The organism is Pseudomonas sp. B1-22 (genome assembly GCF_050474425.1).
Lineage (GTDB): Bacteria > Pseudomonadota > Gammaproteobacteria > Pseudomonadales > Pseudomonadaceae > Pseudomonas.
On the sequence record NZ_JBCHVH010000001.1, the window covers coordinates 441,841 to 498,762 of the forward strand.

The 56,922-nt window shown below is 65.4% G+C and carries 48 protein-coding genes and 7 tRNA genes (2 of these 55 cut by a window edge); 44 read left to right on the top strand and 11 right to left on the bottom strand.

Features of this window, described 5'->3' with window-relative positions; translation table 11 throughout:
• Positions 1–34, top strand: partial view of an excinuclease ABC subunit UvrB gene (gene uvrB / locus ACQ5BL_RS02175; RefSeq protein WP_243805627.1) — the 3' end only. The gene continues 1,982 nt to the left of window position 1, outside the view; the window shows 34 of its 2,016 coding nt (coding positions 1,983–2,016); its start codon lies beyond the left edge, outside the window; its stop codon occupies positions 32–34.
• A gap of 152 nt (positions 35–186) precedes the next feature.
• Here the strand turns inward: uvrB and ACQ5BL_RS02180 are convergent, their stop codons facing one another.
• Entirely contained in the window at positions 187–1,692 is a 1,506-nt protein-coding gene (locus ACQ5BL_RS02180; protein ID WP_430292870.1) for an MDR family MFS transporter, read from the bottom strand.
• A 43-nt stretch (positions 1,693–1,735) separates the two neighbouring features.
• Positions 1,736–2,770: an HlyD family secretion protein gene (locus tag ACQ5BL_RS02185; RefSeq protein WP_430292771.1), complete on the bottom strand. Its 1,035-nt coding sequence runs from the start codon at positions 2,768–2,770 to the stop codon at positions 1,736–1,738.
• Between the two features lie 108 nt (positions 2,771–2,878).
• Here ACQ5BL_RS02185 and ACQ5BL_RS02190 point away from each other — a divergent pair, with 108 nt between their 5' ends.
• The 11 genes from ACQ5BL_RS02190 (at position 2,879) to ACQ5BL_RS02240 (ending at position 9,945) form a co-directional block, all read left to right on the top strand.
• On the top strand, positions 2,879–3,799 hold the full coding sequence (locus ACQ5BL_RS02190) for a LysR family transcriptional regulator (RefSeq protein ID WP_243805623.1): 921 nt from the start codon (positions 2,879–2,881) through the stop codon (positions 3,797–3,799).
• 49 nt (positions 3,800–3,848) lie between these two features.
• A complete protein-coding gene (gltX, locus tag ACQ5BL_RS02195; RefSeq protein ID WP_243805620.1) occupies positions 3,849–5,333 on the top strand; it encodes a glutamate--tRNA ligase in 1,485 nt (494 codons plus the stop codon).
• 279 nt (positions 5,334–5,612) lie between these two features.
• Positions 5,613–5,688 (top strand) — tRNA-Ala (locus ACQ5BL_RS02200).
• Between the two features lie 52 nt (positions 5,689–5,740).
• Positions 5,741–5,816 (top strand) — tRNA-Glu (locus tag ACQ5BL_RS02205).
• A 43-nt stretch (positions 5,817–5,859) separates the two neighbouring features.
• Positions 5,860–5,935, top strand: a tRNA-Ala gene (locus ACQ5BL_RS02210).
• Between the two features lie 58 nt (positions 5,936–5,993).
• Positions 5,994–6,069, top strand: a tRNA-Glu gene (locus ACQ5BL_RS02215).
• 171 nt (positions 6,070–6,240) lie between these two features.
• Positions 6,241–6,780: a TetR/AcrR family transcriptional regulator gene (locus ACQ5BL_RS02220; protein WP_243808919.1), complete on the top strand. Its 540-nt coding sequence runs from the start codon at positions 6,241–6,243 to the stop codon at positions 6,778–6,780.
• Positions 6,781–6,793: 13 nt separating this feature from the next.
• Positions 6,794–7,633: an alpha/beta fold hydrolase gene (locus ACQ5BL_RS02225; RefSeq protein WP_243808918.1), complete on the top strand. Its 840-nt coding sequence runs from the start codon at positions 6,794–6,796 to the stop codon at positions 7,631–7,633.
• Positions 7,634–7,801: 168 nt separating this feature from the next.
• Positions 7,802–8,452, top strand: a complete 651-nt coding sequence (locus ACQ5BL_RS02230; RefSeq protein WP_243808917.1) for a bifunctional 4-hydroxy-2-oxoglutarate aldolase/2-dehydro-3-deoxy-phosphogluconate aldolase — start codon at positions 7,802–7,804, stop codon at positions 8,450–8,452.
• Positions 8,449–8,904, top strand: a complete 456-nt coding sequence (locus ACQ5BL_RS02235) for an acyl-CoA thioesterase (RefSeq protein WP_243808916.1) — start codon at positions 8,449–8,451, stop codon at positions 8,902–8,904. The genes ACQ5BL_RS02230 and ACQ5BL_RS02235 overlap by 4 nt, the downstream gene beginning before the upstream one ends.
• 78 nt (positions 8,905–8,982) lie before the next feature.
• Positions 8,983–9,945: a tRNA dihydrouridine synthase gene (locus tag ACQ5BL_RS02240; protein ID WP_243808915.1), complete on the top strand. Its 963-nt coding sequence runs from the start codon at positions 8,983–8,985 to the stop codon at positions 9,943–9,945.
• A 143-nt stretch (positions 9,946–10,088) separates the two neighbouring features.
• Here ACQ5BL_RS02240 and ACQ5BL_RS02245 read toward each other — a convergent pair whose 3' ends face one another.
• Positions 10,089–10,835 (bottom strand): SDR family oxidoreductase, encoded by a 747-nt coding sequence (locus ACQ5BL_RS02245; protein WP_243808914.1) that lies wholly within the window; start codon positions 10,833–10,835, stop codon positions 10,089–10,091.
• Between the two features lie 146 nt (positions 10,836–10,981).
• Between ACQ5BL_RS02245 and ACQ5BL_RS02250 the strand changes: the two genes are divergently transcribed.
• Positions 10,982–11,428 carry an Hsp20 family protein gene (locus ACQ5BL_RS02250; protein WP_243808913.1) on the top strand — a complete coding sequence of 149 codons (447 nt, stop codon included), beginning with the start codon at positions 10,982–10,984 and terminating at the stop codon, positions 11,426–11,428.
• Between the two features lie 98 nt (positions 11,429–11,526).
• Here the strand turns inward: ACQ5BL_RS02250 and ACQ5BL_RS02255 are convergent, their stop codons facing one another.
• From ACQ5BL_RS02255 to ACQ5BL_RS02265, 3 genes are read right to left on the bottom strand one after another with little or no spacing between them, the layout of a single operon-like run.
• Positions 11,527–12,594: a YkvI family membrane protein gene (locus ACQ5BL_RS02255; protein ID WP_243808912.1), complete on the bottom strand. Its 1,068-nt coding sequence runs from the start codon at positions 12,592–12,594 to the stop codon at positions 11,527–11,529.
• A 60-nt stretch (positions 12,595–12,654) separates the two neighbouring features.
• On the bottom strand, positions 12,655–13,029 hold the full coding sequence (locus tag ACQ5BL_RS02260) for a RidA family protein (RefSeq protein WP_243808911.1): 375 nt from the start codon (positions 13,027–13,029) through the stop codon (positions 12,655–12,657).
• Between the two features lie 20 nt (positions 13,030–13,049).
• Positions 13,050–14,162, bottom strand: a complete 1,113-nt coding sequence (locus ACQ5BL_RS02265; protein ID WP_243808910.1) for an NAD(P)/FAD-dependent oxidoreductase — start codon at positions 14,160–14,162, stop codon at positions 13,050–13,052.
• Positions 14,163–14,272: 110 nt separating this feature from the next.
• Between ACQ5BL_RS02265 and ACQ5BL_RS02270 the strand changes: the two genes are divergently transcribed.
• Positions 14,273–14,896: a helix-turn-helix domain-containing protein gene (locus ACQ5BL_RS02270; RefSeq protein WP_243808909.1), complete on the top strand. Its 624-nt coding sequence runs from the start codon at positions 14,273–14,275 to the stop codon at positions 14,894–14,896.
• A 14-nt stretch (positions 14,897–14,910) separates the two neighbouring features.
• On the opposite strand, the gene ACQ5BL_RS02275 is transcribed toward ACQ5BL_RS02270, so the two are convergent.
• A complete protein-coding gene (locus ACQ5BL_RS02275) occupies positions 14,911–17,775 on the bottom strand; it encodes a sensor domain-containing protein (protein ID WP_243808908.1) in 2,865 nt (954 codons plus the stop codon).
• Positions 17,776–17,884: 109 nt separating this feature from the next.
• Positions 17,885–18,778, bottom strand: a complete 894-nt coding sequence (locus tag ACQ5BL_RS02280) for a LysR family transcriptional regulator (protein WP_207884309.1) — start codon at positions 18,776–18,778, stop codon at positions 17,885–17,887.
• Between the two features lie 166 nt (positions 18,779–18,944).
• Between ACQ5BL_RS02280 and leuC the strand changes: the two genes are divergently transcribed.
• The 20 genes from leuC to ACQ5BL_RS02380 all read left to right on the top strand — a co-directional run bounded on the left by leuC (position 18,945) and on the right by ACQ5BL_RS02380 (position 39,410).
• The gene (leuC, locus tag ACQ5BL_RS02285; RefSeq protein WP_243808907.1) at positions 18,945–20,372 is read left to right on the top strand and encodes a 3-isopropylmalate dehydratase large subunit; all 1,428 of its coding nucleotides are present in this window, start codon (positions 18,945–18,947) and stop codon (positions 20,370–20,372) included.
• Positions 20,373–20,384: 12 nt separating this feature from the next.
• Positions 20,385–21,029 carry a 3-isopropylmalate dehydratase small subunit gene (gene leuD / locus ACQ5BL_RS02290; RefSeq protein WP_243808906.1) on the top strand — a complete coding sequence of 215 codons (645 nt, stop codon included), beginning with the start codon at positions 20,385–20,387 and terminating at the stop codon, positions 21,027–21,029.
• A 32-nt stretch (positions 21,030–21,061) separates the two neighbouring features.
• Positions 21,062–21,826 (top strand): class I SAM-dependent methyltransferase, encoded by a 765-nt coding sequence (locus tag ACQ5BL_RS02295; protein ID WP_243808905.1) that lies wholly within the window; start codon positions 21,062–21,064, stop codon positions 21,824–21,826.
• A 71-nt stretch (positions 21,827–21,897) separates the two neighbouring features.
• Entirely contained in the window at positions 21,898–22,980 is a 1,083-nt protein-coding gene (leuB, locus tag ACQ5BL_RS02300) for a 3-isopropylmalate dehydrogenase (protein ID WP_243808904.1), read from the top strand.
• A gap of 80 nt (positions 22,981–23,060) precedes the next feature.
• On the top strand, positions 23,061–24,173 hold the full coding sequence (asd, locus tag ACQ5BL_RS02305; RefSeq protein ID WP_243808903.1) for an aspartate-semialdehyde dehydrogenase: 1,113 nt from the start codon (positions 23,061–23,063) through the stop codon (positions 24,171–24,173).
• Between the two features lie 238 nt (positions 24,174–24,411).
• Entirely contained in the window at positions 24,412–25,623 is a 1,212-nt protein-coding gene (locus ACQ5BL_RS02310) for a type IV pilus assembly protein FimV (protein ID WP_243808902.1), read from the top strand.
• A gap of 101 nt (positions 25,624–25,724) precedes the next feature.
• Positions 25,725–26,732: an aspartate-semialdehyde dehydrogenase gene (locus ACQ5BL_RS02315; protein ID WP_243808901.1), complete on the top strand. Its 1,008-nt coding sequence runs from the start codon at positions 25,725–25,727 to the stop codon at positions 26,730–26,732.
• A 168-nt stretch (positions 26,733–26,900) separates the two neighbouring features.
• Entirely contained in the window at positions 26,901–29,756 is a 2,856-nt protein-coding gene (locus ACQ5BL_RS02320; protein WP_243808900.1) for a FimV/HubP family polar landmark protein, read from the top strand.
• A gap of 19 nt (positions 29,757–29,775) precedes the next feature.
• Complete coding sequence (truA, locus tag ACQ5BL_RS02325) at positions 29,776–30,633, top strand: tRNA pseudouridine(38-40) synthase TruA (protein ID WP_243808899.1); 858 nt, start codon at positions 29,776–29,778, stop codon at positions 30,631–30,633.
• Positions 30,634–30,690: 57 nt separating this feature from the next.
• Positions 30,691–31,314, top strand: a complete 624-nt coding sequence (locus tag ACQ5BL_RS02330) for a phosphoribosylanthranilate isomerase (protein WP_243808898.1) — start codon at positions 30,691–30,693, stop codon at positions 31,312–31,314.
• Positions 31,315–31,559: 245 nt separating this feature from the next.
• Entirely contained in the window at positions 31,560–32,435 is an 876-nt protein-coding gene (accD, locus tag ACQ5BL_RS02335) for an acetyl-CoA carboxylase, carboxyltransferase subunit beta (protein WP_243808897.1), read from the top strand.
• Positions 32,432–33,712, top strand: a complete 1,281-nt coding sequence (folC, locus tag ACQ5BL_RS02340; RefSeq protein WP_207884321.1) for a bifunctional tetrahydrofolate synthase/dihydrofolate synthase — start codon at positions 32,432–32,434, stop codon at positions 33,710–33,712. Before accD ends, folC begins: the two co-directional genes overlap by 4 nt.
• An 18-nt stretch (positions 33,713–33,730) precedes the next feature.
• Positions 33,731–34,399, top strand: coding sequence for an SPOR domain-containing protein (locus ACQ5BL_RS02345; protein ID WP_243808896.1), 669 nt, complete (start codon positions 33,731–33,733; stop codon positions 34,397–34,399).
• Positions 34,400–34,503: 104 nt separating this feature from the next.
• A complete protein-coding gene (locus tag ACQ5BL_RS02350; RefSeq protein WP_207884323.1) occupies positions 34,504–35,046 on the top strand; it encodes a CvpA family protein in 543 nt (180 codons plus the stop codon).
• 105 nt (positions 35,047–35,151) lie between these two features.
• Entirely contained in the window at positions 35,152–36,657 is a 1,506-nt protein-coding gene (purF, locus tag ACQ5BL_RS02355; protein WP_207884324.1) for an amidophosphoribosyltransferase, read from the top strand.
• 25 nt (positions 36,658–36,682) lie between these two features.
• Positions 36,683–37,894, top strand: coding sequence for an O-succinylhomoserine sulfhydrylase (locus tag ACQ5BL_RS02360; RefSeq protein ID WP_243808895.1), 1,212 nt, complete (start codon positions 36,683–36,685; stop codon positions 37,892–37,894).
• Positions 37,895–37,896: 2 nt separating this feature from the next.
• On the top strand, positions 37,897–38,658 hold the full coding sequence (locus tag ACQ5BL_RS02365; RefSeq protein ID WP_279577393.1) for an SDR family oxidoreductase: 762 nt from the start codon (positions 37,897–37,899) through the stop codon (positions 38,656–38,658).
• A 409-nt stretch (positions 38,659–39,067) separates the two neighbouring features.
• Positions 39,068–39,143 (top strand) — tRNA-Val (locus tag ACQ5BL_RS02370).
• 16 nt (positions 39,144–39,159) lie between these two features.
• Positions 39,160–39,236: transfer RNA gene (locus tag ACQ5BL_RS02375), tRNA-Asp, on the top strand.
• Positions 39,237–39,333: 97 nt separating this feature from the next.
• Positions 39,334–39,410: transfer RNA gene (locus ACQ5BL_RS02380), tRNA-Asp, on the top strand.
• Positions 39,411–39,651: 241 nt separating this feature from the next.
• Here the strand turns inward: ACQ5BL_RS02380 and ACQ5BL_RS02385 are convergent.
• Positions 39,652–40,689, bottom strand: coding sequence for an AraC family transcriptional regulator (locus tag ACQ5BL_RS02385; protein WP_243808893.1), 1,038 nt, complete (start codon positions 40,687–40,689; stop codon positions 39,652–39,654).
• Positions 40,686–41,804, bottom strand: a complete 1,119-nt coding sequence (locus tag ACQ5BL_RS02390) for a carbon-nitrogen hydrolase family protein (protein ID WP_243808892.1) — start codon at positions 41,802–41,804, stop codon at positions 40,686–40,688. The genes ACQ5BL_RS02385 and ACQ5BL_RS02390 overlap by 4 nt, the downstream gene beginning before the upstream one ends.
• Before the next feature lie 217 nt (positions 41,805–42,021).
• On the opposite strand from ACQ5BL_RS02390, the gene ACQ5BL_RS02395 reads away from it, so the two are divergent.
• The 3 genes from ACQ5BL_RS02395 (at position 42,022) to ACQ5BL_RS02405 (ending at position 46,819) form a co-directional block, all read left to right on the top strand.
• Positions 42,022–44,055 carry an NADPH-dependent 2,4-dienoyl-CoA reductase gene (locus ACQ5BL_RS02395; RefSeq protein ID WP_243808891.1) on the top strand — a complete coding sequence of 678 codons (2,034 nt, stop codon included), beginning with the start codon at positions 42,022–42,024 and terminating at the stop codon, positions 44,053–44,055.
• Between the two features lie 261 nt (positions 44,056–44,316).
• Positions 44,317–45,864 (top strand): chromosome partitioning protein ParA, encoded by a 1,548-nt coding sequence (locus tag ACQ5BL_RS02400; protein ID WP_243808890.1) that lies wholly within the window; start codon positions 44,317–44,319, stop codon positions 45,862–45,864.
• Between the two features lie 10 nt (positions 45,865–45,874).
• Entirely contained in the window at positions 45,875–46,819 is a 945-nt protein-coding gene (locus ACQ5BL_RS02405) for a 1-aminocyclopropane-1-carboxylate deaminase/D-cysteine desulfhydrase (protein WP_430292772.1), read from the top strand.
• On the opposite strand, the gene ACQ5BL_RS02410 is transcribed toward ACQ5BL_RS02405, so the two are convergent.
• Positions 46,807–47,751, bottom strand: coding sequence for a DUF1853 family protein (locus tag ACQ5BL_RS02410; RefSeq protein WP_243808889.1), 945 nt, complete (start codon positions 47,749–47,751; stop codon positions 46,807–46,809). The two genes, ACQ5BL_RS02405 and ACQ5BL_RS02410, sit on opposite strands and share 13 nt — an antisense overlap.
• Before the next feature lie 101 nt (positions 47,752–47,852).
• Here ACQ5BL_RS02410 and ACQ5BL_RS02415 point away from each other — a divergent pair, with 101 nt between their 5' ends.
• The 7 genes from ACQ5BL_RS02415 to ACQ5BL_RS02445 form a co-directional block, all read left to right on the top strand.
• Entirely contained in the window at positions 47,853–48,740 is an 888-nt protein-coding gene (locus tag ACQ5BL_RS02415; RefSeq protein WP_152224645.1) for an NAD(+) kinase, read from the top strand.
• The gene (locus tag ACQ5BL_RS02420; protein ID WP_207884333.1) at positions 48,740–49,720 is read left to right on the top strand and encodes a metallophosphoesterase; all 981 of its coding nucleotides are present in this window, start codon (positions 48,740–48,742) and stop codon (positions 49,718–49,720) included. The genes ACQ5BL_RS02415 and ACQ5BL_RS02420 overlap by 1 nt, the downstream gene beginning before the upstream one ends.
• On the top strand, positions 49,717–50,583 hold the full coding sequence (locus ACQ5BL_RS02425) for a rhomboid family intramembrane serine protease (protein ID WP_243808888.1): 867 nt from the start codon (positions 49,717–49,719) through the stop codon (positions 50,581–50,583). Before ACQ5BL_RS02420 ends, ACQ5BL_RS02425 begins: the two co-directional genes overlap by 4 nt.
• A gap of 218 nt (positions 50,584–50,801) precedes the next feature.
• Entirely contained in the window at positions 50,802–51,062 is a 261-nt protein-coding gene (locus tag ACQ5BL_RS02430) for a YeaC family protein (RefSeq protein ID WP_243808887.1), read from the top strand.
• Between the two features lie 13 nt (positions 51,063–51,075).
• Positions 51,076–51,903 carry a DUF2797 domain-containing protein gene (locus ACQ5BL_RS02435; protein WP_243808886.1) on the top strand — a complete coding sequence of 276 codons (828 nt, stop codon included), beginning with the start codon at positions 51,076–51,078 and terminating at the stop codon, positions 51,901–51,903.
• A 180-nt stretch (positions 51,904–52,083) separates the two neighbouring features.
• Positions 52,084–54,741, top strand: coding sequence for an aminopeptidase N (gene pepN / locus ACQ5BL_RS02440; protein WP_243808885.1), 2,658 nt, complete (start codon positions 52,084–52,086; stop codon positions 54,739–54,741).
• 472 nt (positions 54,742–55,213) lie between these two features.
• On the top strand, positions 55,214–56,922 hold the 5' portion of the coding sequence (locus ACQ5BL_RS02445) for a DUF1302 domain-containing protein (RefSeq protein WP_243808884.1). Its footprint extends 259 nt past the window's final position; the window shows 1,709 of its 1,968 coding nt (coding positions 1–1,709); the start codon lies at positions 55,214–55,216; its stop codon lies beyond the right edge, outside the window.

Consider the following 56,922-nt stretch of genomic DNA (forward strand, 5'->3'; position numbering starts at 1 on the left):
CAAGTTGCGGGATCGCATGGTGGCGATGGGCTGAATGGCGAGGGAGGAGCCGGCTGAGTGCCTGCCAGGACGGCTTTTCATAGGAGCGAGCTTGCTCGCGAACTGCACAGCACCCTGAGATTCCGGCGTGAAGTGGGGTTCGCGAGCAAGCTCGCTCCTACAACGATTGTTGTGGCACGAGGGCGCTCAATGCGCCCCGGCTCCCGCGCCAGCACCTACCCCCGCCGGCAGCGAACGGGTCATGAGCACCGCCACCATGCTCACCGCCAGGACGATGCCGATGGCGTGGAAGGCGTCGTTGTAGGCCATGATCGCCGCCTGCTGGTGGACGATCTCGCTGATCTTGCCCAGCGCCGCCTGCTGCGTGCCCAGTTGTGCCGTCAACTGCGCCAGGCGCTCGTCCACCGCGCCATTCACCGGCACCACCGCTTCGCGCAGGTAGTCGTAGTAGACCTTGGCACGGCTATCGATCAGGGTCGCCAGCAGGGCGATGCCGATGGCGCCGCCGAGGTTGCGCAGGATGTTGAACAGGCTGGAGGCTGAGCCGGCGTCCTGCGGTTGCAGGTAGACGGTGGCGATCAGCGAGATGGTGACCATCACCATCGGCTGGCCGAGGGCGCGCAAGAGCTGGATCTGGTTGAACTGCGGCCCGGCGAAGTCCGGATTGAGCACGCCGGAGCAGAAGCTGGCCAGGCCGAACAGGCCGAAGCCCAGGGCGCAGAGCAGGCGCGGCTCGATGATCTTCATCAGCTTGGGGATCAGCGGAATCAGGAACAGCTGCGGCACGCCCATCCACATGATCACCTCGCCGATCTGCATGGCGTTGTAGCCCTGGATTTGCGCGAGATACAGCGGCAGCACGTAGATCGACCCGTACAGCCCCATACCCAGGCCGATGCTGGAAATGCTCGACAGGCCGAAGTTGCGGTTGCGCAGAATCCCCAGGTTGATCAGCGGATTCGGCCGCGAGGTCTGCAGGATCACGAAGAGGATCAGGCTGACCAGAGCGATGCTGCCCAGGCTGACGATCAGGTTGGACTCCAGCCAGTCCTTGCGGTGGCCTTCTTCCAGGAACACCTGCAGGCAGCCCAGGCCGATGGCCATGGTGACGATGCCGGCGTAGTCGGTGCTTTTCAGCAGCTCCCAGTGCGGCGGCTTCTTTTCCAGGCCGTAGAGCAGGCCGGCGATCATCAGCAGGCCCGGCGGGATGTTGATGTAGAAGATGTATTCCCAGCCGAAGTTCTCGGTCAGCCAGCCGCCCAGGGTCGGGCCGATGGAGGGAGCGAAGGTGGCGGTGATGGCGAACAGCGCCATGCCCTTGGGGCGGTGGTGTTCGGGCAGCTTGATCAGCGCCAGGGTGAAGGCCAGGGGAATCAGCGCGCCGCCGGTGAAGCCCTGCATGGCGCGGAACACGATCATGCTCTCCAGGTTCCAGGCGAAGGAGCAGAGCAGGGAGGAGAACAGGAAACCGATGGAGATCATCCAGGCCAGCCGCCGGGCCGAGAGCAACTGCACCAGCCAGGCGGTGAGCGGGATCATGATGATCTCCGCCACCAGATAGGACGTGGAAATCCAGGAACCTTCTTCCAGGGTGGCGGCCAGCGCGCCCTGGATATCCTTCAGCGAGGAGTTGGTGATCTGGATATCGAGGACCGCCATGAAGGCGCCGAGCATGGCGCTGAAGACGGCGATCCAGTCGCGGCGGGTCGGTTCCCCAACCGGCCGCACCAGGGCATCAGCGGACACGCAACTCGACCTCTGCATCGACCGACATGCCCGGGCGGATCAGGCCCTTGAGCGGGTTGTCGTCGGCGAAGGTGATTTTTACCGGGATGCGCTGCACCACCTTGGTGAAGTTACCGGTGGCGTTGTCCGGCGGCAGCAGGCTGAACTGCGCGCCGGAGGCGGCGAACAGGCTCTGCACTTCGCCGTCGATAGGGGTATCGGGGAAGGAGTCGAACACCAGTCGCGCCTTCTGCCCCGGGCGCATCTTGCCGATCTGGGTTTCCTTGAAGTTGGCCTGGATCCAAATGCCGTTGTCCGGTACCAGCGACAGCAGCTGGGTGCCGACCTGCACGTACTGGCCGATGCGGGCGTTGCGCTGGCCGACCAGGCCGGTTACCGGCGCGCGGATTTCGGTGCGGGCCAGGTTGAGTGCGGCCTGGGCGACATCGGTGCGGGCGCTTTCGATCTGCGCCTGCAGGCGCTGGACGTCGGTGCTCAGGGTGTCGCGCTGCACGCGCTGGGCTTGCAGATCGGCCTGGGCCTTGGCCACTTGCGAGCGGGCGACGCGGGAATCGGCGGTGAGGGTGGTGACGCGCTCCTCCGAGACATAGCCCGGCCCGCGCAGCGCTTGGGCGCGGCCCAGGTCGACCTCGGCGCGGCCAAGGGTGGCCTGGCTGGCGTTCACGTCGGCTTCGCTGGCGGCGATGTTGCTCGACTGCCCCTTGAGCTTGCTGCGTGCCTGCTCCAGCTCGGCCTCGCGGGTGGCCAGGGTGGCCTTGGCGCGCTCCAGGGCGAGCTTGAAATCGTCGGCTTCGAGCTTCACCAGCAACTGGCCTTTTTCCACGTGCTGGTTGTCCTGCACCAGGACCTCGTCGACGCGCGCGCCGAGCTGGCTGGCGATGCGGGTGATTTCGCCCTGCACGTAGGCGTTGTCGGTCGTCTCGACGAAGCGGCCGATGAAATACCAGCGCGCCAGAAAGGCGAGGGCGACCACCACGAGGATGACGAGGAACACGGTCAGGCGGCGTTGCAGTTGGGCAGGCATAGTAAACGAGCGTTTGGTTGGCGGAAAAATGTTTTCCAATGTAACAGTGTTCCGTGGCGGCACGTAGCCGCTACACTTCGGAAACTTTGTTGCTTATAGGGAACAATCATGGGGCTGGATGATGCGCTGATCTTCACCCGCGTCGTGGAGCTGCACAGTTTCACCCAGGCCGCGCAGAGCCTGGGCATGCAGAAGTCCACGGTGAGCCGGCGCATCGTCCTGCTCGAAGAGCGCCTCGGCGTGCGGCTGCTCAACCGCACCACCCGCAAGTTGCGCCTGACCGAAGTGGGGCAGGCCTACTACGAACGCTGCCGGCAGATCATGCATGACTTCGCCGAGGCCGAGCAGGCGGTGATGCAACTGCAACAGGCGCCGTCGGGATTGCTGCGCATCAGCGCGCCCATCGAGTTCGGGCAGATGTACCTGGGTAAGGTGCTGGGCGATTTCATGCGTCTTTATCCACAGATCAGCGCCGAGGTCGAGCTGACCTCGCGCACTGTCGATCCGCTGGAGGAGGGCGTGGATATCGTCATCATGGTCGGCCAGCCGGAAGACTCCACCCTGATCGCCCGGCGAATGCTGATTACCAACCGCTGCCTGTGCGCCAGTCCGGAGTACCTGGCCTTGCACGGCCAGCCGCAGCAGGTCGAGGAACTGGCCGGCCACCGCGCGGTATTGCTGCAGGCCGACTCCCAGCGCTACTGGCCACTTAGCGGCGAAAGTATTCCCTGCCACCGGGTGCTGTCGTGCAACAACATCACCTTCGCCCGCGAAGCGGTGCTGGCCGGTGCCGGGATCGCCTCGCTGCCGGAGCTGATCGTCGACGAGCAACTGGCCAGCGGCAGCCTGGTTCGGGTGTTGCCGCAGGTGCAGCTGCCGGTTGGCGAGCTCTACGCGGTCTACCCGTCGCGGCGTTTCCAGGCGATGAAGGTGAAGGCTTTCCTCGACTTCCTGATCAACAACCTGCCGATCGATGCGGAGCGTTGGCTGGAGCCGGGGGCGGCCCGCCTGATAACATCGCGTCCATGAGCGCGTGCCTCGGCCTGCGCTGTCCTCACCGATTCACATGAGAGCCTTCATGACCACTGTCCGCACCCGTATCGCGCCGTCCCCCACCGGTGACCCGCACGTCGGCACCGCCTACATCGCGCTGTTCAACCTCTGTTTCGCCCGTCAGCACGGCGGTCAGTTCATCCTGCGCATCGAGGATACCGACCAGGTGCGCTCGACCCGCGAATCGGAACAGCAGATCTTCGACGCGCTGCGCTGGTTGGGCATCGAGTGGGACGAGGGCCCGGACGTCGGTGGTCCGCACGGCCCGTATCGGCAGAGCGAGCGTGGCGCCATCTATAAGCAGTACAGCGACGAGCTGGTGGAAAAAGGCCACGCCTTCCCCTGTTTCTGCTCCGCCGAGCGCCTCGACGCGCTGCGCGCCGAACAGCAGGCGCGCAAGGAAACCCCGCGCTACGACGGTCACTGCATGCACCTGAGCAAGGAAGAGTCGGCCAGGCGCATCGCTGCCGGCGAATCCCACGTGGTGCGCATGAAAGTGCCGACCGAGGGCGTCTGCGTGGTGCCGGACATGCTCCGTGGCGACGTGGAAATCCCGTGGGACCGCATGGACATGCAGGTGCTGATGAAGGCCGACGGCCTGCCCACCTACTTCCTCGCCAACGTGGTGGACGACCACCTGATGGGCATCACCCACGTCCTGCGTGGCGAAGAGTGGCTGCCGTCGGCGCCCAAGCTGATCAAGCTGTACGAGTACTTCGGCTGGGAACAGCCGGTGCTCTGCTACATGCCGCTGCTGCGCAACCCGGACAAGAGCAAGCTGTCCAAGCGCAAGAACCCCACCTCCATCACCTTCTATGAGCGCATGGGCCTGCTGCCGCAGGCGCTGCTGAACTACCTCGGTCGCATGGGCTGGTCCATGCCAGACGAGCGTGAGAAGTTCAGCCTGGCGGAAATGATCGAGCACTTCGACCTGTCCCGCGTGTCCCTGGGCGGCCCGATCTTCGACATCGAGAAGCTCTCCTGGCTGAACGGCCAGTGGATTCGCGAGCTGTCCGTCGAGGACTTCGCCAAGGAAGTGCAGAAGTGGGCACTCAACCCCGAGTACCTGATGAAGATCGCCCCGCACGTGCAAGGCCGCGTGGAGAACTTCAGCCAGATCGCTCCGTTGGCCGGCTTCTTCTTCAGCGGCGGCGTGCAGCTGGACGCCAAGCTGTTCGAGCACAAGAAGCTCGACGCCACCCAGGTTCGCCAGGTGCTGCAACTGGTGCTGTGGAAGCTGGAAGCGCTGCGCCAGTGGGAAAAGGACAGGATCACCGCGACCATCCAGGCCGTGGCCGAACATCTGGGCCTCAAGCTGCGTGACGTGATGCCGCTGATGTTCCCGGCTATCACCGGCCAGGCCAGCTCGGTGTCGGTGCTCGATGCCATGGAAATCCTCGGCGCCGATCTGTCGCGCTACCGGCTGCGCCAGGCCCTGGAGCTGTTGGGCGGTGCGTCGAAGAAAGAAGCCAAGGAGTGGGAAAAGATTCGCGACGCCATCGGCGCCTAATATCTTTCCTACACTGGAGAAGGCCGGCCGCCGTCAGGCGCCCGGCCTTTTTCATGTCTGCGCAAGCCGTTTGGCATGGCTGGAGGAGAGCAGGCGGGCTGCTTATTCCATTGGCCTGGATTCGGGGCTGGCACATAAGTGATTGTTCTTTGGGAGAAAAAAATTAGAAATCTGAAAAAATGTTGTTGACAGGGTGTCGCCTCGCCCCTAAGATGCGCCCCGTTCCAGCGACGAACTGAATGACAGAGCGAAGCGGAACGGTAGATCCAGCGGTACTTTGGGGCTATAGCTCAGCTGGGAGAGCGCTTGCATGGCATGCAAGAGGTCGACGGTTCGATCCCGTCTAGCTCCACCAAATTACCAGTAAGCTTCGTCGGTCCGGACGAAGCCGAAATCGAAGGTTTTGCGTCCCCTTCGTCTAGTGGCCTAGGACACCGCCCTTTCACGGCGGTAACAGGGGTTCGAGTCCCCTAGGGGACGCCACTATCCAGCGACGATGCGCTCGCATCGTCAGCCAGAGTCATCTGGGGCTATAGCTCAGCTGGGAGAGCGCTTGCATGGCATGCAAGAGGTCGACGGTTCGATCCCGTCTAGCTCCACCAATTTCCCATTCGGGATGAAGCCAGAATCCACCATGAGGTGGGTTTCTTCGAAGGATATGTCCCCTTCGTCTAGTGGCCTAGGACACCGCCCTTTCACGGCGGTAACAGGGGTTCGAGTCCCCTAGGGGACGCCATTTTTATCGCTCTGCGATGCCTATAGGGCCACTGAGACTTTCAGTGGCCCTTTTGTTTTTCTCCCTCCTGAAGAATTTTCTCCCGACCAGTGGTCGCGCTTTCGGCTTGCTGATTTTTATTATGAGAATAATATTCTCTCCATAATATTTTGTCCGAACGAGAAGCCAGCCATGAGCGACAAGAAAGCCCAGACCCGCGAGCGCATTCTTTCCGCCGCCACCAGCGCGCTGCTCAAGCGCGGCCCGGTCGATCCCAGCGTGGGCGAGGTGATGGCGGCGGCGGGGCTGACGGTGGGCGGCTTCTATGCGCATTTCGAGAGCAAGGATGCGCTGATGCTGGAGGCGTTCCGCCAGTTGCTGGGCAAGCGCCGGGTGGGGTTGAAGATGTTCGACCCGCAAATGAGCTTTGCCGAGCGCCGCGCACTGGCCGCGCAGTTCTACCTGTCGCGCAAGCATCGCGACACCGAAGACGAAGGCTGTCCGATCCCCAGTTCCCTGAGCGAAGTGGCGCACCTGCCGGAAGGTTTCCGCGAGGCGCTGGAAGAACATGTGGAACTGATGGTGGCGAGCCTCGCTGGGCGGCCGGAGGAAGTCGATCTGGTGCTCAGCGACATGGCCCTGATGATTGGCGGATTGGCGCTGGCCCGTGCCCTGGGCAAGGGCGACCTGTCCGATCGTGTCCTGCGTGCCGCGAAAAAAGCGGTGATCTGAGGAGGTACGGAAAATGAACAGTCTGAACTGGGTTCGTGGAATCAACGCCACCCTGGGCCGTGTTGCGCCGCAGTGGGCGGCGGGACGCATGCGTCAGCTGTTCATGACGCCCACCGAGTTGCCGCCGCGTGATTGGGAATTGCCATTGCTGGCCAGTTCCGAACGCATCACCCTGCGCTTCGGCCTGTCCGCGCTGCGCTGGGGCGAAGGGCCGGCGGTGCTGCTGATGCACGGTTGGGGAGGGCGGCCGACCCAGTTCGCCGCATTGATCGAGAAACTGGTCGGGGCCGGCTATGGTGTGATCGCCCTCGATGCTCCGGCCCACGGCCGGTCGCCGGGGAGTGAGGCTGACGTGGTGCTGTTCGCCCGTGCCCTGCTGGAAGCCGCCAGTGAACTGCCGCCGCTTCGCGCGGTGATCGGCCACTCCATGGGCGGCGCCAGTGCATTGCTGGCGACCCAGATGGGCCTGCGCACCGAAACCCTGGTGACCATCGCCGCGCCGAGCAAGGTGCTGACCGTGCTGCGCGGCTTCGCCAACTATGTCGGTCTGCCGCGGCAGGCACGTTCGAGCTTCATCCGTCAGGTCGAGCGACAGGCGGGCATTCCGGCGAAGCAGCTGGATGTGGCGCGCTATGAGCTGGGCATGCCTGGTCTGGTGGTGCATGCCGAGGATGACCGCCAGGTACGGGTGACGGAATCCGTCGCCATCCATGAGGCCTGGCCGGGCAGCCGGCTGTTGCGCCTGCCGGGTGGCGGACACCACCGCGTGCTGGCCGATGCTGCGCTGGCGGAGGCCGTGCTGGAGTTGCTGGAAAGTGTCGAGGAGCCGCTGGCGCTGGCCCTGGCATCCTGAGTCATTCAGCATCCTGATAACGGCGGCCCCAGGCCGCCGTTTTCGTTTCATGATGGCCCGTTGCGGGTCGTCAGGCTTCGCGGCCTGGCGTAGACTTCCGGGCATTTCCGGCTGCCCCGGCCTGGGCGCGAGGTCTTGCGCATGCGGGTGGCCGATTGGGGGAAACGCATGAATCTTTCGCTGGATTGGGTGCTGCAGCAGGCGCGCCCAGTCATGCCGGTGTTGGTGATCGAGGATGTGGCGCTGGCGGGCGATCTTGCCCGCGCGCTGTATGACGGCGGGGTGCGCGTGCTGGAAGTGACCCTGCGTACGCCGCAGGCGCTGGATGCCCTTGCGGAAATCCGTCGCGAGCTGCCCGAGATGGTCCTGGGCGCTGGCACCCTGATCCATACCGAACAGTTCCAGGAGGCCCGCGACGCTGGCGCGCAGTTCGCCATCAGTCCCGGCTGCACGCCGCGCCTGGTGGCTGCCGCCGATGATGCGAAGCTGCCGTTCCTGCCCGGCGTGATGACGCCTTCGGAGGTGCTGGTGGCGCTGGAGTACGGCTATCGCTCGCTGAAGCTGTTCCCCGCCGACGGCAATGCCGCGATCCGGATGCTCAAGAGCCTGAAGGAGCCCTTCACCGGCATTCGTTTCTGCCCGACCGGCGGCATCACCCAGGAAAACCTGCTCAACGTCCTGCGCCTGCCCAACGTCGCCTGCGTCGGCGGCACCTGGATCGCGCCGCCGAGTCTGGTGCGTGCCCGTGCCTGGGACCAGATCACTCAACTGGCCATCGAAGCCCACGAGCTGGCCGCAAGCCTGGAGCATTCCTCATGAGTTGGCAGTTGCCCGATCCGTTCGTCATCGACATCGAGGTCATGCCCGAGGACATCGACGGCCTCGGCCATGCCAACAACGCCGTCTACGTCAGCTGGCTGGAGCGCTGTGCCTGGCGCCACTCGCAGCGGCTGGGGCTGGACCTGGCCGAGTACCGGCGGCTGGACCGCGCCATGGCCGTGGTGCGCCATGAGGTGGATTACCTGGCCGCCGCCTACGAAGGCGACCAGTTGCAACTGGCGACCTGGATCGTCGAATCCGATCAGCGCCTGAAGATGACCCGTCACTTCCAGCTGGTGCGCCCGGAAGACGCCGTGACCCTGCTGCGCGCGCAGACCATCTTCGTCTGCATCGAGCTGTCCACCGGCAAGCCCAAGCGCATGCCGGCGGAATTCATCGAGGGTTATGGCCGCGCCTTGCTGTCGCCGGAAGCCGTCGCTGCCGGCGCGTGATCCGTCGCGCTGCGCTTTTCCCGGCGCGGCGCATTCCCTACAATCCGCGGCCCCGCAATTGCCCGAGGCTCACTCGTCGTGCAGATCGCCCTGGCCCCAATGGAAGGGCTGGTAGATGACATCCTCCGCGATGTGCTGACCCGCGTCGGCGGCATCGACTGGTGCGTCACCGAGTTCATCCGCATCAACGACCGGCTGCTGCCGCCGTCGTCCTTCCTCGCGCTCGCCCCGGAACTGGAACACGGCAGCCGCACCCGCGCCGGCGTGCCGATGCGTGTGCAGTTGCTCGGCTCCGATCCGCAATTGCTGGCCGAGAATGCCGTGCAGGCCTGCGAGCTGGGCGCTCCGGTGATCGACCTGAATTTCGGTTGCCCGGCCAAGACGGTGAACCGTTCCCGTGGCGGTGCGGTGCTGCTCAAGGAGCCCGAGCTGATGTTCAGCATCATCGAGGCTGTGCGTCGCGCCGTACCCGCACACATTCCCGTGACCTCGAAGATGCGCCTGGGCTACGACAGTCCGGACGGCGCCATCGATTGCGCCCGCGCCCTGGCCGACGCAGGTTCCGCCCATGTGGTGGTGCATGCGCGGACCAAGGCGGACGGCTACAAGCCGCCGGCACACTGGGAGTGGGTGGCAAAAGTGGCCGATGCGGTGAAGGTGCCGGTATTCGCCAACGGCGAAGTCTGGACCCTGGACGATTATCAGCGCTGCCGTTCCATCAGCGGCGTGGCGGACATCATGCTCGGGCGCGGGCTGGTTTCCCGACCCGACCTCGCGCGGCAGATCGCTGCCTGGCGCGATGGCCGCGACGTGGTTCCGATGCACTGGTCGGAAGTGCGCGTGCTGCTCGACGACTTCTGGCGCCAGGCCCGGCGCAAGCTGGCCCCGCGTTACGCGCCGGGGCGCTTGAAGCAGTGGTTGGGGATGCTCACGCGCAGTTATCCCGAGGCTGTGGAGCTGTTTGCCCAGGTGCGTCGGGAGAATGATTGCGAGGTGCTGGACCGGATGCTGCAGGTCGAGATCGAAGTCGCTGCCGCCTGATCCGTAGGGCGTATAACGTTCGACGTTATACGCCGTTTGACCATGATCCCAGGGCGCTCCGAACTTGGCCTTGGCGTTGTTGATGAGGCGCGGTGTATCGGCGTACAACCGCGAACGGTTGTACGCCCTACGGGTAGCTGACCCTAACGCCCACCGCTGACATCGATGAAGCTGCCGGTGCTGTAACTGGACTCCTCCGACGCCAGGAACAGGATCGCCCGCGCCACTTCCTCCGCCTCGCCGCCCCGGCCCAGGGGAATTGCCGATTGCAGGCGCTCCACGCGCCCCGGCTCGCCGCCGCTGGCGTGAATCTCGGTTCTGATCAGCCCCGGCCGCACTGCATTGACGCGAATACCTTCACCCGCCACTTCCTTGGCCAGGCCGATGGTCAGGCTGTCCACCGCGCCCTTGGCCGCGGCGTAGTCGATGTATTCGTTGGGCGAGCCCAGGCGCGAGGCCATGGACGAGACGTTGACGATGCTCCCGCCGCTGCCGCCATGCGTGCGTGCCATTCGCTTCACCGCCTCGCGGCAGCAGAGGAAGGTGCCGGTGACGTTCACCGCGAACACCCGCTGCAGGCGCGCCACGTCCATGTCTTCCAGGCGCATCTGGCGCTCCAGGATGCCGGCATTGTTCACCAGCACGTCGAGGTGGCCGAAGGCGTCGTCCACCTCACGGAACAGTCGCAGCACGTCTTCCTCGTTCGCCACGTCGGCGGCAAAGGCGCGGGCCTTTCCACCGGCCGCCGTGATCTGCGCGACCAGCGCCTCGGCTGCTTCGCGCTCGCGGCGGTAGTTGATCGCCACGGTGAAGCCGCGTTCGGCGGCGAGCAGCGCGGTGGCGGCGCCAATGCCGCGGCTGGCGCCAGTGATCAGCATGACCTTGTTCATGGAAAACGTCCTGTTGCGCAGGGGGCTTGAAATGGATTCGGCCGTCCCTATCTATGTTCCTGCGGGAAGCCGAAGACGGGTCCCGCACCGGAGTTCTGACATCAGGCTCCAGATCATACCTTGCTGAAATATTCAGGAGATTCGCCATGAGCAACGTCCTTTCCCTCGCCCCGCTGTTCCGCCAGTCCGTCGGCTTCGATCGTTTCAACGATCTGTTCGAATCTGCCCTGCGCAGTGAAAGCGGCAGTTCCTACCCGCCCTACAACGTCGAAAAGCATGGTGACGACAGCTACCGCATCGTCATCGCCGCCGCCGGCCTGCAGGAGGAAGACCTGGAGCTGCAGGTGGAGCGCGGCGTGCTGACCGTCAACGGCGGCAAGCGCGAAAAGGCTTCCGAGAGCGTCACTTACCTGCACCAGGGCATCGCCCAGCGTGCCTTCAAGCTGTCCTTCCGCCTGGCCGACCACATCGAGGTCCAGGGCGCGTCGCTGAAGCACGGCCTGCTGAGCATCGAACTGGTGCGCATCGTTCCGGAAGAAGCCAAGCCCAAGCGGATCGCCATCAACGGCCAGCGCCCGGCCATCGAGGGCTGAGCAGCACCCCGGCGTTAGCCGGGGCATAGCCGCAAAGCAAAACGCCCGTCTCGCAAGAGACGGGCGTTTTCGTTTGCGCTTTTTTCCTGAGCGCAGGATCAGGCGCTCTGCCGCTCCGGCAGCGGTGCCGAGCGATTGCGCCACCAGGCGATGACGATTGCCACCATCAGCACGAAGCCCAGGTAGCCCATGATCGGGTAGACGATCCCCACCAGCTTGACGAAGCCGACCTGGCTACCGATGAAAGCGAGTACCACCGCGGCCACTGCAGCGACGCGGAACGGCATGCCATAGGCGGCGCAACGCGCGGCCAGGGTGTAGGCGAAGCCGCTGGTGGTGCAGTACAGCTTCACCAGCAGCAGTGCGAGCATCACGTCGCCGAACCCGGGGGCGATGTGGTTGCTCAGCAGCAGGGTGGGGATGGCGCTGTCGCCGATCACGTCGATCTGCACCAGCATCACCAGGGCCATGATCAGGATCAGCACGCCGACGCCGGCCCCGCCGATCACGCCGCCCAGGCCGGCTTTGCGCAGGTGCGGCACGCTGCTGCCCATCACCACCACGGCAGCCGCGGTGGCGGCGACGTTGTAGGAGACATAGAGGACGGCGCTGAGCAGCCAGTTGGGCGCCGGGTGCGGCAGGGCGAGGGCGATCTGTTCCAGCTCGGCCAGCGGCTTCTGGATGTGCGTCAGGGCGTAGATGGCGATGATCGCCACGATGATCATCAGCACTGGGGTGATCAGGCTCATCAGGGTGATCACCCGCTTCAGGCCCAGGCACACCGTGATGATGGTCAGCACGCCCAGCACGATGCCGCCGATGTTGTGGCCGATGCCCAGTTGCTGCTCGAAGGAGGAGTTGGCGCCGGCGAACATGACCACCATGGTGCCGAACAGGAAGAAGGTCAGCATCAGGTCGACGACGCGGCCCAGCGGCTTGCCGCAGATGAACTCCATCGCTTCCTTGTGCGACTGGGTCTGCAGGCGGCTGCCGATCTGGTAGAGGTTCATCAGCAGGAAGGCGAACAGCGCCAGTGCCACCACTGCGCCGGCCAGGCCCATGATGCCGAAGCTGCCGAAGAACTGGAGAATTTCCTGGCCCGAGGCGAAACCGACGCCGACCACCAGGCCTATGTAGGCACCACCGAGCTTGAGACTGGTTTTCATGATCGAAACCCTATTGTTGTTATGGGGGGGGCCCCGCCTGTGACGAGGCCGGAGGAAGGATCACGCTGCGCCGACGAACGCTTGGACTTCCACTTCGACGTCCACGCCCAGCGCCAGGGCAGAGGCCACGCAGGAACGCACCGGCAGGCCCTGCTCGAAGTAGCGCTTGTAGACCTCGTTGAAGCCGGCGAAATGCGCCATGTCCGACAGCCACACGGTGGCCTTCACCACCTGGGAGAAATTCGCGCCGCAGGCTTCCAGGCTCTCGGCGATGCGGGTCATCACCGCTTCGGTCTGGGTCTGGATGTCGCCCTTTACCACCTGGCCATCGGCGGTCATCGGGATCTGCCCGGAAAGGAACAGGAAACCGCCGGCCTTGACGGCGCGGGAGAAGGGGAAGGGCAGGGTGCTGGGATAACGCTGGATATCGCTCATGGGAGTGCCTCCGGTGGGACTCAACGCAAGCGCGCCGGGCTCAGGCGCAGGGGATCCACGCCTTCCTGGCGCAGGGATTCGGGAAGCGGTTGGCCGAGCAGCAGCGACTGTGCCAGGCGCGACACGCCATCCGCCGACTGGATGCCATAGCCGCCCTGGGCGGCCAGCCAGAAGAACGCCGGGTTCTGTTCGTCATGGCCGATCACCAGGTCGCCATCGGCAACGAAGGAGCGCAGGCCGGCCCAGCTGTGGCTGGGGCGACGGATCGTCAGGGTGGTGTGCTCTTCGATGTGGTGTACGCCCAGGGCGATGTCCAGCTCTTCAGGCTGCACGTCCTGCGCCTGTACCGGGTCGGCGTTGGCGGGCGAGCCGAGCAGCTGGCCGGCGTCGGGCTTGAAGTAGAAGCTCTCGTCGATGCCGATCACCGTCGGCCAGCGGCTGATGTCCACGCCGTCCGGGACCGGGAAGGTGAAGGCGGTGCGGCGGCAGGGCTGCAGGCCGACCGGCCGGATACCGCAGCGTTCGGCCACGTGATCGGCCCAGGCGCCTGCGGCGTTCACCAGTTGCCTGGCCTGCACGGTCTCGCCCTGGCTGAGCTCCAGCGTCCACAGGTCGTCTTCGTGCCGGGCCGACAGCAGCTCGCGGTTGCAGCGCAATTCGCCATCGCGCTGCCGCAGGCCACGCAGGTAGCCCTGGTGCAGTGCGTGCACATCGAGATCGCGGGCATCGGGTTCGTACAGCGCACCGGCGATGGCGTCGGCGCGTAGGTACGGGAGGAATTCCAGCGCCTGTTCGGTGCTGATGCGTTGCACGCCGGGTGTGGCTTCTGCCTGTTTGAGCAGGTTGACCTGCTCCGGACCACCGACATACAGGCAGCCGCGCGGGGTGAGGATCGGGTGCTCGCTGAAACCGGCTGGCGGGTTTTCGTAGAAGGCCCGGCTGGCGCGGGTCAGCGCCTGGATCTGCGGGGTGCCGTAAGCCTCCATGAACATGGCGGCGGAGCGTCCGGTGGAGTGGTAGCCGGGCTGCTCTTCGCGCTCCAGCACCAGTACCCGATGGGTTTCGCTCAGCCGGTAGGCGAGGGATGCGCCAGCGATGCCGGCGCCGATGATGACGATGTCGAATGGATTCACGGCAAGGACCTTCTGCAGGTTTTCTCTTATGTGAGAAATCTAAGATATGAGAATTTTTGCGGCCAAGGCAAGGCCCGGTAAACTTTCCGCATTCACTTTCGAGATGTCTCATGAGCGAAATCGCCCAAGCCCAGCCCAAGCCGCAGCAACTGGATCGGAACGAAGTCGGCGCGCGCCTGAGGGCGGTGCGCAAGCAACGGAAACTGACCTTGAAGCAGCTCTCCGACCTGTCTGGCGTGGCGGTTTCCACGCTGTCGAAGATGGAGCTGGCACAGGTCGCGGTGAGCTATGACAAGCTGGCGGCGGCGGCCCGCGCGCTGCAGGTGGATATCGCCCAGTTGTTCCGCCCGCTACCGTCCGTCGGCGCCCAGTCCGGGCTGAAAACCTTCGTGAAGACCCGCGTCGATGAGGCCGCCGGCTACGACACCGGGGGCTATGAGTACTACCCGATCGCCGGTGACTTCCCGCAGCGCAGCATGACTCCGCTGTACGCGCGCATCTTCGCCCGCGAAGTGGGAGAGTTCGACGATTTCGTCCGTCATCCCGGCCAGGAATTCGCCCTGGTGGTGTCCGGGCGCGCGCGCATCCAGTTCGAGACGGGCGAGTCGGTGAGCATCGGCCCGCGTGAGACGGCTTACTTCGACAGCAGCGTCGGCCACCTCTACCTCAATGACGGTGAGGCGGATGAGGCGCAGGTGATGGTGGTGATGTCGGAGTTGCGCCCGGCCGATTGACCGGGCGCAGCGCTTCAGAAGCAGCGGGGCGGCAGCAGGTCGATGAAGGCTTCCAGCGGCACCGGCCGGCTGAACAGGTAGCCCTGGTACAGGTGGCAGCCCTGCTCTTCCAGCAGGGCCAGCTGCTCCGGGGTTTCCACACCTTCGGCGATCAGTTCCAGGCCCAGGCTGTGGCCCATGGCGATGATGGCGCGGACGATTTCGGCGTCGTTGCTGTCGTTTGGCGCATCGCGCACGAAACTCTGGTCGATCTTCAGGCTGTCCACTGGCAGGCGCTTCAAGTAGGTGAGCGAGGAGTAGCCGGTGCCGAAATCGTCCATGGCAAAGCGCACGCCAGCTTCGCGCAGGCGCTGCATGCGCGCGATGGTGTCTTCCAGTTGCTGGATGACTATCCCTTCGGTGATCTCCAGCTTCAGCAGGCGCGCGGGCAGCTTGGCCTTGTGCAGGCTGTCGAGGACGCGCTCGACGAAATCGTTCTGGCGGAACTGCCGGGGGCTGATGTTGACGCTGAGGCAGAAGTCCTCGGGGTCTATCCGTCCTTCGGCGAGCAGGCGTGCACAGGTGCGGCAGGCTTCCTCGATGACCCAGCGGCCCACTTCGACGATCAGCCCACTGTCTTCCAGTACGCGGATGAAGCTGGCCGGCGATTGCGGGCCTTGCGTCGGGTGTTCCCAGCGCAACAGGGCTTCGGCGCCGACGATGTGCGCGCCGCGGGAGTCGATCTGCGGCTGGTAGTGCAGGCTGAATTCACGGCGAGCGATGGCCATGCGCAGGCCGCTTTCCAGGCGCAGGCGCTCGCTGGCGGCCTTCTGCATGGAGGCGTGGAACAGCTGCACGGTGTTGCGGCCGGCGTCCTTGGCGCGGTACATGGCGATGTCCGCGCGCTTGAGCAGGTCTTCGGGGGTCGCACCGTCGTCGGGTATCAGGGCGATGCCGATGCTCGGGGTGATCTGCAGGCGGTGTCCGTCCAGCAGCATGGGCTCGGCCAGCAGGTCGCGCAGCTTCTCGGCGAGCTGACGCACGCGGCGCGCGGTTTCCAGGCGGCTGCCGTCGATGCCGGTCAAGAGGATCACGAATTCGTCGCCGCCCAGCCGTGCCACCGTGTCTTCCTGGCGCACGCTGGCCTCCAGGCGCGCGGTGACCATCTGCAGGATGGTGTCGCCCACCGAATGCCCCAACGAATCGTTGATGTGCTTGAAGTGGTCCAGATCGAGGAACAGCAGCGCACCGCGCAGGTTGTGGCGTTGCAGCAGGGAGATCTGCTGCTTGAGGCGGTCCATCAGCAGGGCGCGGTTGGGCAGGTCGGTCAGGGCGTCGTGGTAGGCCAGGTGCTGGATGCGCGCTTCCGCCTCGCGCAACTCGCTGGTGTCGCGGGCGGTCAGCAGCAGGCAGGGCGTCCCGCCCAGGTCGATGGGTTCGACCGAGACATCCACCGTCTTGATCTGGCCATCGCGATGCCGGCCGCGCATTTCCAGGTGATGTACATAGCCATCGCGGTCGAGTGCCGCCAGCAGCTTGGTCCGCTCCTCCGGATCACCCCAGATGTTGAGTTCCACCGACGTACGTCCGGTGACCTCGTCGGGGCGGAAGCCGGTCAGGCGATGGAAGCCTTCGTTGACTTCGATGTAGCGGCCGCTGTTGCGCTCGGTGATGGTGATGGCGTCGGGGCTGGAGTGGAACGCCTTGTAGAATTTCTCCTGGCTGGCCTTCAGCTCCGCCTCTGCCTGCAGGCGGCCAGTGACGTCGCGGAAGGTGGAGAGGATGCACAGCTGGCGATCGACCCAGATCAGTCGGCTGGCCACCATGCAGGTGATGGGCCGGCCCTCGCGGGTGAGGAACTGCACCTCGATGTTCTGCAGCGAGTGGTCGCGCATCAGTTGCTCGAACAGCCGCTCGCGAAGCTGGTTGTCCGCCCAGAAGGCGATCAGGTGCGACGACTGGCCGATGATTTCCTCGGCTCGCCAGCCGAAGGTGCTGCAGAAGCTCGGGTTGATCTCGATGAACTCGCCGTCGCGCACCCGTGTCACGCAGATCGGGTCGGGGCTGCCCTGGAACAGGCTGGCGAACTTTTCCTCGGAGGCTTCCAGGTTGCGTTCGCGCACCACCTGCTCGGTGATGTCGAGCAGGGTGCCGGCCATGCGCAGTGGCTTGCCGTCGGCGTTGCGGTAGAGCCGGGCGCGGCTCTCCAGGTAGCGCACCTCGCCGGATTTGAGCTGGGCGCGGTAGGTGAACTGGTAGTCGTTGTCCGGTCCCTTGGCCAGGCGCGCGTAGGCCTGGCGCATGCGCCGGCGGTCGGCGTCGTCGACGCAGGCGAAGAACTCGCCGAAGGGGCCATGGAAGTCCCGCGCCGGCAGTTCGTGGAGTTCGGCGGCGCGGGGGGAGCCGTAGATCCTCCCGGAGGAAATGTCCCAGTCCCAGATGCCCAGCTGTGCTGAGTCCAGCGCCAGGTCGAGACGCTCCTGGCTGTCGCGCAGGGCCTGTTCCTGGGCGCGCAGACGGGTGATGTCGCGGATGGTCAGGACCAGGCAGATATGGCCCTGCAGTTCGATCTGGCAGCCGTAGACACGAGCGCTGCGTTCTTCGCCCTCGCGGGTGAGGAGGGTGACTTCGAAACCGTCGATGCGCTGCTCGGCATCGATGGTATCGAGCATCCGCTGGCGTTCGTCCAGGCTGCGCCAGATGCCCAGTTGCAGGGAGGTCTGGCCGATGGCCTCGTCGCGGCTCCAGCCGAAGCGCTCGGTGAAGCTGGCGTTGATCTCGCGGAAGCGCCCACTGTCCCGGTCGGTGATGACCATGGCGTCGGGGCCGGTATGGAAAGCCTTGGCGTACTGGTCCTGGCCTTCGGATTCGGGCGCGGAGAAGGAGGCGTGTCGGGTCATGCATCGCTCTCCGACAATAAGCCGATTCCGCCCGGGAGGCGGTGGCGAAGTGGCGTGCGGACGGGCATTCGGGCCCCTTGTTCTTCTAGTTATGCCAGAACAATAGAGGCTAGGCCGCGGCAGGTGCAAGCCCGGCCGCCTGGGCGTCGAGCAGGCGCATGAAGGCCCGCGCGGCGTTGGACAGCGTGCGCTCGGTATGCAGGATGTAGCCCAGTTGGCGGCTGAGCTGGATGTCCTGCAGCGGCAGGCGGACCACGCTGTCGTCGAGCATGGTGCGCGGCAGGACGCTCCAGGCCAGGCCGATGGAGACCATCATCTTGATGGTCTCCATGTAGTTGGTGCTCATGCCGATGTTCGGCGTCAGGCCCTCGGCCTCGAACATGCGCCGCACGATGTGGTGGGTGAAGGTGTTGCCGCCGGGGAACACCGCCGGGTGTCGCGCCACGTCGGCGAGGAATACCGGACCCTGCACCGACAGCGGGTGCTCGGGGGCGGCGACGAAGTCCAGCGGGTCGTCCCACACCGGCACTGCGCGCACCGGCTCGGCGGTTTCCGGGGCAAGGGTGATCACCGCCAGCTCGGCGCGGCCATGCAGGATCTCTTCATAGGCGACTTCCGAGTCGCAGAACTGGATGTCCAGCGCCACCTGCGGGTGCGCCTTGGTGAAGGCCCGCAGCAGTGGCGGCAGGCGGTGCAGGCCGATGTGGTGACTGGTGGCCAGGACCAGCCGGCCGCTCACCTCGCCGTTGAGGTTGGTCAGGGCGCGGCGGGTGTCGTCCAGTACATTGAGTATCTGGTAGGCCCGCGGCAGCAGGGCGCGGCCGGATTCGGTCAGGGTGACTTCGCGGCCGACACGGTCGAACAGGCGCACGCCCAGCTGGTTTTCCAGGGCGGCGATGCGCTTGCTGATGGCGGGCTGCGTCAGGTGCAGGCGCTCGCCGGCTTCAGAGAAGCTGCCGGATTCGGCAATGGCGAGGAAGGTGTTGAGGCTGGTCAGGTCCATGTCGACTCCCTGCGCTCTGGAAGCGGCGCCTGACTTTTATAACGCACCGTATTCCTTGTGGGAATCCTTCGGATAAAAAATATGAATTTGAGTTATTCGTCGCCATTCCATAGCATCATCCCCACAAGCCCGAGGGGCATAGAAATACGCTGATGAGGATTCTCTGATGGCCGGCAAGACGCTCTACGACAAACTCTGGGAAATGCACGAGGTGAAGCGCCGTGACGATGGTTCGTCGCTCATCTATATCGATCGCCACATCCTCCACGAAGTGACCTCCCCGCAGGCCTTCGAAGGCCTGCGCCTGGCCGGCCGCAAGCCGTGGCGCATCGACGCGAACATCGCGACCCCGGACCACAACGTGCCGACCACCCAGGTCGAGCGCAAGGGCGGCCTCGCAGCCATCGCCGACGAAGTGTCGCGCATCCAGGTCCAGACCCTGGACGAGAACTGCGATGACTTCGGCATCCTCGAATTCAAGATGAACGACGTCCGCCAGGGCATCGTCCACGTGGTCGGCCCGGAGCAGGGCGCGACCTTGCCGGGCATGACCGTGGTCTGCGGCGACTCGCACACCTCGACCCACGGCGCCTTCGGTGCGCTGGCCCACGGCATCGGCACCTCCGAGGTGGAGCACGTGCTCGCCACCCAGTGCCTGGTCGCCAAGAAGATGAAGAACATGCAGGTCCGCGTGGAAGGCAAGCTGCCCTTCGGCGTGACCGCCAAGGACATCGTCCTCGCGGTGATCGGCAAGATCGGCACCGCGGGCGGCAACGGCCATGCCCTGGAGTTCGCCGGCAGCGCCATCCGCGACCTGTCCATGGAAGGCCGCATGACCATCTGCAACATGTCCATCGAGGCGGGCGCCCGCGTCGGCATGGTGGCGTGCGACGAGAAGACCATCGAATACGTGAAGGGCCGTCCTTTCGCGCCGCAAGGCAGTGACTGGGACAAGGCCGTGGAAGCCTGGAGCGACCTGGTTTCCGACGCTGATGCGCATTTCGACACCATCGTCGAGCTGCGTGCCGAGGACATCAAGCCGCAGGTCAGCTGGGGCACCTCCCCGGAGATGGTCCTGGCCGTCGACCAGAACGTGCCGGACCCGGCCGTGGAAGCCGACCCGGTCAAGCGCGATTCCATCGTCCGCGCGCTGAAGTACATGGGCCTGAACGCCAACCAGGCGATCACCGACATCCAGCTGGACCGCGTGTTCATCGGCTCCTGCACCAACTCGCGCATCGAAGACCTGCGCGCTGCCGCCGCCGTGGCCAAGGGCCGCAAGGTCGCCGCCACCGTGAAGCAGGCGCTGGTCGTGCCGGGCTCCGGCCTGGTGAAAGCCCAGGCCGAACAGGAAGGCCTGGACAAGATCTTCATCGAAGCCGGCTTCGAATGGCGTGAACCGGGCTGCTCCATGTGCCTGGCGATGAACCCGGACCGCCTGGAGAGCGGCGAGCATTGCGCTTCCACCTCCAACCGTAACTTCGAAGGCCGCCAGGGCGCGGGTGGTCGTACCCACCTGGTGAGCCCGGCGATGGCCGCCGCGGCTGCCGTGACCGGTCGTTTCATCGACGTACGTGAATTGATGCAGGCCTGAGGAGACCTATAAATGAAAGCCTTTACTCAGCACACCGGCCTCGTCGCGCCGCTCGACCGCGCCAACGTCGACACCGACCAGATCATCCCCAAGCAATTCCTCAAGTCGATCAAGCGCACCGGCTTCGGCCCGAACCTGTTCGACGAATGGCGCTACCTCGACGTGGGCCAGCCGAACCAGGACAACTCCAAGCGTCCGCTGAACCAGGACTTCGTCCTCAACTTCCCGCGCTACCAGGGCGCCAGCGTGCTCCTGGCCCGCGAGAACTTCGGTTGCGGCTCCTCCCGCGAGCACGCGCCGTGGGCACTGGACGAGTACGGCTTCCGCGCTGTGATCGCTCCGAGCTTCGCCGACATCTTCTTCAACAACAGCTTCAAGAACGGCCTGCTGCCGATCATCCTGAAAGATGAAGAGATGGACGAGCTGTTTGCCCAGTGCGAAGCCACCGAGGGTTACCAGCTGACCGTCGACCTCGCCGCGCAGACCGTCACCCGTCCGGACGGCAAGCAGTACAGCTTCGAAGTGGACGCGTTCCGCAAGCACTGCCTGCTCAACGGTCTGGACGATATCGGCCTGACCCTGCAGGACGCCGACGCCATCCGCAGTTTCGAAGCCGGCTACAAGAAGAACCAGCCCTGGTTGTTCCGCGACGCCTGATTGGCGTTGCACCACCCCGTAAGGAGAACAGCATGACCGAGAGTCGTCACGAGCACGTGGTCCAGCGCCAGTTCGGCGCCCAGGCCAACGCTTACCTGACCAGCGCCGTACACGCCCAGGGCGAGGAATTCGCCCAGCTGCGCGAGCGACTGTCGGCGACCACCGGTGCCCGTGTGCTGGACCTGGGTTGCGGGGCAGGGCACGTGAGCTTCAACGTCGCGCCGCTGGCCGGCGAGGTGGTGGCTTATGACTTGTCCCAGCAGATGCTCGACGTGGTGGCCTCGGCCGCCGCCGAGCGTGGCCTGGGCAACATCTCCACCCGCTGTGGCGCTGCCGAGCAATTGCCGTTCGCGGATGGCGAGTTCGACTTCGTCTTCAGCCGCTATTCTGCGCACCACTGGCGGGATGTCGGCCAGGCGCTGCGCGAAGTACGCCGGGTGCTCAAGCCGGGTGGCGTGGCCTGCTTCATCGATGTGGCGGCGCCGGGCTTGCCTCTGCTGGACACCCATCTGCAGACTGTCGAAGTCCTGCGCGACACCAGCCATGTGCGTGACTACTCCCCGTCGGAGTGGGCGCGTCTGGTCGGCGAGGCGGGGCTTGCGGTCACCGCCGCCAAACGCCAGCGCCTGCGCCTGGAGTTCACCTCCTGGGTCGAGCGCATGCGCACCCCCGAAGTGATGCGCCAGGCCATTCGTGCCCTGCAGCTTTCGGTGGGCGATGAGGTGCGCGAGTATTTCGAGATCGACGCCGAGGGCTCCTTCAGCACCGACGTGCTGGTGCTCTGGGCGGAGCGCTGAACACTTTCTTGAGCGCTCCGGGTGGTGCGAGCCGCCCGGGGCGATACGTTATTTGCCAAAGGATATAAGCGATGAGCAAACAGATTCTGGTTCTGCCCGGCGACGGTATCGGCCCGGAGATCATGGCCGAGGCGATCAAGGTCCTGGAGCTGGCCAGCGACAAGTTCCAGCTGGGCTACGAACTGACCCACGACGACCTGGGTGGCGCCGCCATCGACAAGTACGGCGTGCCGCTGGCCGACGAGACCCTGGAGCGCGCGCGCAAGTCCGATGCCATCCTGCTGGGCGCCGTGGGCGGCCCGAAGTGGGACAAGATCGAGCGTGACATCCGCCCCGAGCGCGGCCTGCTCAAGCTCCGTTCGCAACTGGGCCTGTTCGGCAACCTGCGCCCGGCCATCCTCTATCCGCAACTGGCTGGCGCTTCCAGCCTGAAGCCGGAAGTGGTCGCAGGCCTGGATATCCTCATCGTCCGCGAACTGACCGGCGGCATCTACTTCGGCTCGCCCCGCGAGCAGCGCGTGCTGGAGAACGGCGAGCGCCAGGCGTACGACACTCTGCCGTACAGCGAAAGCGAAATCCGCCGCATCGCCCGTGTCGGCTTCGACATGGCCCGCGTGCGTGGCAAGAAGCTGTGCTCGGTGGACAAGGCCAACGTCCTGGCCTCCAGCCAGCTGTGGCGTGAAGTGGTCGAGGAGGTCGCCAAGGACTACCCGGACGTCGAGCTGTCGCACATGTACGTCGACAACGCCGCCATGCAGCTGGTCCGCGCGCCCAAGCAGTTCGACGTGATGGTCACCGACAACATGTTCGGCGACATCCTGTCGGATGAGGCTTCCATGCTCACCGGCTCCATCGGCATGCTGCCTTCTGCATCTCTGGATTCGAACAACAAGGGCATGTACGAGCCGTGCCACGGTTCCGCGCCGGACATCGCCGGCAAAGGCATCGCCAACCCGCTGGCGACCATCCTCTCGGTCTCGATGATGCTGCGTTACACCTTCAACGAGGGCGCCGCTGCCGACGCCATCGAGAAGGCTGTGAGCCTGGTCCTGGACCAGGGCCTGCGCACCGGCGATATCTGGTCCGAAGGCTGCACCAAGGTTGGTACCCGCGAAATGGGCGATGCGGTAGTCGCGGCTCTGCGGAATCTGTAATCTCTCCGGCTCGCTCGCTCCCGGCCCCTTGCAGGAAAGCGGGAGCGACGGCCCTCTAAATATTTGAAGGTGTAGTAGCGATGAAGCGTGTAGGTCTGATCGGTTGGCGTGGCATGGTCGGTTCGGTGCTCATGCAGCGGATGCTGGAAGAGCGGGACTTCGACCTGATCGAGCCGGTGTTCTTCACCACCTCCAACGTGGGTGGCGAAGGTCCGTCCATTGGCAAGGACATTGCCCCTCTGAAAGACGCCTACAGCATCGAGGAACTGAAAACCCTCGACGTCATCCTGACCTGCCAGGGCGGCGACTACACCAACGAAGTCTTTCCCAAGCTGCGCGAAGCGGGCTGGCAGGGTTACTGGATCGACGCCGCTTCCAGCCTGCGCATGCAGGATGACGCGGTGATCGTCCTCGACCCGGTGAACCGCAAGGTCATCGACCAGTCGCTGGACGCCGGCACCAAGAACTACATCGGCGGCAACTGCACCGTCAGCCTGATGCTGATGGCTCTGGGCGGCCTGTTCGAAGCCGGCCTGGTCGAGTGGATGAGCGCCATGACCTACCAGGCGGCCTCCGGCGCCGGCGCGCAGAACATGCGCGAGCTGATCAAGCAGATGGGTGCGATCAACGCCTCCGTTGCCGACGACCTGGCCAACCCGTCCAGCGCCATCCTCGACATCGACCGCAAGGTCGCCGAGGCCATCCGCAGCGACGCCATGCCGACCGAGAACTTCGGCGCACCGCTGGCCGGCAGCCTGATCCCGTGGATCGACAAGGAGCTGCCCAATGGCCAGAGCCGCGAAGAGTGGAAAGGCCAGGCGGAAACCAACAAGATCCTCGGCCGCTTCAAGAGCCCGATCCCGGTGGACGGCATTTGCGTGCGCATCGGCGCCATGCGCTGCCACAGCCAGGCGCTGACCATCAAGCTGAACAAGGATGTGCCGATGGCCGACATCGAAGGCCTGATCAGCCAGCACAACCCCTGGGTCAAGCTGGTGCCCAACCAGCGCGAGATCAGCATGCGCGAACTGACTCCGGCGGCTGTCACCGGCACCCTGAGCGTTCCGGTCGGCCGTCTGCGCAAGCTCAACATGGGCTCGCAGTTCCTCGGTGCCTTCACCGTGGGCGACCAGCTGCTGTGGGGCGCCGCCGAGCCGCTGCGCCGCATGCTGCGCATCCTCCTCGAACGTTGATCCGTTCGCTGTGAATTCCACGACGCCGGCCTTGTGCCGGCGTCGTGCTTTCTGCGGCAAGTGATCTCCCGCACAAAAATGGCTTAAGTCCGGGGTTTCTGCGGGGTTCTCCCGTGAATTCGCGGTGTTCTGTGACGGACCCGGAAAAGCAGCCCGGAACCAGTCGCTATCCTCGCAGCCCAGGTTTCGGCGCGCCTTCTTCGTGCCGGCCAATCGGATACTTGCCGCGGGGGAGAGGATGTCTCGGATTCACGGATTCTTGTTGGCGGCGGCCATCGCCTCGGCCTTCCTGCCGGGTACCGCCGGTGCGCTGGAGCTGGGTGAGATTTCATCGCGGGCGGTCCTCGGGCAGACCCTGTCGGCGAACATTGAGTTGCGCGGCGCGGGTGACCTGAATGCGGAGGAGGTGGTGGTCAGCCTTGCCTCCCCGCAGGACTTCGAACGCCTGGGCGTCGACCGCAGCCAACTGGTGACCGGCCTGCGCTTCAGTTCCGACATCGGCAAGAACGGTCGCGGTGTCATCCGCGTCACTTCGCTGCGCCCGATCCAGGAACCCTACGTCAACTTCGTGCTGCAGGTGGTCTGGCCGCAGGGGCGCCTGGTGCGGGAGTTCACGCTGCTGCTCGACCCGCCGAGCTACGTCGCGACGCCAGTGATGCCGCCGGCGACCATGGCCACGCGTCCGGCGGTCGTGCCTGCCCCTCAGGCTGCGCCGTTGTTGGCAGCGGCACCGTCGGTGGCAGCACCGGTGTCGGACTCCTATCGCATCCAGCGTAACGACGCCCTGTGGGATATCGCTTCGCGCAATCGACCGTCCTCAAGTGTGTCGGTGGTGCAGACCATGCTGGCGATCCAGCAACTGAATCCGGACGCCTTCGTCGATGGCAATGCCAATCGGCTGAAAGTGGGGCAGGTGCTGCGCCTGCCCGATGAACAGCAGGTGCGGGCACAGAGCCATGCACAGGCCGTGGCGCGCATCGAGGCGCAGAACGGTGAGTGGCAGGCGCGCCGCCAGGCCGTGCTGCCGCAGGGGCGGCAGATGGACGCGACGAAAAGGACCGAGGCGGGCGCTGCGCCGGTCAGTGCCGAGACGCGCGATAACCTTCGCCTGGTGTCGGGGCGCGCGGCCAACCAGAAGGACAAGGCCGACGCCGAGCAGCTCGCCGTGCTGCAGGAAGGGCTCGACAGCGCCCGCCGTGAAGGCGATGAAATGCGCAGCCGGATCGCCGACCTGCAGAGCCAGATGGAGAAGCTGAACAAACTGGTCGAGCTGAAGGACGCGCAGATCGCCAGCCTGATTGCCCGGCTGGCGGAGCAGGACCGGGCTGGGAAACCGGCCGGCGCCTCCGCGAAGGCTGCTCCACCCGCGGCGCCGGGTGCGGCTCCCGCTCCAGTGCAAGGTGAGTCCATCGTGGCTGCCCAGACTTCGGAAAGCACTCCGCACCCTTAGTCCATCCTGCAGCGATGGGCGGCGAGGCACTCGATTGCCTCGCCGTTGGGGGGCAAGTAAAGTGCAGCGCAGTTTACTTCCCTGATATCGCGAGACACTGGATGCCTGAAACCATCGACATCGCCGTAGTAGGCGCCACCGGACTTGTGGGCGAGGCACTGGTCGAACTGCTGGAAGAGCGGGACTTTCCCGTAGGCACCCTGTATCTGCTGGCCACCGGCGAATCCGCCGGAAAATCGGTGGCATACCGTGGGCGCAATGTGCGCGTCGGCAAGTTGTCCGATTTCGACTTCGCCAAAGTCCGTCTGGCCTTCCTCTCCATCACCGCCGATGCCGCCCGTGAGTGTTCCACCCAAGCGCTGGCGGCCGGTTGCAGTGTGATCGACCTGAGCGGCGCGGCGCTGGCCGGGCAGTCCCCGGTCGTCCTGCCGGCGGCCAACGGCGAGGCGCTGGAGCAGCTCAGCCTGCCGGCGCAAATCGCGGCGCCCTGTGCGCCGGCGGCGGAAGTCGCCGAAGTGCTCGCCGCGCTGCGAGACGTGCTTGAGGTTCGCCAGTTGAGCGTCACCGCCTGCCTTTCCGCTTCGGTGCTGGGGCGCGAGGGGGTTCAGGAACTGGCCCGGCAGACCGCCGAGTTGCTCAACGCTCGCCCGCTGGAGCCCAGGCTCCTCGATCGGCAATACGCCTTCAACATGCTGGCCCAGGTCGGTGCGGTGGATGAGCAGGGCCATTCGGCACTGGAGCGGCGCATGGCGGCGGAACTGATCGCACTCTTCCCCGGGCTGGACGGCGCGCTGGATGTCACCTGTGCCATGGCGCCGGTGTTCTTCGGCGATGCGCTGATGCTGTCGATCACCAGCGCCGCACCGGTTTCGCTGGAAGCGGTGCAGGCGGCCCTGGACAACGCTCCCGGCATCGAGCGGGTCGAAGACGATTATCCGACTGTCATCGGTGATGCGCAGGGGCAGGATACTGTTTATGTCGGTCGCCTGCGTCCCGGTCTGACAAATCCGTGCAAACTGAATTTGTGGATTGCGTCAGATAATGTACGAAAAGGCGCAGCGCTGAATGCTGTGAACTTGGGCGAATTGTTGATAAAACACTATCTGTAAAAGATACTTACCGAATATTTGAAGAAGTATTCTAGCTTGACAATACTGGCTGGGATTGGCGCTGACAGGGGGGATTCCAGACGTGAAAACGCCGGGCATCATGGGCAGCGACAACCTAATAGACTTCGCTCTAATCCAGAAAAAGCTATTAAAACAAGGGATTAAAATATGATCCGGCTTCGTAAACTGGTGCAGGCAATCGCGGCTGCTTCGGCATTGACCACGGGCATGGCGCATGCACTGGGGTTGGGTGACATCCACCTGCGTTCGGCTCTGAACCAGCCGTTGGATGCCGAGATCGACCTGGTCGAAGTCCGTGATCTTGCCCAGGGCGAGGTGGTGCCGAAGCTGGCCTCGCCGGAGGAATTCAACAAGGCGGGCGTCGATCGCCAGTACTTCCTCACCGGCCTCAAGTTCACCCCGGTCATCAAGCCGAACGGCAAGAGCGTCATTCGCGTGACCTCGGATCGCCCGGTCCAGGAGCCCTACCTGAACTTCCTGGTCGAGGTGCTCTGGCCCAGTGGCCGTGTGCTGCGTGAGTACACCGTGCTGCTCGATCCGCCGCTGTATTCCCCGCAGACCGCCGCCGCTGCCGCGCCGCGCGCGCCCATGGCCGCCCCCGCGCCGGTTTACCGCCAGCCGGCTCCGCTCGCGCCGCGTCCGGCCGCCGCGCCGTCCCCGCGCCCAGCCGCTGCGTCGGCACCGTCTTCGCGTCGTCTGGAAGGCAACGAATACCGTACCGGCCGCAACGACACCCTGTGGGAAATCGCAGCGCGTGCGCGTCCGAACAACAGCGTTACGGTCCAGCAGACCATGCTGGCGATCCAGGACCTCAATCCCGACGCCTTCCTCGGCGGCAACATCAACCGTCTGAAGAGCGGCCAGGTGCTGCGCCTGCCGGATGCGGAGCAGATCAAGTCGCGTACCCAGCCCGATGCGGCCGCCGAAGTGACCCAGCAGTACACCGCCTGGCGCGAAGGGCGCAGCCTGCCCACCGGCGGTGCCCGTCAGCTGGATGCCACGCCGCGCGCCAACGCAGGCGCCGCGCCGTCGCAGGCCGAGGAAAAGGACAGCCTGCGCCTGGTCTCCGGCGAGAACGGCAAGGCCAAGGGCGGCGACAAGGGCAGCAAGGACGGCAAGGCCATTGCCGACAAGCTGGCCGTCACCCAGGAAAGCCTGGATACCACCCGCCGCGAGAACGAAGAGCTGCAGAGTCGCATGGGCGACCTGAAAAGCCAGATGGACAAGCTGCAGAAGCTCATCGAGCTGAAGGATGCCCAGCTGGCGAAGCTGCAGAGCCAGCTCGGCAACGCGCCGCAAGGCGCAGCCCAGGCGCCGGCGGCGGACTCTTCCGCTGCCGCTCCTCAGCCCGCCGCTCCCGAGCAATCCGCCGCTCCGGCCCAACCTGCTCAACCTGCCGCGCCCGCTCAACCGAGCGAGCCGGCGGCGCCCGTCGCGCCTGAGGCCAATGCGCCGGCAGCTCCTGCGGTTCCGGCTGCCCCGCCGGCTCCGGCACCCGAAGCCGCCAAGCCCGCTGCAGCAAAACCGGCTCCTGCTCCGGCTCCTGTCGAGCCCGTCTCGGAAAGCTTCATTGATGAAATCCTGGCCAACCCGATCTGGCTGGGGGCCATCGGTGGTAGCGCCGTGCTGGCGCTGCTCGTGCTGCTGATGGTGATTTCCCGCCGCCGCGCCGCCAAGGAGCGTGAGGAACTGGAAGCCGCGTCCGACGCGGACGACCATGGTCTGGGCGGTGACCTCGACCTGGGTGATGGCGACCTCGACTCCCTCGACGTTCCGCAGGCTGCCGAAGTGGCCGCTCCGGCGGCGTCGGCTCCGGAACGTGTTGCCGCGCAGACCAGCGATGCCCTGGCTGAAGCGGATATCTACATCGCCTACGGCCGCTTCAACCAGGCTGCCGAACTCCTGCAGGGCGCCATCTACGATGAGCCGCAGCGCGCCGATCTGCGTCTCAAGCTGATGGAGGTGTATGCCGAGATCGGTGACCGCGAAGGTTTCGCCCGGCAGGAAAACGAATTGCGCGAGATGGGCGGCGCCGACGCTCAGGTCGAGCAGCTGAAGTCCCGTTATCCGGGCATGGTCGCGCTGGCTGCCGCCGGTGCGGCGGGCGCCGCCGCCGTGGCAGCTGCCGAGGAGTTCGGCAGCTTCGGTCTCGACGATCTGCATCTGGATTCGCCGGCCCAGCCGGAACCCGTCGCCGAATCGGCTCCCCTGGTGGGAGATCTCGACGACGCCTTCGACCTGGCGCTGGATGACCTCGAACTGGACGCCGACAAGCCTGTGGCGCCGGTCGAGAGCAAGGGCGACGAGCTGTCACTGGACACTTTCGACCTGGACGACGACCTGGCATTCGACGCGCCTGTCGCCGAGCCGGCCAAGGCGGACGACGACTTCGCCTTCGACCTCGACCTGAACGAGGAGCCGGCCGCCAAGCCGGCGGACGTATCGCTGTCCGACGACCTGGCCGACTTCGGCCTCGACCTGGAGAAGGATGCTCCGTCGTCCCCGGAAGAGGACTTCCTGCTGGGACTGGACGATGACACGACCTCGCTGTCCAGTGTCAGTGCGGAGGAGTTCTCCCTCGACAAGGATCACGGCGCGACGCCGTCCCTGGCCGACCTGCCGGATGACTTCGATCTTTCCCTGCCGGGCGACGAGCCTGAGCCGGTCAAGGCCGACGACAGTTTCTCCGCCCAGCTCGACGAGGTGAGTGCGGAGCTGGATCGCCTGGCGGGCGACGTTGAAGAACCCAAGGCGCCGGAAGCGGAGCCGGAAGCGAACTTTGCGCTGGATGATCTCGACGTACCCGGCGAAAATGCCGAGGACGACGACGAGTTCGATTTCCTCTCCGGTGCCGACGAGGCCGCCACCAAGCTCGACCTGGCGCGTGCCTACATCGACATGGGCGACACCGAAGGTGCCCGCGATATCCTCGACGAAGTGCTCGCCGAAGGTAATGACAATCAGCAGCAGGAAGCGCGTGAACTGCTCGGGCGTATCGCCTGAGCCTGAAGGCTCCAGATAGATGAGTGAAGCACTACCCCAAGCGGCGGCCGAAGTGGCCGCCGCTGGCGTTTCCAGGATTGCCCTGGGCGTCGAATACAAAGGTGCCCGATATCGCGGCTGGCAACGCCAGGAAGATGGCGTACCGTCGGTGCAGGCAGCCCTGGAGAAAGCCCTGTCGAAAGTGGCCGACGAGCCCGTGTCGATCATCTGTGCCGGGCGCACCGATGCCGCCGTGCATGCCAGCGGCCAGGTCGTGCATTTCGATACCGCTGTCGAGCGTCCGCTGAAGGCCTGGATCATGGGCAGCAATGCCAACCTGCCGGCCGACATCAGCGTGACCTGGGCCAAGGTGATGCCGGCGCATTTCCATGCGCGCTTCACCGCCATGGCGCGGCGTTACCGCTATGTGATCTACAACGACCCGATCCGCCCGGCGCACCAGTCCGAGGAAGTCACCTGGAACCACCGCCCGCTGGACGTTTCGCGCATGCGCGAAGCAGCGAAGGCGCTGGTCGGCACCCACGACTTCACCTCGTTCCGCGCCGTGCAGTGCCAGGCCAAGTCGCCGGTGAAGACCGTGCATCACCTGGAGGTGATCGAGCATGGCCGCTTCATCGTGCTGGATATCCGCGCCAACGCCTTCCTGCACCATATGGTGCGCAACTTCGCCGGCGTGCTGATGACCATCGGTGCCGGCGAGCGCCCGGTGGAGTGGGCTGGAGAAGTGCTCGCGGCACGCGACCGCCGCGCCGGTGGCGTTACGGCGCACCCGTACGGGCTGTACCTGGTGGGTGTGGAGTACCCGGAAGAGTTCGAGCTGCCCGAGCGCTACCTGGGGCCACATTTCCTTTCAAGTTTGCCCGATATCCTTGGCTGACGATGCCAGGGTCATTTGCTACCATCGATCGATCACTTGCCTGAAGGTTGCTGCATCTTGTCCGCCGTTCGCATCAAAATCTGCGGTATTACCCGAGTCGAGGATGCCCTGGCCGCCGCCGAGGCGGGCGCCGACGCGATCGGCCTGGTGTTCTACGCCAGAAGCCCGCGTGCGGTCAGCGTCCAGCAGGCGAGGGCGATCATCGCCGCGCTGCCGCCCTTCGTCAGCACGGTCGGCCTGTTCGTCGATGCCAGTCGCTGCGAGTTGGGGGAGATTCTCGACGCGGTGCCGCTCGACATCCTGCAGTTCCACGGCGACGAAACGCCCGAAGCCTGCTCCGGCTGGCACCGGCCGTATCTCAAGGCCCTGCGCGTGAAACCGGGCGACGACGTGGCGGCGCAGATCGCGAACTATCCACAGGCCAGCGGCTTCCTGCTCGACACCTACGTGGAAGGCGTTCCCGGTGGCACCGGCCAGGCGTTCGACTGGTCGCTGGTACCCAGGGATGTGAAACGGCCCCTGATCCTGGCGGGCGGGCTGACGCCCGGGAACGTGGCCGAGGCCATCGCCCAGGTGCGGCCCTATGCGGTGGACGTCAGCGGCGGTGTCGAGGCCAGCAAGGGCATCAAGGACGCGCAGAAGATCCGTGACTTCATCGCCCAGTGCCGGTCGGTGGCGTGACGCGGAATCTTCATGTGACGACGTGCGGATTGCCGCCGTCCACTACCCAATCGCTGCCTGGGAGCGCTGGGAGTCGTCGGTGCAAGTCACTGACGCCCCGTATCGAGTGGTGTATTCGTGGCGACGCTTTTGGCGGCGCCTGTGTTTGCGAGGGGTTCGGGTCCTGAGGCCGGAACCGCGACGATGAATTTGCTCAGGGACACGCGCATGGCGACAGGCCGTGCCCCTGCACTGGAGACGAGAGCATGAGCAACTGGCTGGTAGACAAGCTGATCCCTTCCATCATGCGTTCCGAGGCGAAGAAGAGCTCGGTTCCGGAAGGCCTGTGGCACAAGTGCCCGTCCTGCGAAGCGGTGCTGTACCGGCCCGAGCTGGAAAAGACCCTGGACGTCTGCCCGAAGTGCGATCACCACATGCGCATCGGTGCCCGTGCCCGCCTGGACATCTTCCTCGACGAAGAAGGCCGCGCAGAGCTCGGTGCCGAGCTGGAGCCGGTGGATCGTCTGAAGTTCCGCGACAGCAAGAAGTACAAGGACCGCCTGGCCGCCGCGCAGAAAGACACCGGCGAGAAGGATGCGCTGATCTCCATGAGCGGCAAGCTGATGGGTATGCCCGTTGTGGCCAGCGCCTTCGAGTTCTCCTTCATGGGCGGTTCCATGGGTTCCATCGTCGGCGAGCGCTTCGTGCGTGCCGCCAACTACGCGCTGGAGCATCGCTGCCCGATGATCTGCTTCTCCGCCTCGGGCGGTGCGCGCATGCAGGAAGCGCTGATCTCCCTGATGCAGATGGCCAAGACCTCCGCCGCCCTGGCCCGCCTGCGCGAAGAAGGCATTCCGTTCATCTCCGTGCTGACCGACCCGGTCTACGGTGGCGTTTCCGCGAGCCTGGCGATGCTCGGCGACGTGATCGTCGGCGAGCCGCGCGCCCTGATCGGCTTCGCCGGCCCGCGCGTGATCGAGCAGACCGTGCGCGAGAAGCTGCCCGAAGGCTTCCAGCGCAGCGAGTTCCTGCTGGAACACGGCGCCATCGACATGATCGTGCACCGTTCCGAAATGCGTGAGCGTCTGGCCAAGCTGCTCGCCAAGTTCACCCACACTCCAAGTACCGCGCTCGCAGGATGATCCAACGTACCCTTGCCGACTGGCTCAGCTATCTCGAACAACTCCACCCCACGGCAATCGACATGGGGCTGGACCGCTCCCGTGAGGTAGCTGGCCGGCTTGGGCTGGGGCGTCCCGCCCCCCGCGTGGTGACCGTCACCGGCACCAACGGCAAGGGTTCCACCTGCGCCTTCCTCGCCGCCCTGCTCGGCGAGCAGGGCCTGCGCGTCGGCGTGTACAGCTCGCCGCACCTGCTGCGCTACAACGAGCGCGTGCTCATCGACGGTGTCGAAGCCAGCGATGAAGCGCTCTGCGAAGCCTTCGCCGCCGTCGAGGCGGCCCGTGGCGAAATCTCCCTGACCTACTTCGAAATGGGCACCCTCGCGGCCTTCTGGCTGTTCGAGCGCGCGGGCCTCGATGCCGTGGTGCTGGAAGTCGGCCTGGGTGGTCGCCTGGATGCGGTGAATCTGGTCGACGCCGACGTCGCCGTGGTCACCAGCATCGGTATCGATCACGCCGACTGGCTGGGTGATACCCGCGAAAGCGTGGCCTTCGAGAAGGCCGGGATCTTCCGCGCCGGCAAGCCAGCCGTGTGTGGCGACCTGGAGCCGCCGGCCCCCTTGCTGGAGCAGGCGCGCAGCCTGGGCTCGCCGCTGGTGCTGCGCGGTCGCGATTTCGACCTGGCCCTGGGCGAGGGCGACTGGCACTGGCGCGGCCGCAATGCCGCCGGGGAAGCGCTGACCCTGCATAACCTGCCGTCACTCGATCTGCCGATGGAGAACGCGGCGCTGGCCTTGCAGGTCTATGCCCTCATGGACCTGCCGTGGCAGCCGGAGCAACTGATCGCCGCTCTGCAACGTACTCGCGTGACCGGGCGCCTGGATCGCCGTACCGTGCACTGGCGGGGCGAGGAGCGCCATCTGCTGCTGGATGTGGGGCACAATCCGCATGCGGCCCAGTACCTGGCCGGCCGCCTGCGTGCGGCGCCGCCCAAGGGCGTGCGTCGTGCGGTATTCGGCCTGCTGGCGGACAAGGATCTGGACGGCGTACTGGAACCCGTGCTCGGCTTGGTGCAGGATTGGGCCGTCGCGCCGCTGCCCACCGGTCGCAGTCGGCCGGCGGAAGAGCTGGAAGCTGCGCTGCGTGCCCGTGGCGCGAGCGTCAGTCGTCATGCGGACATCGCCGCGGCGCTCGAAGCGCAGTGCGATGCGTCTTCGGCGGACGACGAGATTCTGGTGTTCGGTTCGTTCTACAGCGTGGCGGATGCCCTGGAGTGGCTCGTCAGGGCTGCTCGATAAGGATAAGGGGAGTGATTCATGGCCTTGCTCGATAAGGGGCTCAAGCAGAGGGTTGTCGGTGCGCTGGTGCTGCTGGCGCTGGCCATCATCTTCCTGCCGATGCTGTTTACCCGCGAGGACGAGATGCGTCAGGTCGTGGTCGAGGCGCCGGTGATGCCCAAGCCGCCGGCCATGCCCAGTGTCGAGGTGCAGCCCACCGAGGTGCCGGAGCCGCAGGCCGAGGAAGCCGACGCAGCCCCGCAACCGGACGTTGCTCCCGTACCAACCGCTCCCGCGCCGTCGGCGCCGGTCGCCAGTGCGCCTGTGCAGGCGGCCCCGGCCCAACCGATAGCGCCCGCGCCCAAGCCCGCTGCTCCCGCGCCGCAGCCGGCCCAGGCCAATACCGCGCCCAAGGCGCAGGCTCCAGCCCCGGCGCCCGCTCCGGCACAGCGCCTGGATGCCAGCAACCTGCCGGTGAGCTGGTCGGTGCAACTGGCCAGCCTGTCCAACCGCGCCCGCGCCGACGAACTGCAGAAGCAGCTGCGCAGCCAGGGCTACAACGCCTACGTGCGCAGCTTCGACGGCATGAACCGGGTGTTCGTCGGCCCGGTGGTCGAGCGCGCCGAGGCGGACCGCCTGCGCGACCAGTTGGGCAAGCAGCAAAAGCTCAATGGCTTCGTGGTGCGTTTCCAGCCTGAACGCGGCTGAACCGCTTCGTTAGTCTGACTCAATCAGCCCCATGTCAAACTGGGGCTCTTCTAAATCGAAGGCCTCTGCTAAAATGCGGGGCCTTTCCGTTTCTGGGCCGCAACGTGGCATTTACCTGGGTCGATTGGACGATGATCGGCATCATCGTCATTTCCAGCCTGATCAGCTTGAGCCGTGGTTTCGTCAAGGAAGCCCTGTCGCTGGTCACCTGGATCGTAGCCGGTGCGGTCGCCTGGATGTTCGGCGGCGCCCTGGCCGAGCATCTCGCACCCTACATTCAGCTGCCCTCAGGGCGCGTCATCGCCGCTTGCGCCATTCTTTTCGTCGTCACGCTGCTGCTGGGCGCACTCGTCAATTTCCTCATCAGCGAGCTGGTGCGCGTGACCGGCATGTCCGGCACCGACCGTGTGCTCGGGATGGTCTTCGGTGGCGCCCGTGGCGTGCTGCTGGTCGTATTGCTGGTCGGACTGCTGAGCCTGGCGCCGGTGCAACAGGACCCGTGGTGGCAGCAATCGGTGCTGCTGCCACACTTCCTGATCGTCGCCGATTGGTCGAAGAACACCATTCTGACCTTTGCCGGGCACTGGATGTCCGGCGTTACCATCGCTCCGCCGTCCGGAGCGGGTACTTTGCTGCCGGCCCAGTGACGGGCGGGTAGAGGCGACGGGAAGCCGTCGCCGTAACGGCAGGTCCGGTGGATACTGCCGAGTAACGGATTGTTTTAGCCTGAAACCAACTAGGGGTTGCGTCGCATGTGTGGCATCGTCGGTATCGTGGGCAAGTCGAACGTCAATCAGGCGCTCTATGACGCGCTCACCGTTCTCCAGCATCGTGGCCAGGACGCTGCGGGGATCGTCACCTGTCAGGATGACCGCCTGTACCTGCGCAAGGACAACGGCCTGGTCCGTGACGTCTTCCAGCAGCGTCACATGCAACGCCTGGTCGGCAAGATCGGCATCGGCCACGTGCGCTACCCCACCGCGGGCAGCTCCAGCTCCGCCGAGGCGCAGCCGTTCTACGTCAACTCGCCCTACGGCATCACCCTGGCGCACAACGGCAACCTGACCAACGTCGAGCAGCTGGCCAAGGAAATCTACGAATCCGACCTGCGCCACGTGAACACCAATTCCGACTCGGAAGTGCTGCTCAACGTGTTCGCCCATGAGCTGGCGGTGCGCAACAAGCTGCAGCCCACCGAGGAAGACGTCTTCGCCGCGGTTGCCGGTGTGCATGCCCGTTGCGTCGGTGGCTACGCCGTGGTGGCGATGATCACCGGCTACGGCATCGTCGGCTTCCGCGATCCCCATGCGATCCGCCCGATCGTCTTCGGCCAGCGTCACACCGAGAACGGCGTGGAATACATGATCGCCTCGGAAAGCGTGGCCCTGGACGTCCTCGGCTTCACCCTGATCCGCGACCTGGCGCCGGGCGAAGCGGTGTACATCACCGAAGACGGCAAGCTGTTCACCCGCCAGTGTGCAGCCAACCCGCAATACGCGCCGTGCATCTTCGAGCACGTCTACCTGGCGCGTCCGGACTCCATCATGGATGGCATCTCGGTCTACAAGGCGCGTCTGCGCATGGGCGAGAAGCTGGCCGACAAGATCCTCCGCGAGCGTCCGGACCACGACATCGACGTGGTCATCCCGATCCCGGACACCAGCCGCACCGCCGCGCTGGAACTGGCCAACCGCCTGGGCGTGAAATTCCGCGAAGGCTTCGTGAAGAACCGCTACATCGGCCGTACCTTCATCATGCCCGGCCAGGCCGCGCGCAAGAAATCGGTACGCCAGAAGCTCAATGCCATCGAGCTGGAATTCCGCGGCAAGAACGTGATGCTGGTGGACGACTCCATCGTTCGCGGCACCACCTGCAAGCAGATCATCCAGATGGCCCGTGAGGCCGGCGCGAAGAACGTCTACTTCTGCTCCGCCGCCCCGGCGGTGCGCTACCCCAACGTCTACGGCATCGACATGCCGAGCGCCCACGAGCTGATCGCCCACAACCGCAGCACCGAAGAGGTCTGCGAGCTGATCGGCGCCGACTGGCTGGTGTATCAGGACCTGCAGGACCTGATCGAATCCACCGAGGGCGGCAAGATCAAGATCGATCACTTCGACTGCGCCGTGTTCAACGGTGAATACGTCACCGGCGACGTCGACGAAGCCTATCTGAACAAGATCGACCAGGCGCGCAACGACGCGACCAAGAGCAAGGGTGCCGCGGTCAGCGCCATCATCGATCTGTACAACGACTGATTTAAACGATTAGGGAGAGCAGGGCATGGCTCAGGAATGGGAAGCCGGCCGGCTGGACAGCGACCTGGAGGGCGTCGGCTTCGACACCCTCGCGGTGCGCGCCGGTCAGCGCCGCACCCCGGAGGCAGAGCACGGCGAAGGCCTGTTCACCACCTCCAGCTACGTGTTTCGCAGCGCCGCCGATGCGGCCGCGCGTTTCGTCGGTGAAGTGCCGGGCAACGTCTACTCGCGCTACACCAACCCCACGGTGCGCACCTTCGAGGAGCGCATTGCCGCGCTGGAAGGCGCCGAGCAGGCGGTGGCCACGTCCACCGGCATGTCGGCCATCCTCTCCCTGGTGATGAGCCTGTGCAGCGCCGGTGACCACGTGCTGGTCTCGCGCAGCGTGTTCGGCTCGACCATCAGCCTGTTCGAGAAGTACTTCAAGCGTTTCGGCATCCAGGTGGACTACCCACCGCTGAGTGACCTGAATGCGTGGGAAGCGGCCTGCAAGCCGAACACCAAGCTGTTCTTCGTCGAATCGCCGTCCAACCCGCTGGCCGAACTGGTGGACATCGCCGCACTGGCCGATATCGCCCACGCCAAGGGCGCGCTGCTGGCTGTGGATAACTGCTTCTGCACCCCGGCGCTGCAGCAGCCGCTGAAGCTGGGCGCGGACGTGGTGATCCACTCGGCGACCAAGTACATCGACGGCCAGGGCCGTACCATGGGCGGCGTGGTTGCCGGTCGCCGCGTGCACATGGAGCCCGTCGTCGGTTTCCTGCGTACCGCTGGCCCGACCCTCAGCCCGTTCAACGCCTGGATCTTCATCAAGGGCCTGGAAACCCTGCGCGTGCGCATGCAGGCCCACAGCGCCTCGGCCCAGCAGGTTGCCGAGTGGCTGGAGCAGCAGCCGGGCGTGGAGCGCGTGTACTACGCGGGCCTGCCGAGCCATCCGCAGCACGAACTGGCCAAGCGTCAGCAGAAGGGCTTCGGTGCGGTGGTGAGCTTCGAGGTGAAGGGCGACAAGGCTGCGGCCTGGCGTTGCATCGATGCCACCCGGATGATCTCCATCACCACCAACCTGGGTGACACCAAGACCACCATTGCCCACCCGGCCACTACCTCCCACGGACGCCTGTCGCCGCAGGAGCGCGAGAACGCTGGCATCCGTGACAACCTGATCCGCGTCGCCGTGGGCCTGGAAGATGTCGCCGACATCACGGCCGACCTGGCGCGGGGCCTGGCAGCCCTGTGAGCATGGCGGACATCCTCGGCAACGGGCGCGTCGTCCTGGTCACCGGGGCGGCGCACGGCATCGGCCTGGGCATCAGTGCCTGGCTGATCGCCGAGGGCTGGCAGGTGGTGCTGGCGGATATCGACCGTGAACGCGGCCCGAAAGTCGCAGCGGCACTGGGCGAGCGTGCCAACTTCATCGCGCTGGACGTGGCCAATGAAGGGCAGGTGGCGGCGGCGATTGCTGAGGTGATCGGCCTGTATGGCCGTCTCGATGCGCTGGTCAGCAATGCCGCCATTGCCCGGCCGCACAACAGCGCGCTGGAAAGTCTGGGGTTGAACGAGTGGAACCGCGCGCTGGCGGTGAATCTCACCGGTCCGATGCTGCTGGCCAAGCATTGCGCGCCTTATCTGCGCGCGCACAATGGCGCCATCGTGAACATCGCCTCCACCCGTGCACACCAGTCCGAGCCGAACTCCGAAGCCTACGCGGCAAGCAAGGGCGGGTTGCTGTCGCTGACCCATGCCCTGGCCAGCAGCCTGGGCCCGGAGATTCGCGTCAACGCGATTTCCCCCGGTTGGATCGATGCCCGCGACCTGCGCGAGCGTGAGGCCGAGCCGTTGACCGAACTGGACCATGATCAGCACCTGGTCGGTCGTGTCGGCACGGTGGAGGACGTCGCCTCGGCGGTATCCTGGCTGATCGGCGACAGCGCCGGCTTCGTCACCGGCCAGGAACTGGTGATCGACGGCGGCATGACGCGCAAGATGATCTACCTCGACTGAGTGTCGGGCGTGGAAGAGGAGGGCGGCCCGATGGTCGCCTTTTTTCTTTTGCGGCGTGGGTGGACGGTTTGGGCGTTGGGCTGTTCGCGAGCAAGCTCGCTCCTACAGAAGAGCGTAGGTGCCACACCTGTAGGAGCGAGCTTGCTCGCGAACCGCTTGGCACAGCATTTCCCCTGTAGGAGCGGGCCATGCCCGCGATCGCGCGCATGGCGCGCTCCTACAGGTTGGCACCATGCCTGAGGGGCTCGTCTCGGATACGCTTCGCGCCAACGAGGACAGAGCTTCCCTGTGGCGAGTTTGTTCACCGCACCGGCGGCGCGAACTTTTTTCGCGGAAAATGAAAAAAAGTTCAATCAGGGCATTGACTTAGGATTCGTCGGCTGTAGAATGCGCCCCACTTCGAGACGAAGGGTGATTAGCTCAGCTGGGAGAGCATCTGCCTTACAAGCAGAGGGTCGGCGGTTCGATCCCGTCATCACCCACCACTCTCGCAAGTTACGCGCAGCGGTAGTTCAGTCGGTTAGAATACCGGCCTGTCACGCCGGGGGTCGCGGGTTCGAGTCCCGTCCGCTGCGCCATTTTCCCCCTCCTTGGTTCCTACCCCGAACCGGCTTGTCGAGTGACTCACTCCAGGCGCAAGGAGGTTGCTGTACCGGACGCAAGTCCAACCGACACGCAGCGGTAGTTCAGTCGGTTAGAATACCGGCCTGTCACGCCGGGGGTCGCGGGTTCGAGTCCCGTCCGCTGCGCCATATTCGAAAGCCCTCAGGTAGCAATATCTGGGGGCTTTTTCGTTCCCGTCCGAAAAGCTCTGTAAGACGCTGTCACAGCGCGTTCACTTTCGACGTCTAGCTTTTTATCCGTGGTCTTTGCTAAAACCGGATCGAACGGTCAGGAGAAAAGCCAATGGACGACTATCAGGAAGAACTGCTGGAACTGCACGCCGTGGAACAGGATCTGCCGGAGCCGGCCGACGACGCCACGGAGATGTGATCAAGCGCTGTGGCGCTGGGCGCGGCGGAACTCCCCTGGCGTCTGTCCGCTCCAGCGCTTGAACGCGCGCTGGAAGGCCTCCGCGGAGGCGAAGCCGAGCAGGTAGGCGATCTCGCCAAAGGCGAGGTCCGTGTCGCGGATGTAGATCATCGCCAGGTCGCGGCGGGTGTCATTGAGGATGCTGCGGAACTGCGTGCCTTCCTCGGCCAGCTTGCGTCGTAGCGTCCAGGTCGGCAGCTTCAGGCGCGCGGCGACTTCCTCCAGGTCCGGCTCGCGCCCGTTGAGCATCGGTCCCAGCAACTGGGCTACACGCTCGCGCAGGCTGCGCGTGCGGGTCAGTTGTTCGAGTTCCTTCTCGCAGATTTCCAGCAATTGCCGCCAGGTGCTCGGGCAGTGGTCCGGGTTGCTGCGCGCAAGCGCTGCCTGATCCAGGCGCAACTGGTTGTGCTGCGCGCCGAATTCCACCGGGCAGCCCAGCATCTCCTCGAAGCGCGAAGCCCAGGCGGGCGCCGGATACTCGATATCGACCTTCTCCGGGCGCAGTGGGTGCGCACCGATGCTGCCAAGCATGCTCACCCAGCCCGCCAGCACCGAGTCCACCACGAAGCGGTTGTAGGCGTTGTACGGGCTGATGGAGTAGAAGCGCAGCCAGGCGCCGCTGGCGTCTTCGATGAAGCTGCTCTGGCCGCGGTAGTTGTGCGCGTACAGTGTCTCGAAGCGGATCAGTGCGCGGGCGGCGGCGCGTACGTTGGGTGCTTGCGCCGCAGTGACGCCGGCCAGGCCGCTCTGGCTGGGGCGGCTCAGCTGGCCCATGCGCAAGCCCAGGGCGGGATCGCCGCTCTGCTGGATGGCGGCGTGGCCCAGGCGCATGTAGCGCGGGATCGACAGGCGCGCGCCGGGCTCGCCAAGGCGTGCAGCATCCAGTCCGTATTGTTCCAGCAGCGGTTGCGGTGCGACGCCGCTTTCCGCCAGTGCGTCGGCGAGGCTGTGGACGAAGCCCACGGACAAATCGCCAAGACGCATGGTCGGACGGCTCATAGCCAGAGATTGATCAGGCGAGCGCCGGGACCGTCCGGCGCCAGGGTGTGGCTGTCGCCACTGACCACCAGGCTGCGGCCGTCGCTGCCCAGGTCCCAGAGATGACCACGGAGGAATACGGTGATGCCGGCGCGGGCGCCGCTTTCGCCGATGCGACCTGCCAGTGCCAGGCGTTCCCAGGCTTCGCCCTCGTTCAGTTCGCCGGGCTTGAGCTTCACGTCGCTCGGCGTGGCGGCGCCGTTGTAGCCCTTCCAGGGCTTGCTCCAGTTGCCATTGCCGGTGAGGAAGGCCGGCACCGCGATGAAGTCCGGCTTGTTCGCCGCCAGTGCGGCATAGCCCGCCGGGTACCAGCTGTCGGCGCAGATCAGCACGCCCAGTCGCCCGGCGGGTGTCTGCAGCACTTGCAGGTCGTCGGCGTCGGCGCCGCGGGTAAAGCGTTTCTCTTCGTCGATGGGGTACAGCTTGCGTTGCGGCTTGCCCAGCGGCAGGCCGTCGCTGCCGAAGACCTGGCTGACGTTGTAGAGGCGGCCGTTGCCGGTGCGGATCTGGCCTTCGACGATCTGCGGGTTGGGTAGCACGATGGAGCCGGCGACAATGGTCACGCCGAACTCCTTCGCCAGTCCGCCGAACAGTGTCTGGTAGTCGTGGGCCATGTCCACCGCCTTCATGCGGAACAGGGCGTCGGCCATGCGGTCCTCGCTCTTGGCGCCGAGCCAGCCGCGCGCCACTTTCAGCGGGTTGCTGGCGACCATCCACTCCATGGCTTCGGCCAGGTGTTCGGTCTGGTAGACCTCGGGCTTCTCGCCGGCGGCTACCAGCCAGGTGCCGATGTGCTCGGGGAAGACCACCACGGTGCGCGGGTTGATCAGCCCTTCGTCACGGGCCTTGGCCAGGTAGGCGTGGAATTTCAGGCGCAGGCGCTCGACGCTCTGGTAGTCCTGGGTGAAGAGTTCCGGCTGCACGCCCAGCAGGTTGCCGCGTTCGGAGGGCTCGCCCTGGTTCAGTGCGACCTGGCTGCGCAGGTCGGAGAGGTAGTGGCCCACCGGGCGACGCTCCGCCCAACCGGCATAGCCGGCGAACAGGATCACCAGGATGAGGAAGATCAGCTTGCGCATGGGGGACGAGTACTCGGTAGATGCCCCACAGGGTAGGGGTTAGGCCGGGCGTTGCCAAGTCGCCGTGTCATCTTCGATCAGTAAGTTGTTACTTTTGATCATTGAGCGGGGCAGGGTGGCTCCTTAGAGTCTGCCCCATACCGACCGCGCCCCGTGCCTCGCGTTCCCTGAGCGAACGCGCCGAGGGAGCGGCGCCACCGTGACTGCTGGAGGACGTATGACCGCCCCTTATCCGCACCTGCTCGCCCCCCTGGACCTGGGTTTCACCACGCTGCGCAACCGCACCCTGATGGGCTCCATGCACACCGGTCTGGAAGAAAAGCCCCAGGGCTTCGAGCGCATGGCGGCCTACTTCGCCGAGCGCGCCCGTGGCGGCGTCGGCCTGATGGTCACCGGCGGCATCGGCCCGAACGAGGAGGGTGGCGTGTATTCCGGCGCAGCCAAGCTGAGCACTCCGGAAGAGGCCGAGAAACACAAGGTCGTCACCCAGGCGGTGCATGAGGCGGGCGGCAAGATCTGCATGCAGATCCTCCATGCCGGCCGTTACGCCTACAGTCCCAAGTCCGTGGCGCCCAGCGCCATCCAGGCGCCGATCAACCCGTTCAAGCCGCGCGAGCTGAATGAAGAGGGCATCGAGAAGCAGATCGCCGACTTCGTCAATTGCTCCAGCCTGGCCCAGGTGGCCGGCTACGACGGCGTCGAGATCATGGGTTCGGAAGGCTACTTCATCAACCAGTTCCTGGTCGCCCACACCAACCACCGCACCGACCGCTGGGGTGGCAGCTACGAGAACCGCATGCGCCTGCCAGTGGAAATCGTCCGCCGCGTGCGCGAGGCCGTGGGCCCGAACTTCATCATCATCTATCGCCTGTCGATGCTCGACCTGGTGGAAGGCGGCAGCACCTGGGACGAGATCGTCCTGCTGGCCAAGGCCATCGAGAAGGCCGGCGCCACCCTCATCAACACCGGCATCGGCTGGCACGAGGCGCGTATCCCGACCATCGCCACCAAGGTGCCGCGCGCGGCCTTCACCAAGGTCACCGCCAAGCTGCGCGGCGAGATCGGCATCCCGCTGATCACCACCAACCGCATCAATACCCCGGAAGTGGCCGAGCAGGTACTGGCCGAAGGTGACGCCGACATGGTCTCCATGGCCCGTCCGTTCCTCGCCGACCCGGACTTCGTCAACAAGGCCGCCGAAGGTCGTGCCGACGAAATCAACACCTGCATCGGCTGCAACCAGGCCTGCCTGGACCACACCTTCGGCGGCAAGCTGACCAGCTGCCTGGTGAACCCGCGCGCCTGCCACGAGACCGAGCTGAACTACATCCCGACCACCCACGTGAAGAAGATCGCCGTGGTCGGCGCCGGCCCTGCCGGCCTGTCCGCCGCCACTGTGGCGGCCGAGCGTGGCCATGAAGTGACCCTGTTCGACGCCGCCGGTGAAATCGGTGGCCAGTTCAACGTCGCCAAGCGCGTGCCGGGCAAGGAAGAGTTCTACGAGACCCTGCGCTACTTCAAGCGCAAGCTGGAGACCACCGGCGTCGACCTGCGCCTGAACACCCGCGTCAGCGTCGACGACCTGGCCAAGGGCGGCTTCGACGAGATCATCCTCGCCACCGGTATCGTGCCGCGCACCCCGGCCATTCCGGGCATCGACAACGCCAAGGTGATCAGCTACCTGGACGCCATCCTCGAGCGCAAGCCGGTGGGCAAGCGCGTGGCGGTGATCGGCGCCGGCGGCATCGGCTTCGACGTCTCCGAGTACATCACCCACGACGGCGAATCCACCAGTCTGGATCGCCAGGCCTTCTGGAAGGAGTGGGGCATCGACGAGAACCTGGAAGCCCGTGGCGGCGTTGCCGGCATCAAGCCGCACCCGCACGCGGCGGCGCGCCAGGTATTCCTGCTGCAGCGCAAGAAGTCCAAGGTCGGCGACGGCCTGGGCAAGACCACCGGCTGGATTCACCGCACCGGGTTGAAGAACAAGCAGGTGCAGATGCTCAACAGCGTCGAATACCTCAAGGTCGACAACGACGGCCTGCACATCAGCGTGGCCGGCGGCGAGCCGCAGGTGCTGCCGGTGGACACCGTGGTCGTCTGCGCCGGCCAGGAGCCGCTGCGTGAGCTGCATGACGGCCTGGTGGCCGCCGGGCAGCGCGTGCACCTGATCGGTGGTGCCGACGTAGCCGCCGAGCTGGACGCCAAACGTGCCATCAATCAGGGCTCGCGCCTCGCCGCCGAGCTCTGAGCCGCAAGCTCCGAAACGCAGGCCCCGGAAAGTTCCTCCGGGGCCTGCGTTTTTTGCGGAATGACAAACTGCATCACAGATTTATCTCGCCGCTTACCCGGTTAACCTGACCGGCAGGTCGGGTGCCAACCCAGTCACATTGCCTGCGACATTATTTCCCCTAGACTGGTCCGGATGTCAGGACATTCCTGCCATCAGGGTGCCACTTTCCTACGGCATCATTTCCCAGACTTCCTCCCGCACAGGCCCAGAGGTCAATCGATGAGCATGCAGAAGAAGCCTCAGATGGTGGAAGCCGTGGTCTTCTTCAATGACCGTGGCGTTTGCAAGGAAATGCTCTACCCCGAATTCGAGGCGCTGCTCGATAACGTCGTGCAGATGCCGGACCTGGCCGAGCAGCAGGTGCAACTGGCCTATGTGCTGATCAACCCGCGCCTGATGGTCAAGGCGGCGGTGTTCTTCTACCTGGACTTCGACGAGAACGGTGAGGCCGACCGCGGCTGGAACCTGCCCCTGCGCAACCTGGCCGATCGCGCCGGCCGTGGCCCGGACCTGGGCGCCGGCCCCATCCGCCTGGCCTGCCGTAGCCAGTGCCCGGTGCCCTGGCACCAGATGCACCTGTGGGACCCGGTGTTCGAAGGCGACGACAGCCATCTGGCCAAGCTGCGTGCCGCGGCGAAGCGCAACAATCTCGGCGTGCTGGTGGAAGAAGAGCCGGCGGCCGTCGAGCCCCAGCGCCTGCAGATGGCGGCCGAGCACCAGTGGTATGCGCCTTCCGAGGAGGAGTCCCGCGAAACCGCCGAGAAGCTCGCGCGGGAAATGCTCCAGGAGCACGAACAGAAGACTGCTGCGCTGCTCGACCAGCAGGAGCTCCGTCTGTCGCAGATCAGCCTGCAGCACGAACAGGAGCTCAGCCGCCTGAAGCTCGATGCGCAGGAGCAGATCCAGGTACTGCAGGCCGAGGTCTCGATACTGCGCGAAGGGCTCAAGCGCGAAGAAGACATCAACGCCGACCTGCGTCGTGAACTGGACGGGCAGGTCAGCGGATTTCAGCGCGGCCGTGAAGAACTGACGGAGCAGCTGCGGCAGATCGAGGCCAGTGGCCGCGACGAACTGGAGCAATTGCGCCAGCAGATCGAGGACGAGGCCAAGGCCCGTATCGCCGCGCTGGAGGCTCGATACCAGGAGCAGGTTTCCGTCCGCGACGCAGAGCTGGGTTACCGCAACGAGCTGGACCAGCAGCTGCAGCAGGAGAATCAGCAGCTTCAGCAGGAAAGCCGGCGGCTTCAACAGGAAAACCAGACGCTGCGCCAGGAAGCCGAAAAGCAGCGTCAGGAAGCCGAGCGGTTGCGGCAGGCGCTCGACCTGCTGAAGCAGCAAAGCACGCAATGGCGCGAGCAGGCGGAGGAACTCCAGCAGAGCGTCGAGAGCCTGCGCCAGGAACTGGCTGCGCAGTCGACCGGGGCGGCGGACAGTTCGATGCTGGAGCGCCTGGCGGGTCAGGGTGTGGTCTTCGTGGTCTATCACCCGGGCGCGGGTCACCTGACGCTGTCGCTGGCGGATGTCACCCGCTATCAGGAAAACCCCATGGCCTTTGCTGCCGCCAAGTGCTTCGTCTCGGAAGACCAGTACCGCCAGTGGTTGGCCCATTACCAGCAGCCGACCTGCGAGGGGCGGCTGTCCAATGGCGACCGCTGCGCCCTGCCGATCGACCGCGTGGAAACGCCCGGGCGCTTCATCGAAGGCGACAGCAACTGCTGCGCGCGCCACAAGACCGCTGGCCGCCTGCGCAGCGTCACCACGGCTTGAGCGGGGCGCCTTGCAGTACCCTGACTGGCGCCCCGTCGCACCGCTGCAACCCGTTCACCTGAGTTGGCTCGATCGCGCTGGCATCGAGCTGGCGCTGCTGCGTCTGGATCAGGTCGATGCGCTCATCTGCGGCAACAAATGGTTCAAGCTCGCGCCCTACCTGAAGCAGGCTGCCGATCTTGGCCTCCAGGGCGTGATGAGCCTGGGCGGAGCCCATTCCAATCACCTTCATGCCCTGGCGGCGGCCGGTGCCCGCTTCGGTTTCCGCACCGTCGGGCTGCTGCGCGGCGAGGAGCAGGGCAACCCCACGGTCGCCGACCTGCGCCGGCTCGGCATGCAGCTGCACTGGCTGGGCTACGGTGGTTATCGCCAACGGCATGAGCCGGGCTTCTGGACGCCCTGGCGCGAACGTCACCCCGATCTGCTGCCGATGGGCGAGGGCGGTGGCGGTCTGCCTGGTGCGCGAGGTTGTGTGCCGATGGTGGCAATGACCCGCGAGCAGTTGGCGGGCATTGGCTGGAGCGACTACCAGCAGCTGTGGGTCGCCTGCGGCACCGGCACCACCCTGGCCGGCCTGGTGCTGGGGGAGGAGGGTGCGCACCCAGTGGTGGGCGCCCTGGCGGTACCGCTGGGGCATGGCGTCGAGGTGCAGGTGCCCGGGCTATTGGCGGAGGCTGGCGTCGAGATATCCGGCTACCGGTTGATCGATGCCAGCCGCGGCGGTTTCGGGCGGATCGACCCGGAATTGGCGCGCTTCATCCTGGATGCGGAAGCCGAGTGCGGGGTGCCGCTGGAGCCGCTGTACACCGGCAAGCTGCTGCTGGCGCTGCGTGACGAAGTGGTGGCCGGGCGGATCGATCGGGGCAGCCGCATCGTCGCTGTCCATACGGGCGGTCTGCAGGGGCGCCGGGCGATGCAGGAGCGCCTCCAGGCGCTGGCCATTCAGCGCGAATAGCCACTGTGCACCCGCGGCCAGCGGTCGCCCACCAGGAACAGGCGTTCCTGTTCGCGCCAGCGCCCGTCCTGGAACGCCAGACGGACCAGCAATTGCGGGAAGCCGTCCTCCGGCAGTTGGGCCAGCCAGTCGGCGAACTGCGCGGCCGTCCAGCGCCCATCGGCATCGCAGGCGGCTGGCGCCAGCCAGCGTTTGCGTGACAGCACCTGCCAGCCCTCCGGATGCTGCTCCTGATAGCGCGGCCACTCCTGGCGGTGCAGCCAGCGGCCGTGCAGATGGTGGTCGCAGGCGCCGGCGGGCGGCGGGCATCGCGCGGGCCAGGGGTAGAACAGGTAGCCGCCGAGCCAGAGCCCTGCCGAGGGTGTGCCTTCGCTGAATTCGCGAACCACGCGCAGTCCTTCGGGCGTGGCCGAGAGCGGCAGCTGGTGCTGGTAGAAGTGTTCGATCTTGCGCAGCAGGTGGTCCTCCGCGCCGGGACCGAGCCAGGCGTTCGGCCCGTCTTCGCTGGGACCGAGGTAGAGCTTGATGGCCAGTTCGAGGTGGTGCAGGCCGTCGTCGTCCTCCAGTAGCAGGTCCAGCTCGCCCAGGGTGTGACCGTTGTCGCGCACGGGCAGGTTGGCGGCCAGCAGGCGCAGGTCGGGCGCCTGCTCCAGGGCGTATTGCCAGAGGCGCTCGTAGTAGCGGCCCAGGCGTTGGTGTGGGGTGCTTTCCAGCTGTTCCAGCAAGTGCGTGGGCGAGTGCTCCTGCGCCCGCAACCAGTTGGCCAGTCGCTCGGGCTCGGCGAGCCAGCGGCTGGCCGCCAGCGGGTGGCGCAGGGCCGGGCTGCCGGAATTGAGCAGCGGCGGGGAGAGCAGCGTCCAGGCCAGGTCGCGGACCTGCGGCTGGCGCAGCTCGATCAGGAGTTCATCCAACAGGGAGGTAAGAGCGCTCATTCCCCTAGCCTAGCCGCTCAGACAGCGCTGCGGTTTGCCGCTGCTTCGGCGTTTCGCCCATAATTCCGTCATTCCCGCACCGCAAAGCCGCCCGGAGTCCCATGGAACCCTTTCGCAACATCGGCATCATCGGCCGCCTGGGCAGCACCCAGGTCCTGGAAACCATCCGTCGGCTGAAGCGCTTCCTCATCGAGCGCCACCTGCATGTGATCCTCGAGGACACCATTTCCGAGGTACTGCCCGGTCACGGCCTGCAGACCTGCTCCCGGAAGATCATGGGCGAAATCTGCGACCTGGTGATCGTGGTCGGCGGCGACGGCAGCATGCTCGGCGCCGCGCGCGCCCTGGCGCGGCACAAGGTGCCGGTGCTGGGGATCAACCGTGGCAGCCTCGGCTTCCTCACCGACATCCGCCCGGACGAACTGGAGACCAAGGTCGCCGAAGTGCTCGGCGGCCAGTACATCGTCGAGAGCCGCTTCCTGCTCGATGCCCAGGTGCGCCGCCACGGCGAGTCCATCGGCCAGGGCGATGCGCTGAACGACGTGGTGCTGCACCCCGGCAAGTCGACGCGGATGATCGAGTTCGAGCTGCACATCGACGGCCAGTTTGTCTGCAGCCAGAAGGCCGACGGCCTGATCGTCGCCACACCGACCGGCTCCACCGCCTACGCACTGTCCGCCGGCGGGCCGATCATGCATCCCAAGCTCGATGCCATCGTCGTGGTGCCGATGTACCCGCATACCCTGTCCGGGCGGCCCATCGTGGTCGACGGCAACAGCGAGCTGAAGATCGTCGTCTCGCCGAACATGCAGATTTACCCGCAGGTGTCCTGTGACGGGCAGAACCACTTCACCTGCGCCCCCGGCGACACCGTCACGGTGAGCAAGAAGCCGCAGAAGCTGCGGCTGATCCACCCGATCGACCACAACTACTACGAAGTCTGCCGGACCAAGCTGGGCTGGGGCAGCCGCCTCGGGAGCAGCGAGTGATGGAACTCGACCCCTCGCGCGGCTTTGACCTGATCGGCGATATCCACGGCTGCGCCAATACCCTGGATGTACTGCTGGAGCGCCTCGGCTACCGGTTGCAGGGCGGCGTCTGGCGGCATGCCCGGCGGCAGGCGCTGTTCCTCGGCGACATCATCGACCGTGGGCCGCGCATCCGCGAAGCGCTGCACCGGGTGCACGACATGGTCGCCGCCGGCGAGGCGCTGTGCATCATGGGCAACCACGAATTCAACGCGCTGGGCTGGTCCACGCCCGCCGCGCCGGGCAGCGGTCGCCAGTACGTGCGCGAGCACACGCCGCGCCACGCTCGGCTGATCAAGGAAACCCTGGATCAGTTCGAAGGCCATCCGGCGGACTGGCGCGACTTCCTTGGCTGGTTCCAGGACATGCCGCTGTTTCTCGATGCCGGGCGTTTCCGCATGGTCCACGCCTGCTGGGACCACGACGTGATCGACGCGCTGCGCCAGCAGTTCCATGACGGCCGCATCGACGAAGCCTTCCTCAAGGCCACCGCGGAGCCCGGCAGCTTCGCCCAGCAGGCCTGCGACCGCCTGCTGCGTGGTACCGACATGCGCCTGCCCAACGGCCTGACCCTGACTGGCAGCGATGGCTTCACCCGGGCCTTCTTCCGCACCAAGTTCTGGGCGGAGGACCGCGAGCCGGAGACCTACGGCGACATCGTGTTCCAGCCCGACGGGTTGCCCGACGAAGTCGCCAGCGAGCGCCTGAGCGAGGAGCAGAAGTCGCGCCTGCTGACCTACGGCGCCGACGAGCCGCTGCTGTTCGTCGGTCACTACTGGCGGCGTGGCACACCGTCGCCGATCCGGCCCAACCTGGCGTGCCTGGATTACAGCGCGGTGATGTACGGCAAGCTGGCGGCCTATCGGCTGGACGATGAAACCCGTCTGGAGCGCAGCAAGTTCGTGTGGGTGGATGTGAAGCGGCCGGAGGGCGATGCGTGAGCGTGGTGGAAGCGATACGGCTGCCGGCGGCGGTCGACCTGGGTGAGTTCGTCACCCTGCTGCGGCGCCTGAACGTCCCCTTCCGGGTCAGCGAGGAGTCGGGTGAGCAGGTGCTCTGGGTGCCCAATGCGCAGTTGGCCGAACAGGTGCGCACCCTGTATGAGCGGTATCCGCAAGGCGACCCGCAGCTCAGCGTGCAGGCCGAGCGCCGGCGCGGTGGGCCGGGGTTGCTGGAGCAGTTGAAGCTGAGCTGGATGACCACCGCGGTGCTGCTGGTGACCTGCATCGTGGCCGCGGTGACTTTGCTCGGCACCTACCCGGAAACCATGCGCTGGCTGACCTTCCAGGACTTCCGCATGGTCAGCGAGGACCAGCTGGTCTTCGTGCCGCTGTCCGAGACGCTGGCGTCCGGGCAATGGTGGCGGCTGTTCTCACCGATGCTGCTGCACTTCGGCTGGCTGCACCTGGCGATGAACGGCATGTGGTACTGGGAGCTCGGGCGGCGCATCGAGTACCGCCAGGGTGCCTGGATGCTGCTGGGCCTGAGCCTGGGCTTCGGGTTGATCTCCAATGTCGTGCAGTTCGGCGTCAGCGGGTCGAGCCTGTTCGGCGGCTTGTCCGGCGTGCTTTACGGGTTGCTCGGCCATTGCTGGATATTCCAGCGCATGGCGCCGACCCCGGCCTACCAGTTGCCCAAGGGCGTGGTGGCGATGATGCTGATCTGGCTGCTGGTGTGCCTGTCCGGGGTGATCGACTTGCTTGGTTTCGGCTCCATCGCCAACGGCGCGCATGTGGGCGGCCTGGTGGCGGGTTGCCTGAGCGGCCTGATCGGCGGCTTGCTGGCGCGCCGCGCGGGACATTGAGGCTGCGGGCGTGGGCGATGCCCACGCGTCGCGCGCATGGCGCGCTCCTACAGGGGCGCGTGTCCCGGCGTCTCGACCTGTAGGAGTGGGCCATGCCCACGAATGGCGCGCAGAGCGCGCGCCTGCAGGGGCTCACCGACCGCCTGACCTCTGTTCGTGCGCCAACGCTTCCGGCCCGGTAGAATGCCGGCTTCGTTTTCTCCAGCAGGAGCCGGCCCATGTCGTCCTTCGCCGAAATGATCCAGAACATCACCCCCGAGCTCTACGAGAGCCTCAAGCTCGCCGTGGAAATCGGCAAGTGGCCCGACGGTCGCAAGCTGTCCCAGGAGCAGAAGGAGCTGTCGCTGCAGGCCGTGATCGCCTGGGAGCTGAAGAACCTGCCCGAGGACCAGCGCACCGGCTACATGGGCCCGCAGGAATGCGCGTCCCACGCCGAGCCGATCCCGAACATCCTGTTCTCGACCAATACCCTGCATTGATGGCTGCTTTCTGATGGTAGAGCTTGGACGCGGCGCCCTGGACAAGATGTCGGCGCGCCTGGAAAGCCCCGTGCAATACGCCTTCCGCCTCGGCGAGACGGAGGTCCCGGTAAACCCGCTGATCGGCAAGACCCTGCGCCTGGAGTACCTGGGCGAGATCAACTGCTGCCACTGCGGACGCAAGACCAGGAAGAGCTTCAGCCAGGGCTACTGCTATCCCTGCTTCACCAAGCTGGCGCAGTGCGACAGCTGCATCATGAGCCCGGAGAAGTGCCACTACGAGGACGGCTCCTGCCGTGAGCCGGAGTGGGGCGAGCGCTTCTGCATGACCGACCACGTGGTCTACCTGGCCAACTCTTCGGGTGTGAAGGTGGGCATCACCCGCGCCACCCAGGTGCCGACCCGCTGGATCGACCAGGGCGCGCGCCAGGCGCTGCCGATCATGCGCGTGGCGACCCGCCAGCAATCCGGCTTCGTCGAGGACCTGCTGCGCAGCCAGGTCGCCGACCGCACCAACTGGCGCGCGTTGCTCAAGGGTGAGGCCGAGCCGCTGGACCTGGTGGCCATCCGCGAGCAGCTGTTCGACACCTGTGCCGAGGGCATCGTCGGTCTGCAACAGCGCTTCGGCCTGCAGGCGATCCAGCCGGTGCTCGACCTAGACCCCATCGAGATCAGCTATCCGGTGGAGGCCTACCTGGCCAAGATCACCAGCTTCGATCTGGACAAGACGCCGGTGGTGGAGGGTACCCTGCAGGGTATCAAGGGCCAGTACCTGATCTTCGATACCGGCGTGATCAACGTACGCAAATTTACGGCGTATCAGCTTGCCATCAGCGCCTGAGAACCTGTTTGCGATCATAAACAGGTTCTGATCGAACCCGAATTGAATTTCCGGCCCGGAACCGCATCTAGGGATAGATGCGGTTCCGACTCGCCTGCTTCGCTCTAGCTCGCTAGAGTCAGTACCCAGATTCCTCCGGCCGGCCCATCCAGCCTGCCGCCTTTCAAGGGGCCAAAAGCCATGCGTACCGAGCAACCGAAAGTCATCTACCTCAAGGATTATCAGGCGCCCGAGTACCTGATCGACGAGACCAACCTGACCTTCGAGCTGTACGAGGACCACACCCTGGTCCACGCCCAGCTGGTGATGCGCCGCAACCCGGAGCGCGGCGACGGCCTGCCGCCGCTGGTGCTCGACGGCCAGCAGCTGGAGCTGCTGTCGGTGGCGCTGGATGACCAGACCCTCGAAGCCGGCCAGTACCAGCTCGACGAGAACCACCTGACCCTGCAGCCGACGGCGAAGACCTTTACCGTCGACAGTACCGTGCGCATCCACCCGGAAAGCAACACCGCGCTGGAAGGCCTGTACAAGTCCGGCAAGATGTTCTGCACCCAGTGCGAGGCCGAAGGCTTCCGCAAGATCACCTACTACCTCGACCGCCCGGACGTGATGAGCAGCTTCACCACCACGCTGTCGGCCGAGCAGCACAAGTACCCGGTGCTCCTGTCCAACGGCAACCCGGTGGCCAGCGGTTCGGAAGAGGGCGGCCGCCACTGGGCGACCTGGCAGGACCCGTTCAAGAAACCGGCTTACCTGTTCGCCCTGGTCGCCGGCGACCTCTGGTGCGTGGAAGACCAGTTCACCACCATGAGCGAGCGCGAAGTCACCCTGCGCATCTATGTCGAGCCGGAGAACATCGACAAGGTCCAGCACGCCATGGACAGCCTGAAGAACTCGATGCGCTGGGACGAGAAGGTCTACGGCCGCGAGTACGACCTGGACATCTTCATGATCGTCGCGGTCAACGACTTCAACATGGGCGCCATGGAGAACAAGGGCCTCAACATCTTCAACTCCAGCTGCGTGCTGGCCAAGGCCGAGACGGCGACCGACGCCGCGCACCAGCGCGTCGAAGGCGTGGTGGCCCACGAATACTTCCACAACTGGTCGGGCAACCGCGTAACCTGCCGCGACTGGTTCCAGCTGTCGCTCAAGGAAGGCTTCACCGTGTTCCGCGATAGCGAGTTCTCCGCCGACATGAATTCGCGCACCGTCAAGCGCGTCGAGGACGTGGCCTTCCTGCGCACCAACCAGTTCGCCGAGGACGCCGGTCCGATGGCGCACCCGGTGCGCCCGGATTCCTTCATCGAGATTTCCAACTTCTACACCCTGACCGTCTACGAGAAGGGCTCGGAAGTGGTTCGCATGATCCACACCCTGCTGGGCGCCGATGGCTTCCGCAAGGGCACTGACCTGTACTTCGAGCGCCATGACGGCCAGGCCGTGACCTGCGACGACTTCGTCAAGGCCATGGAAGACGCCAACGGCGTCGACCTGACCCAGTTCAAGCGCTGGTACAGCCAGTCCGGCACCCCGCGCCTGGCGGTGGAGGAAAGCTTCGACGCCGCCGCGCAGAGCTACACCCTGACCTTCCGCCAGAGCTGCCCGGCCACGCCGGGGCAGAGCGAGAAACAGCCCTTCGTCATTCCGGTGCAGATGGGCCTGATCGACAAGCTGGGCAATGCCCTGTCGCTGCGCCTGCAGGGCGAAGAACACGCCCACGGCAGCGACCGCGTGCTGCAGGTCACCGAGGCCGAGCAGTCGTTCACCTTCGTCGGCCTCGCCGAGAAGCCACTGCCGTCGCTGCTGCGCGGCTTCTCCGCGCCGGTGAAGCTGAGCTTCCCCTACGACCGCGACCAACTGATGTTCCTCATGCAGCACGACGAGGACGGCTTCAACCGCTGGGAAGCAGGCCAGCAGCTGTCCGTGCAGGTCCTGCAGGAGCTGATCGGCCAGCACCAGCGTGGCGAGAAGCTGGTGCTCGATCAGCGCCTGATCACGGCTTTCCGCACCCTGCTGCTGGACACCGGGCTGGACCAGGCCATGGTCGCCGAGATGCTCTCGCTGCCCAGCGAGGCCTATCTCACCGAGATCAGCGAAGTGGCGGATGTCGACGCCATCCACGCTGCCCGCGAGTTCGCCCGCCAGCAGATCGGCGCGGTACTGCACGAGCAACTGTGGGAGCGTTACCAGGCCAACCGCAAGCAGTCCCGCGAGACCGCCTACGTGGCCGAGGCGACCCACATCGCCCGTCGCAGCCTGCAGAACATCGCGCTGTCCTACCTCATGCAGAGCGGCAAGGCCGAAGTGCTCTCGGCCTGCCAGGAGCAGTACAAGGATTGCGACAACATGACCGAGCGCCTGACCGCGTTGGCCGTGCTGGTCAACTCGTCCTTCGAAAGCGAGAAGGCCGAGGCGCTGGCGATGTTCGCCGACTACTTCAAGGATGACCCGCTGGTGATGGACCAGTGGTTCAGCGTCCAGGCCGGCTGCACCCTGCCAGGCGGACTGGAGCGCGTGCAGGCGCTGATGCAGCATTCGGCCTTCACCCTGAAGAACCCGAACAAGATCCGCGCGCTGATCGGCGCCTTCGCCAACCAGAACGCGGTGAACTTCCATCGCGCGGATGGCGCGGGCTACCGTTTCCTGGCCGACCAGATCATCACGCTCAATGCGCTGAACCCGCAGATCGCCTCGCGCCTGCTGACCCCGCTGACCCGCTGGCGCAAGTACGCACCGGCGCGCCAGGCGCTGATGAAGGCCGAGCTGGAACGCATCCTGGCGTCTGGCGAGCTGTCGAGCGACGTCTTCGAGGTGGTCAGCAAGAGCCTCGCCTGATCCTCCCGCCGGCGCCCCGTCCGGGGCGCCTACTGTCTCGCTGAGGGTGTTACCAGCATTGGCTGGTAACACCTTTTTGTTACTTATCGAAATTAAACGATAGTCGCCTTATCGCTGGGATGAATTGGCGCCAGGGTGCCGGCCTGTCTGCGTCGGGCCTTCCAGGGGCGGATCGCGCCATTTCGAGAGACCGATGGCGCAATCGGTCAGTGGGTTTGATCAGTGGATGATCAGTCACAAAAAGTAGCGGGCCATATCTTTAATTTTTGTAAGCAAATTCAGCGTATTTACCGCAATTGGCATCGGCGTTGCACCGGCCGATCCCGCTTAGCCTTTGCCTGGCCATTGGGTCAGGGGGCGTGTCGAGCACCTTGGGGGCACGACAACAAGGCCGTGGAATAACGGCTGACAAGGCGAACTGCCCGCAGTGGCGGCGCCCTTACAGAATGATCAGTCCATGGAGTGAGTCCTAATGGAAATCCCGGTTCGCAAGCGCGTCTTGCGTTTCGCTCCCGCTCGCGCGGGTTTTGCCCTGGCGGGCGTACTGCCGCTGCTGATGTCGGTTCCCGCCACTGCCGTCGAGTTCAGCTTCCTCGACAACGAGGTGAGCGGTTCGCTGGATACCACGGTTTCCTACGGCACCCTGTGGCGTGTGCAGGGGCAGGACAAGAGCAACAACGACATCAACGGCAACGACGGCAACCGCAACTTCGATACCGGCCTGGTTTCCGAGGTGTACAAGGTCACGTCCGACCTGGAAGCGACCTACAAGAACTACGGCATGTTCGTGCGTGGCTCGGCTTTCTATGACACCCAGATCATGGACAAGCGTAACGACTACTACGACCACAACCAGCCGCCGCAGCCGAGCCAGAGCTACCCCAACAACGACCACTTCACCAGCGAGACCCGCGATGTCGCCGGCAGCCGGGCGGAAATCCTCGACGCCTATCTCTATGGCAACTGGGACGTAGCCGAGCATCCGGTGACCGGGCGCCTGGGCCGCCAGGTGTTCAACTGGGGCGAGGGCCTCTTCTACCGCGGCGGCGTGAACACCACCAACCCGGTGGACGCCGCCAAGTTCCGCCTGCCGGGCTCGGAACTGAAAGAAGTGCTGATGCCGGTGGAGGCGCTGAGCTTCAACGTCGGCCTGACCGATAACCTGTCGATGGACACCTTCTACCAGTGGAACTGGAAAGAAACCCGCCTCGACCCGGTCGGCACCTACTTCTCCGAGACCGACCTGTTCGCCGATGGCGGCAACACTGCCTACACCACCGTCGGCGCGCTGGCCAACCCGCTGTTCCAGAGCCTCTATCCGCAGCTCTCGGCGGCTCATGTCGGCGGCCTGCAGGGCACCCAGTACCTGGACTCCAACGGCGTGTTCAAGGTCGCCAACGTCGGCAAGGACATCAACGCCAAGGACGACGGCCAGTTCGGCGTGTCCTTCCATTACATTGCCGAGCAACTGAACTCTACCGAGTTCGGCTTCTACTTCGTCAATTACCACGCCAAGGAACCGACCATCTACGCCGACCTGAACAGCAGCTATGCCGGCCTGGACATGGACCAGCTGGCGGGCCTGGGCGGCTTCTCCTCCTATGACCAGCTGATGGCCGCCGCCGGCAGCGGCAACGCCATGGCCGGCCAGGTGCTGGGGCTGGTCAACGGCGCGGCGGCGGTGGACGTTGCCAACCAGGTCAACGCCCGTCGCGAGTACGTCGAGAACATCCGCATGTACGGCCTGAGCTTCAACACCACCGTGGGCGACGCCTCGGTATTTGGCGAAGTGGCCTACCGTCCGAACCTGCCGATCGGCGTAGCCACCACCAACGACCTGCTGGGCGACCTGCTGGTCCAGGCGCCGGGGCTGGCCAGCGGCAAGACCGTGAACATCGGCGGCCGTCCGGTGGCGATCAACGACCAGATCCACAACTACGAACGCGTCGAGGCCTTCAATACCTCGCTGGGTACCATCTACAACTTCGGCCCGCAGCTGTCCTTCGACTCGCTGATGGGCGTGGCGGAACTGGCTTCCGAGCAACTGCGCGGCAGCAGCCTGCAGTACACAGCCTACGATGGCAGCACCCGCTACTACTCCGGCCGCGGCAACGGCGCCTATGTCTCCGGCTATGACCGCGACGACCAGGTCAACCGCAACTCCTACGGTTACACCCTGTT

Bases quoted from the DNA above. Each gene is read 5' to 3' on its own strand.
- ACQ5BL_RS02185 (WP_430292771.1), bottom strand. From the start codon at position 2,770: ATGCCTGCCCAACTGCAACGCCGCCTGACCGTGTTCCTCGTCATCCTC.
- ACQ5BL_RS02190 (WP_243805623.1), top strand. From the start codon at position 2,879: ATGGGGCTGGATGATGCGCTGATCTTCACCCGCGTCGTGGAGCTGCAC.
- gltX (WP_243805620.1), top strand. From the start codon at position 3,849: ATGACCACTGTCCGCACCCGTATCGCGCCGTCCCCCACCGGTGACCCG.
- ACQ5BL_RS02220 (WP_243808919.1), top strand. From the start codon at position 6,241: ATGAGCGACAAGAAAGCCCAGACCCGCGAGCGCATTCTTTCCGCCGCC.
- ACQ5BL_RS02225 (WP_243808918.1), top strand. From the start codon at position 6,794: ATGAACAGTCTGAACTGGGTTCGTGGAATCAACGCCACCCTGGGCCGT.
- ACQ5BL_RS02230 (WP_243808917.1), top strand. From the start codon at position 7,802: ATGAATCTTTCGCTGGATTGGGTGCTGCAGCAGGCGCGCCCAGTCATG.
- ACQ5BL_RS02235 (WP_243808916.1), top strand. From the start codon at position 8,449: ATGAGTTGGCAGTTGCCCGATCCGTTCGTCATCGACATCGAGGTCATG.
- ACQ5BL_RS02245 (WP_243808914.1), bottom strand. From the start codon at position 10,835: ATGAACAAGGTCATGCTGATCACTGGCGCCAGCCGCGGCATTGGCGCC.
- ACQ5BL_RS02250 (WP_243808913.1), top strand. From the start codon at position 10,982: ATGAGCAACGTCCTTTCCCTCGCCCCGCTGTTCCGCCAGTCCGTCGGC.
- ACQ5BL_RS02255 (WP_243808912.1), bottom strand. From the start codon at position 12,594: ATGAAAACCAGTCTCAAGCTCGGTGGTGCCTACATAGGCCTGGTGGTC.
- ACQ5BL_RS02260 (WP_243808911.1), bottom strand. From the start codon at position 13,029: ATGAGCGATATCCAGCGTTATCCCAGCACCCTGCCCTTCCCCTTCTCC.
- ACQ5BL_RS02270 (WP_243808909.1), top strand. From the start codon at position 14,273: ATGAGCGAAATCGCCCAAGCCCAGCCCAAGCCGCAGCAACTGGATCGG.
- ACQ5BL_RS02275 (WP_243808908.1), bottom strand. From the start codon at position 17,775: ATGACCCGACACGCCTCCTTCTCCGCGCCCGAATCCGAAGGCCAGGAC.
- ACQ5BL_RS02280 (WP_207884309.1), bottom strand. From the start codon at position 18,778: ATGGACCTGACCAGCCTCAACACCTTCCTCGCCATTGCCGAATCCGGC.
- leuC (WP_243808907.1), top strand. From the start codon at position 18,945: ATGGCCGGCAAGACGCTCTACGACAAACTCTGGGAAATGCACGAGGTG.
- leuD (WP_243808906.1), top strand. From the start codon at position 20,385: ATGAAAGCCTTTACTCAGCACACCGGCCTCGTCGCGCCGCTCGACCGC.
- ACQ5BL_RS02295 (WP_243808905.1), top strand. From the start codon at position 21,062: ATGACCGAGAGTCGTCACGAGCACGTGGTCCAGCGCCAGTTCGGCGCC.
- leuB (WP_243808904.1), top strand. From the start codon at position 21,898: ATGAGCAAACAGATTCTGGTTCTGCCCGGCGACGGTATCGGCCCGGAG.
- asd (WP_243808903.1), top strand. From the start codon at position 23,061: ATGAAGCGTGTAGGTCTGATCGGTTGGCGTGGCATGGTCGGTTCGGTG.
- ACQ5BL_RS02310 (WP_243808902.1), top strand. From the start codon at position 24,412: ATGTCTCGGATTCACGGATTCTTGTTGGCGGCGGCCATCGCCTCGGCC.
- ACQ5BL_RS02315 (WP_243808901.1), top strand. From the start codon at position 25,725: ATGCCTGAAACCATCGACATCGCCGTAGTAGGCGCCACCGGACTTGTG.
- ACQ5BL_RS02320 (WP_243808900.1), top strand. From the start codon at position 26,901: ATGATCCGGCTTCGTAAACTGGTGCAGGCAATCGCGGCTGCTTCGGCA.
- truA (WP_243808899.1), top strand. From the start codon at position 29,776: ATGAGTGAAGCACTACCCCAAGCGGCGGCCGAAGTGGCCGCCGCTGGC.
- accD (WP_243808897.1), top strand. From the start codon at position 31,560: ATGAGCAACTGGCTGGTAGACAAGCTGATCCCTTCCATCATGCGTTCC.
- folC (WP_207884321.1), top strand. From the start codon at position 32,432: ATGATCCAACGTACCCTTGCCGACTGGCTCAGCTATCTCGAACAACTC.
- ACQ5BL_RS02345 (WP_243808896.1), top strand. From the start codon at position 33,731: ATGGCCTTGCTCGATAAGGGGCTCAAGCAGAGGGTTGTCGGTGCGCTG.
- purF (WP_207884324.1), top strand. From the start codon at position 35,152: ATGTGTGGCATCGTCGGTATCGTGGGCAAGTCGAACGTCAATCAGGCG.
- ACQ5BL_RS02360 (WP_243808895.1), top strand. From the start codon at position 36,683: ATGGCTCAGGAATGGGAAGCCGGCCGGCTGGACAGCGACCTGGAGGGC.
- ACQ5BL_RS02365 (WP_279577393.1), top strand. From the start codon at position 37,897: ATGGCGGACATCCTCGGCAACGGGCGCGTCGTCCTGGTCACCGGGGCG.
- ACQ5BL_RS02385 (WP_243808893.1), bottom strand. From the start codon at position 40,689: ATGAGCCGTCCGACCATGCGTCTTGGCGATTTGTCCGTGGGCTTCGTC.
- ACQ5BL_RS02390 (WP_243808892.1), bottom strand. From the start codon at position 41,804: ATGCGCAAGCTGATCTTCCTCATCCTGGTGATCCTGTTCGCCGGCTAT.
- ACQ5BL_RS02395 (WP_243808891.1), top strand. From the start codon at position 42,022: ATGACCGCCCCTTATCCGCACCTGCTCGCCCCCCTGGACCTGGGTTTC.
- ACQ5BL_RS02400 (WP_243808890.1), top strand. From the start codon at position 44,317: ATGAGCATGCAGAAGAAGCCTCAGATGGTGGAAGCCGTGGTCTTCTTC.
- ACQ5BL_RS02410 (WP_243808889.1), bottom strand. From the start codon at position 47,751: ATGAGCGCTCTTACCTCCCTGTTGGATGAACTCCTGATCGAGCTGCGC.
- ACQ5BL_RS02415 (WP_152224645.1), top strand. From the start codon at position 47,853: ATGGAACCCTTTCGCAACATCGGCATCATCGGCCGCCTGGGCAGCACC.
- ACQ5BL_RS02420 (WP_207884333.1), top strand. From the start codon at position 48,740: ATGGAACTCGACCCCTCGCGCGGCTTTGACCTGATCGGCGATATCCAC.
- ACQ5BL_RS02430 (WP_243808887.1), top strand. From the start codon at position 50,802: ATGTCGTCCTTCGCCGAAATGATCCAGAACATCACCCCCGAGCTCTAC.
- ACQ5BL_RS02435 (WP_243808886.1), top strand. From the start codon at position 51,076: ATGGTAGAGCTTGGACGCGGCGCCCTGGACAAGATGTCGGCGCGCCTG.
- pepN (WP_243808885.1), top strand. From the start codon at position 52,084: ATGCGTACCGAGCAACCGAAAGTCATCTACCTCAAGGATTATCAGGCG.